53 protein-coding genes (2 of these 53 cut by a window edge) are annotated in these 57671 nt (G+C 52.6%); 43 read left to right on the forward strand and 10 right to left on the reverse strand.

What is annotated here, in order from left to right:
• The 8 genes from KNP84_RS07945 to nhaC form a co-directional block, all read left to right on the forward strand.
• Nucleotides 1-456: the 3' portion of a formate/nitrite transporter family protein gene (locus KNP84_RS07945; RefSeq protein WP_029595608.1), read on the forward strand. The gene continues 387 nt to the left of window position 1, outside the view; only the last 456 of its 843 coding nucleotides appear in the window; the start codon falls outside the window, past its left edge; it ends in the stop codon at nucleotides 454-456.
• 188 nt (nucleotides 457-644) lie between these two features.
• Nucleotides 645-2489, forward strand: a complete 1845-nt coding sequence (locus KNP84_RS07950) for an anaerobic ribonucleoside triphosphate reductase (protein ID WP_215114571.1) — start codon at nucleotides 645-647, stop codon at nucleotides 2487-2489.
• Entirely contained in the window at nucleotides 2467-2922 is a 456-nt protein-coding gene (gene nrdG, locus KNP84_RS07955; RefSeq protein ID WP_021067287.1) for an anaerobic ribonucleoside-triphosphate reductase activating protein, read from the forward strand. The genes KNP84_RS07950 and nrdG overlap by 23 nt, the downstream gene beginning before the upstream one ends.
• Before the next feature lie 54 nt (nucleotides 2923-2976).
• Nucleotides 2977-3795 carry a fumarylacetoacetate hydrolase family protein gene (locus KNP84_RS07960; RefSeq protein ID WP_058763491.1) on the forward strand — a complete coding sequence of 273 codons (819 nt, stop codon included), beginning with the start codon at nucleotides 2977-2979 and terminating at the stop codon, nucleotides 3793-3795.
• A gap of 122 nt (nucleotides 3796-3917) precedes the next feature.
• Nucleotides 3918-5180 carry a S1C family serine protease gene (locus KNP84_RS07965; RefSeq protein WP_215114572.1) on the forward strand — a complete coding sequence of 421 codons (1263 nt, stop codon included), beginning with the start codon at nucleotides 3918-3920 and terminating at the stop codon, nucleotides 5178-5180.
• A 56-nt stretch (nucleotides 5181-5236) separates the two neighbouring features.
• Nucleotides 5237-5581: a DoxX family protein gene (locus KNP84_RS07970; protein WP_198922698.1), complete on the forward strand. Its 345-nt coding sequence runs from the start codon at nucleotides 5237-5239 to the stop codon at nucleotides 5579-5581.
• A gap of 20 nt (nucleotides 5582-5601) precedes the next feature.
• A complete protein-coding gene (locus KNP84_RS07975; protein ID WP_029595602.1) occupies nucleotides 5602-6696 on the forward strand; it encodes an amidohydrolase in 1095 nt (364 codons plus the stop codon).
• Nucleotides 6697-6857: 161 nt separating this feature from the next.
• Nucleotides 6858-8258: a Na+/H+ antiporter NhaC gene (gene nhaC, locus KNP84_RS07980; RefSeq protein WP_058764511.1), complete on the forward strand. Its 1401-nt coding sequence runs from the start codon at nucleotides 6858-6860 to the stop codon at nucleotides 8256-8258.
• A 14-nt stretch (nucleotides 8259-8272) separates the two neighbouring features.
• Here nhaC and KNP84_RS07985 read toward each other — a convergent pair whose 3' ends face one another.
• The gene (locus KNP84_RS07985; RefSeq protein WP_215114573.1) at nucleotides 8273-9466 is read right to left on the reverse strand and encodes an HTH domain-containing protein; all 1194 of its coding nucleotides are present in this window, start codon (nucleotides 9464-9466) and stop codon (nucleotides 8273-8275) included.
• Nucleotides 9467-9544: 78 nt separating this feature from the next.
• On the opposite strand from KNP84_RS07985, the gene KNP84_RS07990 reads away from it, so the two are divergent.
• Both KNP84_RS07990 and KNP84_RS07995 read left to right on the forward strand, forming a co-directional pair.
• A complete protein-coding gene (locus tag KNP84_RS07990; protein WP_021067294.1) occupies nucleotides 9545-10675 on the forward strand; it encodes a mandelate racemase/muconate lactonizing enzyme family protein in 1131 nt (376 codons plus the stop codon).
• The gene (locus tag KNP84_RS07995) at nucleotides 10662-11333 is read left to right on the forward strand and encodes a hypothetical protein (protein WP_215114574.1); all 672 of its coding nucleotides are present in this window, start codon (nucleotides 10662-10664) and stop codon (nucleotides 11331-11333) included. The genes KNP84_RS07990 and KNP84_RS07995 overlap by 14 nt, the downstream gene beginning before the upstream one ends.
• A 35-nt stretch (nucleotides 11334-11368) precedes the next feature.
• On the opposite strand, the gene KNP84_RS08000 is transcribed toward KNP84_RS07995, so the two are convergent.
• Complete coding sequence (locus tag KNP84_RS08000; protein ID WP_021067296.1) at nucleotides 11369-12118, reverse strand: GDSL-type esterase/lipase family protein; 750 nt, start codon at nucleotides 12116-12118, stop codon at nucleotides 11369-11371.
• Nucleotides 12119-12235: 117 nt separating this feature from the next.
• Here KNP84_RS08000 and KNP84_RS08005 point away from each other — a divergent pair, with 117 nt between their 5' ends.
• The 7 genes from KNP84_RS08005 (at nucleotide 12236) to hfq (ending at nucleotide 18986) form a co-directional block, all read left to right on the forward strand.
• Nucleotides 12236-13156 carry an ABC transporter ATP-binding protein gene (locus KNP84_RS08005; RefSeq protein WP_031200222.1) on the forward strand — a complete coding sequence of 307 codons (921 nt, stop codon included), beginning with the start codon at nucleotides 12236-12238 and terminating at the stop codon, nucleotides 13154-13156.
• Nucleotides 13149-14147, forward strand: a complete 999-nt coding sequence (locus KNP84_RS08010; protein ID WP_021067298.1) for an ABC transporter permease — start codon at nucleotides 13149-13151, stop codon at nucleotides 14145-14147. Before KNP84_RS08005 ends, KNP84_RS08010 begins: the two co-directional genes overlap by 8 nt.
• Before the next feature lie 178 nt (nucleotides 14148-14325).
• Nucleotides 14326-15855, forward strand: coding sequence for a M4 family metallopeptidase (locus KNP84_RS08015; protein ID WP_021067299.1), 1530 nt, complete (start codon nucleotides 14326-14328; stop codon nucleotides 15853-15855).
• Nucleotides 15856-15967: 112 nt separating this feature from the next.
• The gene (locus tag KNP84_RS08020) at nucleotides 15968-16828 is read left to right on the forward strand and encodes a PPK2 family polyphosphate kinase (protein WP_215114575.1); all 861 of its coding nucleotides are present in this window, start codon (nucleotides 15968-15970) and stop codon (nucleotides 16826-16828) included.
• 113 nt (nucleotides 16829-16941) lie between these two features.
• Nucleotides 16942-17535 carry an AmiS/UreI family transporter gene (locus KNP84_RS08025; protein WP_031200223.1) on the forward strand — a complete coding sequence of 198 codons (594 nt, stop codon included), beginning with the start codon at nucleotides 16942-16944 and terminating at the stop codon, nucleotides 17533-17535.
• Nucleotides 17536-17774: 239 nt separating this feature from the next.
• Nucleotides 17775-18725, forward strand: coding sequence for a tRNA (adenosine(37)-N6)-dimethylallyltransferase MiaA (gene miaA, locus KNP84_RS08030; RefSeq protein WP_214799697.1), 951 nt, complete (start codon nucleotides 17775-17777; stop codon nucleotides 18723-18725).
• Nucleotides 18726-18737: 12 nt separating this feature from the next.
• On the forward strand, nucleotides 18738-18986 hold the full coding sequence (hfq, locus tag KNP84_RS08035) for an RNA chaperone Hfq (RefSeq protein ID WP_021067304.1): 249 nt from the start codon (nucleotides 18738-18740) through the stop codon (nucleotides 18984-18986).
• 43 nt (nucleotides 18987-19029) lie between these two features.
• Here hfq and KNP84_RS08040 read toward each other — a convergent pair whose 3' ends face one another.
• Nucleotides 19030-19542 (reverse strand): hypothetical protein, encoded by a 513-nt coding sequence (locus KNP84_RS08040; RefSeq protein ID WP_029595590.1) that lies wholly within the window; start codon nucleotides 19540-19542, stop codon nucleotides 19030-19032.
• Nucleotides 19543-19698: 156 nt separating this feature from the next.
• Here KNP84_RS08040 and KNP84_RS08045 point away from each other — a divergent pair, with 156 nt between their 5' ends.
• From KNP84_RS08045 to KNP84_RS08070, 6 genes are all read left to right on the forward strand, one after another.
• The gene (locus KNP84_RS08045) at nucleotides 19699-20877 is read left to right on the forward strand and encodes a hypothetical protein (RefSeq protein ID WP_058763509.1); all 1179 of its coding nucleotides are present in this window, start codon (nucleotides 19699-19701) and stop codon (nucleotides 20875-20877) included.
• 15 nt (nucleotides 20878-20892) lie between these two features.
• On the forward strand, nucleotides 20893-21822 hold the full coding sequence (locus KNP84_RS08050) for a CobW family GTP-binding protein (RefSeq protein ID WP_029595588.1): 930 nt from the start codon (nucleotides 20893-20895) through the stop codon (nucleotides 21820-21822).
• Nucleotides 21819-22604 carry a 5'-3' exonuclease gene (locus KNP84_RS08055; protein WP_035385674.1) on the forward strand — a complete coding sequence of 262 codons (786 nt, stop codon included), beginning with the start codon at nucleotides 21819-21821 and terminating at the stop codon, nucleotides 22602-22604. Before KNP84_RS08050 ends, KNP84_RS08055 begins: the two co-directional genes overlap by 4 nt.
• Nucleotides 22585-22974, forward strand: coding sequence for a reverse transcriptase-like protein (locus KNP84_RS08060; protein WP_058763514.1), 390 nt, complete (start codon nucleotides 22585-22587; stop codon nucleotides 22972-22974). The genes KNP84_RS08055 and KNP84_RS08060 overlap by 20 nt, the downstream gene beginning before the upstream one ends.
• A gap of 106 nt (nucleotides 22975-23080) precedes the next feature.
• Nucleotides 23081-24481 (forward strand): class II fumarate hydratase, encoded by a 1401-nt coding sequence (fumC, locus tag KNP84_RS08065; RefSeq protein WP_058763516.1) that lies wholly within the window; start codon nucleotides 23081-23083, stop codon nucleotides 24479-24481.
• A 169-nt stretch (nucleotides 24482-24650) separates the two neighbouring features.
• Nucleotides 24651-26138, forward strand: a complete 1488-nt coding sequence (locus KNP84_RS08070; protein WP_215114576.1) for a GGDEF domain-containing protein — start codon at nucleotides 24651-24653, stop codon at nucleotides 26136-26138.
• Between the two features lie 14 nt (nucleotides 26139-26152).
• Here the strand turns inward: KNP84_RS08070 and KNP84_RS08075 are convergent, their stop codons facing one another.
• Nucleotides 26153-26632, reverse strand: a complete 480-nt coding sequence (locus tag KNP84_RS08075; protein WP_215114577.1) for a dihydrofolate reductase — start codon at nucleotides 26630-26632, stop codon at nucleotides 26153-26155.
• Nucleotides 26629-27423: a thymidylate synthase gene (locus KNP84_RS08080; RefSeq protein WP_029595584.1), complete on the reverse strand. Its 795-nt coding sequence runs from the start codon at nucleotides 27421-27423 to the stop codon at nucleotides 26629-26631. The genes KNP84_RS08075 and KNP84_RS08080 overlap by 4 nt, the downstream gene beginning before the upstream one ends.
• 239 nt (nucleotides 27424-27662) lie before the next feature.
• On the opposite strand from KNP84_RS08080, the gene KNP84_RS08085 reads away from it, so the two are divergent.
• The 5 genes from KNP84_RS08085 to KNP84_RS08105 all read left to right on the forward strand — a co-directional run bounded on the left by KNP84_RS08085 (nucleotide 27663) and on the right by KNP84_RS08105 (nucleotide 31532).
• Entirely contained in the window at nucleotides 27663-28583 is a 921-nt protein-coding gene (locus KNP84_RS08085; RefSeq protein ID WP_215114578.1) for an NAD(P)-dependent alcohol dehydrogenase, read from the forward strand.
• 99 nt (nucleotides 28584-28682) lie between these two features.
• The gene (locus KNP84_RS08090; RefSeq protein WP_021067315.1) at nucleotides 28683-29207 is read left to right on the forward strand and encodes a type 1 glutamine amidotransferase domain-containing protein; all 525 of its coding nucleotides are present in this window, start codon (nucleotides 28683-28685) and stop codon (nucleotides 29205-29207) included.
• Between the two features lie 26 nt (nucleotides 29208-29233).
• Nucleotides 29234-29968 (forward strand): Bax inhibitor-1/YccA family protein, encoded by a 735-nt coding sequence (locus KNP84_RS08095; RefSeq protein ID WP_029595582.1) that lies wholly within the window; start codon nucleotides 29234-29236, stop codon nucleotides 29966-29968.
• A 76-nt stretch (nucleotides 29969-30044) separates the two neighbouring features.
• Nucleotides 30045-31163 carry an NAD(P)/FAD-dependent oxidoreductase gene (locus KNP84_RS08100; protein ID WP_215114579.1) on the forward strand — a complete coding sequence of 373 codons (1119 nt, stop codon included), beginning with the start codon at nucleotides 30045-30047 and terminating at the stop codon, nucleotides 31161-31163.
• 21 nt (nucleotides 31164-31184) lie between these two features.
• The gene (locus tag KNP84_RS08105; protein ID WP_215114580.1) at nucleotides 31185-31532 is read left to right on the forward strand and encodes a hypothetical protein; all 348 of its coding nucleotides are present in this window, start codon (nucleotides 31185-31187) and stop codon (nucleotides 31530-31532) included.
• An 82-nt stretch (nucleotides 31533-31614) separates the two neighbouring features.
• On the opposite strand, the gene KNP84_RS08110 is transcribed toward KNP84_RS08105, so the two are convergent.
• The gene (locus tag KNP84_RS08110) at nucleotides 31615-32178 is read right to left on the reverse strand and encodes a TetR/AcrR family transcriptional regulator (RefSeq protein WP_215114581.1); all 564 of its coding nucleotides are present in this window, start codon (nucleotides 32176-32178) and stop codon (nucleotides 31615-31617) included.
• 122 nt (nucleotides 32179-32300) lie between these two features.
• Between KNP84_RS08110 and KNP84_RS08115 the strand changes: the two genes are divergently transcribed.
• The 6 genes from KNP84_RS08115 to KNP84_RS08140 all read left to right on the forward strand — a co-directional run bounded on the left by KNP84_RS08115 (nucleotide 32301) and on the right by KNP84_RS08140 (nucleotide 41984).
• Nucleotides 32301-33173, forward strand: a complete 873-nt coding sequence (locus KNP84_RS08115; protein WP_214829937.1) for an ABC transporter ATP-binding protein — start codon at nucleotides 32301-32303, stop codon at nucleotides 33171-33173.
• The gene (locus KNP84_RS08120; protein ID WP_214799710.1) at nucleotides 33174-33971 is read left to right on the forward strand and encodes an ABC transporter permease subunit; all 798 of its coding nucleotides are present in this window, start codon (nucleotides 33174-33176) and stop codon (nucleotides 33969-33971) included. It begins immediately after the preceding gene.
• 66 nt (nucleotides 33972-34037) lie between these two features.
• Nucleotides 34038-34850, forward strand: a complete 813-nt coding sequence (locus tag KNP84_RS08125) for an aldo/keto reductase (protein WP_215114582.1) — start codon at nucleotides 34038-34040, stop codon at nucleotides 34848-34850.
• Between the two features lie 217 nt (nucleotides 34851-35067).
• Nucleotides 35068-35817 carry a TspO/MBR family protein gene (locus KNP84_RS08130; RefSeq protein WP_215114583.1) on the forward strand — a complete coding sequence of 250 codons (750 nt, stop codon included), beginning with the start codon at nucleotides 35068-35070 and terminating at the stop codon, nucleotides 35815-35817.
• Nucleotides 35818-36096: 279 nt separating this feature from the next.
• Complete coding sequence (gene gltB / locus KNP84_RS08135; RefSeq protein ID WP_215114584.1) at nucleotides 36097-40536, forward strand: glutamate synthase large subunit; 4440 nt, start codon at nucleotides 36097-36099, stop codon at nucleotides 40534-40536.
• Complete coding sequence (locus KNP84_RS08140) at nucleotides 40533-41984, forward strand: glutamate synthase subunit beta (RefSeq protein ID WP_215114585.1); 1452 nt, start codon at nucleotides 40533-40535, stop codon at nucleotides 41982-41984. The genes gltB and KNP84_RS08140 overlap by 4 nt, the downstream gene beginning before the upstream one ends.
• Nucleotides 41985-42133: 149 nt before the next feature.
• On the opposite strand, the gene KNP84_RS08145 is transcribed toward KNP84_RS08140, so the two are convergent.
• The 3 genes from KNP84_RS08145 to KNP84_RS08155 all read right to left on the reverse strand — a co-directional run bounded on the left by KNP84_RS08145 (nucleotide 42134) and on the right by KNP84_RS08155 (nucleotide 44844).
• Complete coding sequence (locus KNP84_RS08145; RefSeq protein ID WP_021067326.1) at nucleotides 42134-43453, reverse strand: Na+/H+ antiporter family protein; 1320 nt, start codon at nucleotides 43451-43453, stop codon at nucleotides 42134-42136.
• A 145-nt stretch (nucleotides 43454-43598) separates the two neighbouring features.
• A complete protein-coding gene (locus KNP84_RS08150; protein WP_215114586.1) occupies nucleotides 43599-44312 on the reverse strand; it encodes a YebC/PmpR family DNA-binding transcriptional regulator in 714 nt (237 codons plus the stop codon).
• Between the two features lie 79 nt (nucleotides 44313-44391).
• Nucleotides 44392-44844 carry a MarR family winged helix-turn-helix transcriptional regulator gene (locus KNP84_RS08155; protein ID WP_251131181.1) on the reverse strand — a complete coding sequence of 151 codons (453 nt, stop codon included), beginning with the start codon at nucleotides 44842-44844 and terminating at the stop codon, nucleotides 44392-44394.
• Between the two features lie 380 nt (nucleotides 44845-45224).
• On the opposite strand from KNP84_RS08155, the gene adhE reads away from it, so the two are divergent.
• The 7 genes from adhE to KNP84_RS08190 all read left to right on the forward strand — a co-directional run bounded on the left by adhE (nucleotide 45225) and on the right by KNP84_RS08190 (nucleotide 54541).
• Nucleotides 45225-47816 carry a bifunctional acetaldehyde-CoA/alcohol dehydrogenase gene (gene adhE / locus KNP84_RS08160; protein ID WP_215114587.1) on the forward strand — a complete coding sequence of 864 codons (2592 nt, stop codon included), beginning with the start codon at nucleotides 45225-45227 and terminating at the stop codon, nucleotides 47814-47816.
• A gap of 140 nt (nucleotides 47817-47956) precedes the next feature.
• Complete coding sequence (locus KNP84_RS08165; protein ID WP_215114588.1) at nucleotides 47957-49147, forward strand: zinc-binding metallopeptidase family protein; 1191 nt, start codon at nucleotides 47957-47959, stop codon at nucleotides 49145-49147.
• 103 nt (nucleotides 49148-49250) lie between these two features.
• Nucleotides 49251-50162, forward strand: coding sequence for an alpha/beta hydrolase (locus KNP84_RS08170; protein ID WP_215114589.1), 912 nt, complete (start codon nucleotides 49251-49253; stop codon nucleotides 50160-50162).
• Nucleotides 50163-50301: 139 nt separating this feature from the next.
• Nucleotides 50302-51048 carry a DeoR/GlpR family DNA-binding transcription regulator gene (locus tag KNP84_RS08175; protein WP_021067332.1) on the forward strand — a complete coding sequence of 249 codons (747 nt, stop codon included), beginning with the start codon at nucleotides 50302-50304 and terminating at the stop codon, nucleotides 51046-51048.
• A complete protein-coding gene (pfkB, locus tag KNP84_RS08180) occupies nucleotides 51045-51974 on the forward strand; it encodes a 1-phosphofructokinase (RefSeq protein WP_215114590.1) in 930 nt (309 codons plus the stop codon). The genes KNP84_RS08175 and pfkB overlap by 4 nt, the downstream gene beginning before the upstream one ends.
• Nucleotides 51971-53878, forward strand: a complete 1908-nt coding sequence (locus tag KNP84_RS08185; protein WP_215114591.1) for a PTS fructose transporter subunit IIABC — start codon at nucleotides 51971-51973, stop codon at nucleotides 53876-53878. Before pfkB ends, KNP84_RS08185 begins: the two co-directional genes overlap by 4 nt.
• Before the next feature lie 141 nt (nucleotides 53879-54019).
• On the forward strand, nucleotides 54020-54541 hold the full coding sequence (locus KNP84_RS08190) for a GNAT family N-acetyltransferase (protein WP_021067335.1): 522 nt from the start codon (nucleotides 54020-54022) through the stop codon (nucleotides 54539-54541).
• Nucleotides 54542-54616: 75 nt separating this feature from the next.
• Here KNP84_RS08190 and KNP84_RS08195 read toward each other — a convergent pair whose 3' ends face one another.
• Nucleotides 54617-55252, reverse strand: a complete 636-nt coding sequence (locus KNP84_RS08195) for a peroxiredoxin-like family protein (protein WP_215114592.1) — start codon at nucleotides 55250-55252, stop codon at nucleotides 54617-54619.
• A 249-nt stretch (nucleotides 55253-55501) separates the two neighbouring features.
• Here KNP84_RS08195 and KNP84_RS08200 point away from each other — a divergent pair, with 249 nt between their 5' ends.
• Nucleotides 55502-56362: an SDR family NAD(P)-dependent oxidoreductase gene (locus tag KNP84_RS08200; protein WP_215114593.1), complete on the forward strand. Its 861-nt coding sequence runs from the start codon at nucleotides 55502-55504 to the stop codon at nucleotides 56360-56362.
• Between the two features lie 61 nt (nucleotides 56363-56423).
• Nucleotides 56424-57671: the 5' portion of a class I adenylate-forming enzyme family protein gene (locus KNP84_RS08205; protein WP_251131182.1), read on the forward strand. It continues 231 nt past the right edge of the window; 1248 of the gene's 1479 nt are visible here — the first part of the coding sequence; its start codon is at nucleotides 56424-56426; the stop codon falls past the right edge of the window.

The following is a 57671-nucleotide window of genomic DNA, read 5'->3' on the forward strand; positions in this document are numbered from 1 at the left end:
GGCGTCATCCAAGAACTCGGGATGGACAACTGGCTGTTCGCGGTCGTCGAGAGCAAGATGCATCATACGACGGTCGAGATTTTCTTCCGTGCCATCTTCTGTAACTGGATGGTCTGTCTCGCGATTTTCTTACCAAAACAGATGAAAAATGAGTTCGCTCAAATCTTCTCGATGATTTTCCTCGTCGCCGTCTTCTTCGCGTCAGGATTTGATCACGTCATCGCCAACTTCGTCTTGTTTGCGCTCACGCTCGTCGTTCCACATCCTGAGGCGATTAGCTTTGCCGGCGCCATCCACAACTTGATTCCGGCCACGTTCGGTAACATCATCGGCGGCGCCTTGTTCATGGGTGCGATCTATACGTGGTTGAACGCGAAAGGCTTGCGCGAAGCCCAAGAGTCAGAGGAAAAAGAAGAAGTTGAATTAAAAATCGTGAAACCGGCTAAAGAATTATAAGTTGGGTCACTTGAAGAACGGTCGAGTCCAGATGCGGGCTCGGCTGTTTTTGCGTTTATATCACAACCAACGCTCACAATTTAGACTCCACATCTCCATGCTCAAACATGACATAATCTATATATGGAATTGAATCGAGTTATGAACTCGATTCATATCAATATATAGTGAGGTGATGCGGAGTGAACATGCTACAGCTTTATGAAGATGTCTGTGTTCTCCCAGATCAAGATCTCGTACAAGAGAACGCCAACGTCGACGGGAAATCACCACTTGGCAAACTGGCACGATTATCCTCGGAAGTATCGAAACAGCTGTCGACAATGTACTTGTTGTCAGAGCGGACACGTCAGGCCGTCGCAGACAACTTTTTGTACATCCACGACGCCGACTATTACGTGACAGGATCGACGACGTGTTGTCAAATCCCGCTCGGCGAGTTGTTGACGAACGGATTTCATACCGGTCACGGAACGATTCGACCACCCCAGGACATCCGTTCGGCGATGGCACTCGCTTCGATCATTCTTCAAGCGAATCAGAATATGCAACATGGGGGTCAAGCGTTCCCGATGTTCGATGTCGATTTAGCGCCATACGTCGAAAAGACGTATGAACGTCAACTCGAGCGGCTCAAGAAGCTTCCGGTCGAATGGTCGACTGAGCAACTTCTCGAAGTCGCTGAGAACGAGACAATCACAGCGACGTATCAAGCGTGTGAAGCGTTCATCCATAACGCCAATTCGATGCATTCGCGAGGAGGCGGCCAAGTGCCATTCGTCTCCATCAACTATGGGACCGACACGAGCCGTTGGGGTCGAATTTTCATCCGCGAGTTGTTGCATGCGACCGAGCGGGGGCTCGGCAACGGGGAGACGCCAATTTTCCCGATTCAAATCTTTAAAGTAAAAGAGGGCGTCAACTTTCATGAAACCGATCCGAACGTCGACTTGTTCCAACTCGCCTGTCGCGTGACGGGCAAGCGTCTATTCCCGAACTTCTCGTTCGTCGATGCCCCGTTCAACTTGCAATATTATGATGGGAGCCATGACTCAGAAGTCGCTTATATGGGGTGTCGGACACGAGTGATGGGGAATCGTCATGGCGCCGAGACGTCGATCGGACGAGGCAATTTATCGTTCTCGACCTTGAACTTGGTCAAGATGGCGCTCGTCGCTTCGGACATCCATACATTTTATGAGACGCTCGACGCCTACGTCGACGTCGCCATCGATCAATTGCTCGAACGGTACGACTATCAAGCGAAGCGTCATGCCGACGAATTCCGCTTCCTTTACGCTCAACACGTCTGGAGGGGCAGCGAGAGACTTCAGGCGGAAGAAGAGCTACGGGATGTACTGAAGCAAGGGACGTTGTCCGTCGGTTTCATCGGTCTCGCCGAAGCGCTACGCGTGCTCACAGGCGGCACGCATGCCGATTCACGGGAAGCGGAACGTCTCGGACTCGATATCGTCACTCATTTACGTGATCGGATGAGACAGGCGGCAGAGCAGCACGATTTAAACTTTTCGCTCTTGGCCACGCCGGCCGAAGGATTGTCTGGGAAGTTCGTATTGAAGGACCAGCAGGCGTTCGGGATGATCGAGGGTGTCACCGACCGCGCCTTTTATACGAACTCGTTTCATGTGCCGGTGTACCAGTCAGTGTCGATTCGTGACAAGATTCGGTTGGAGGCACCGTACCATGAGCTCTGTGACGCGGGTCATATCACTTATGTCGAAGTCGACGGGTCGCTCGCCCATAACCCGGAAGCGGTCGAAGCGATCGTCCGGCTCATGCGAACCGAAAACGTCGGCTACGGATCGATTAATCATCCCGTCGACCGGTGCGGTAACTGCGGCCTCGAGGGAACGATCGATGCCGCGTGCCCGACGTGTGGCGAGGAAGAGCAGATTGAACGGATTCGTCGCATCACCGGCTATCTGGTCGGCACGATGGACCGATGGAATTCGGCGAAACGAGAAGAAGAACGAGCGAGGGTGAAGCATCATGCGCGTCCTATCCGTACTTGACGAATCGGTTGTCGACGGTCCAGGCATTCGCACGGTCATCTTTACGGCGGGATGCCCTCATCGCTGTCTTGGATGTCACAATCCGGAATCGTGGAACCCGCGAGGTGGGGAAGACGTACCAGTCGAGGACCTGCTCACTCGAATCGAACAATCCGGTTGGGACGGTGTCACCGTCTCGGGCGGAGAGCCGTTTCTGCAACCGGAAGCACTAGCCCGGCTCGTCGACGGGTGCAAGGCGCTTCAGAAAAACGTGTGGGTGTATACAGGCTATACGTTCGAACAGTTACAAGGTATGGACGATGAGTACGTCACAAGCGTGCTCGATCGTGCCGATGTCCTTGTCGACGGTCGTTTCGAACAGCCGCTCATGGACCGGTCGCTCCGATTTCGGGGGTCGAGCAATCAGCGAATTATTTTCTTGAACAAAGCGTAATCGGGACCGTCGCGTCCCGATTTTTTGTATACTAGCAAAAAAGGGGGAATTTTGATGAAATGGTGTAGTTTTCAAGTTGAAGGAGAACAAAGGGTCGGTGTCGTGGCAGGGGAGTTTGTCTATGACGTCAGTGACCAATTACATACGACTTCGTTGTTAGAGGTCATCGCGCGAGAGTTTGAACCGGATGTCGATTTGGACGTCGCACCTCGGACCGCATTGACCGATGTCACGCTCGTCGCGCCATACCGGCCACTCAAAAACGTCATCTGTATCGGCAAGAACTATGAAGAGCATGTGAAAGAGATGGATACGGCGGGAGCCGGCAAACTCGTCATCTTCACGAAAGCACCGACTTCGGTCGTTGGACCAGGGGCTGTCGTCGAACGTCATCCTGAACTGACCGACCAACTCGATTACGAAGGCGAGCTCGCCGTCATTATCGGGAAATCAGGACGGGACATCGACGACGTCGACGCCCATATTTTCGGATATACAATTCTGAACGATATCACGGCCCGGGACGTTCAAAAACAGCACGTCCAATTTTTCCGCGGTAAATCCTTCGACACGTTCTGTCCGCTCGGACCGTATATCGTCACACCGGATGAGCTCTCGTTTCCACTTGCGATTCAAACGGTCGTGAACGGTGAGACACGCCAAAACGGGTCGACAGCAGACATGATTCGTCCAATTGAAGAGTTGATTCGGACGTTGTCGAAAGGGATGACGCTAGAAGCTGGTGATATCATCGCCACCGGTACGCCGGCGGGGGTCGGCCATGGGATGAAACCGCCCGTCTATCTCCAATCCGGGGACACAATCGAAGTGAGCATCACGGGACTCGGGACGTTAAAAAACGTTATCGTCTGACCCAATTGACGCAAATTGTGAAGAATCTTGTAATCGATGTCTCATTTCCGCACAACGATGACTATGCCTCTTATACTAAGGGTAGAACAAAAGAGGAAACATCATATAGGAGATGATTACACATGGAACGCAACGATCGTCCAACAGATTCAAATGAACCAAATCGCCGCGAGGATTGGCTCGACACCGAGCTTGGCTCGTCCGAACAACGACAAGAGCCGTCGCGCGCAACACAACCGGCCCGACCTTCATTCGTCGGTCGGATGTTCCCTGGGTTTGTCGGTGGGGTAATCGGTGCTGTCTTGACTGGGGCCATCGCCTTCCCGTTCATCGATCAAGTCCCAACGAACGTGTCTGATACGAACGTGACGTCGGAAGGGTCACCGGTCCAGACGACATCGACGACGGCGGACAGCTCGGTCACCGATGCGGTCGCGACCGCACAACCTGCCGTCGTGACGGTAAACAATTTCGCTTCGAACGGATTATCGAATGAATCGGTCGAAGCTGGTGTCGGCTCGGGTGTCATCTATAAGAAAGACGGTGACTCGGCTTACATCGTCACGAACCATCACGTCGTCAACGGTGCTGACCGTTTGACTGTAACATTCAATGACGGATCGACAGCGGACGCCAAGTTGATGGGCAGTGACGCCACGTACGACTTGGCGGTGCTCGAAGTCGATGCGGACAAAGTCTCATCCGTCATCACGATCGGGAAGTCGAGTGAACTGAAGCCTGGACAGACTGTCATAGCGATCGGCAATCCGCTTGGCCAGTTTGAGAACTCGGTGACGCGCGGGGTCGTCTCGTCGACGTCCCGTCTCGTGCCGGTCGATACGGATGAGAACGGACAAGCCGATTTCAATGCCGAGGTCATCCAGACGGATGCTGCCATCAACCCGGGTAACTCCGGTGGTGCCTTGATTAACGAATCGGGCCAATTGATCGGAATCAACTCGATGAAAATTGCGACCGATTCGGTGGAAGGGGTCGGCTTCTCGATTCCAGTCGATATCGCTTTGCCGCTCATCAATCAAATCGAGCAGACGGGCGAAGTGAATCATCCGTCGCTTGGTGTGTCGCTCCGAGACGTGTCTGAGTTCCCACCAGGGTACTTGACCGAGCAAATCAACTTGCCGGAGTCGGTGACAGCCGGTACAATCGTCGTGGAAGTGCAAGCGAACAGCTCGGCCGCACGGGCCGGACTTGAAGCGCGCGACGTCATCGTGAAAATCAATGATCAAGCCGTCTCGTCGTTCATCGACCTTCGGAGTGAATTGATTCGCGATACGGACGGAACGGTCACAATCGAATACGTTCGTGACGGCAAGACCGAGACGGTCGATGTCGAGATTCAAAATGCGAATGGGGATGCATTGTAAAGATGGGCACGTAGCCCATCTTTTTTGTTATGCTTAGAAAAAAGGAGGGGATTCCATTGATTCGCACACTATACGGGGTTTTATTTTTAGGAGCCGGCATCATGCACTTCGTTCAAGAACGGGCGTTCATGTCGATCATTCCGAAATCATGGCCGTTCAAACGGTTCATGGTTCAGGCGAGCGGGGTCATCGAAGTCGTCTATGGCGCACTGTTGCTCACGAACAAAGGGACACGGTTCGTGAAGGGAACGTTACCGGCATTTTTGATTGCCGTCTTCCCGGCCAATATCAATATGGCGCTCAAACCGTCGAAACTCGGCAAGATGCCGCTCCCGAAATGGGTGACGTGGGCCCGATTGCCGTTGCAATGGGTATTGATTAAAGGGGTCAAAAAAATATAAGTACATATGGGGGATCGATCATGACGAACGTATTGAACTGGTTTGAGCATTTTCATGCCCATCCCGAAGTGAGCTGGAAAGAATTCGAGACGACGAAGACGATTGCCGACATCTTGACGTCATGGCAAGTCCGTCACGAAACGTTTGCCGACGTCACCGGCACCATCGCCGAGATTGGTGAGGGACACGATGTCATCGCTGTCCGAGCCGACATCGACGCGTTATGGCAACAAGTTGACGGGACGTTCCAAGCCAACCATTCATGTGGCCACGATGCCAATATCAGCATGGTGCTCGGTGCACTTGATGAGTTGCGACACGAACACTTGCCGAAACGGGTCCGGTTTATTTTCCAACCGGCCGAAGAACAAGGGAACGGGTCGCTCGCGATGATTCGACACGGGGCGTTAAAAGACGTCAGTCAGCTGTACGGCATTCATTTGCGTCCGCTCGAGGAACTGCAACGCGGTCAATATGCGGCTGCGATTCAACACGGGGCCGCATTCTTCTTGAAAGGCAGGATCAACGGGGACGATGCTCATGGCGCGCGGCCGCATCAAGGTCAGAACGCGTTAGACGTCATCTTCACGATTCAACAGATGCTCAAGAGCATCTATTTGTCGCCGTTTGAGCCGCATTCGGTCAAACTGACGGGTGTCCAAGCTGGGAGTGAGAATTTGAACATCATTCCGGGCAATGCGACATTCTCGATTGACGTCCGGGCCCAACAGAACAAGGAACTGCTTGAGCTGCGCGACCGCGTCGAGACGATGTTGCACCAGATTGCAGTCCTACATGGAGTGACGATCGACTGGGAGTGGCAAGATTTCACACCAGGCGCCTTGATTGGCGAGCGTTCGAGCCGACATGCGGCTGAAGCGATTAGTCAGCGGTTCGGGGATGATGCGCTCGTCGATCGCATCATCACGTCAGGTAGCGATGATTTTCATTTTTATACGGTCGAACAGCCGGGACTTGATGCGACGATGATTGGAATCGGGGCCAACTTGACGCCAGGGCTTCACCATCCACAGATGACGTTCGATCGTGACGTATTACCGGAAGCGGCCGCCCTGCTCGCCGATACGTTGCGACGGGCCGTACACGCTACATGATTGACGAAATGAACGAGGCGATTGCGCTTCCGTTCATTTTTTTATTGCCTTCCTCGAATGTAAGCGTTATCATCATCTTATTAGCGACAATATAACGACAATTCAGAATCTTTCGCTATCGGGGAGGAAGACACATGGAACAACAGGGGAACAAGGTAGACATGAAGCTTCGCTGGGCAGTATTGCCGCTACTTGTCATGATCGGGGTCATGCTCGTAGCCATCGTCCAATTAAAACAAGGCCCACACATCCCGCTCATCATCGGGACTGCGGTGGCGGCACTCGTCGCCTGGCGACACGGCTATAAGTGGAAAGAAATTGAAGAGATGATGTACAAAGGGATTCGACTCGCTTTGCCGGCGGTCGTCATCATCATTTTGGTCGGCTTGACGATTGGGGCGTGGATTGGGGGAGGCGTCGTCGCGACGATGATTTATTATGGGTTGACGATTATCTCACCGGCCTATTTCCTCGTGACGATTTGTATCATCTGTGCGGTCGTCGCGCTCTCCATCGGCAGTTCATGGTCGACGATGGGGACGATCGGCGTCGCCGGGATGGGCATCGGGCTAAGTATGGGGATACCAGCACCGATGGTCGCCGGAGCAGTCATTTCTGGCGCTTATTTTGGGGACAAGATGTCGCCGCTGTCGGATACGACGAATTTGGCGGCCGGTTTGACGCATACGGACCTATTCGTCCATATCCGTCACATGCTCTATACGACTATCCCGGGCCTTATCATTGCGCTTGGCGCGTATTGGTGGCTCGGCCGCCGCTTCAGCGAGACGACGACGGATTCGTCGGAAATCGTCCAGACGCTTGATATTTTGCAAGACAGTTTCGTCATCTCACCATGGTTGTTAGTGATCCCGCTGGCCGTCATCGCACTCGTCGCGAAAAAAGTGCCGGCCATTCCAGCACTCGTCGTCGGCATCGCCCTTGGCTTTTTGGCGCAAGTCATCGTCCAGGGTGGCTCGCTCTCAGATAGTGTCGGCGCGCTCCAAAGTGGATATGTGATCGAGACCGGCAATGAGTTGGTCGATAACTTGTTCAGTCGGGGTGGTCTCGATGCGATGATGTATACCGTCTCGATGACGATTGTCGCGATGACGTTTGGGGGCATCTTGGAATACTCGGGCATGCTTCAGTCCATCATGAATCAAATCGTCAAACTGGCGAAGACGGCAGGTTCAATGGTCGCTTCGACGATTTTAGCGGCGTTCGCGACGAACGCATCATGTTCCGAACAATACATCTCAATCGTCGTGCCGTCACGCATGTTCGCCAGTGCCTACGAGAAGATGGGACTTCATTCGAAGAACTTGTCGCGAGCGCTTGAAGATGGCGGCACGCTCACGTCGGTCTTCATCCCGTGGAATACGTGCGGCGTGTTCATTCTCGGGACACTCGGCGTCGGGGCGTTCGAATATGCGCCATACGCCATTCTAAACTTTGTCGTTCCGGTCATTTCAATCATCTATGCGTTCACAGGTTTCACGATTGAACGGATTGCTGTGTTGAGTGCAGAGCCACCAATTGAACAACAAGCTGCCCAATAAAAAATTTCCCGGCCTCATGAGGTCGGGAAATTGAATTTATAGACGGCGCGAGGCCGGCCTTGGCCATAGCTCATCTCTTCGCCGATCACATCGACGATGCCGGCGCCATGAAGTTTTTTGATGAGTCGTTCCGTCGTCCGTCGCGTCACGTCGAGATAGTCGGTCAACTCTTTTGCCGTGAACTCGTGTTTTCGTTTGGCGAACTGCAAAATCTTCCCAATATTGACGGGGCTGACTCCGGCTTGTTTGATGAAGTCGAAGGCAAGTTGTTCCGTCACGCGATACGGGATGTGCGCATCACGGGTCGGGAACGATAATCGTTTGGAATCATCGACGATGCGGATGCGCTCTTTACTTGCGGCAGACAAGGCAATTTGAGCATGCTCGTCCGCCTGTTGATAGTCTGTCCCGTAGCCGATTCCAATGCGGTACGTCCCGTTCGGTGCGAGCGTATCTTCTTCGAACGCGTTCAGCACTTCACCTTTGGTCGTCAATACCGTGATGTGATGGTCCTCCGCGGACTCGAGATGTCCACCCAGATACCGGACTGAGGCGAGATGGTCACGCAACATCATATCGTCCGTGTCGTAGCGGATGATGGCGAACTGGGCGGCATCGGCCAACTGTTGCCGAACTTGTTGAATTAACTGTTCGAGATGGTGCCTGACGGTCACTGTCGGCTCAATCATCAGTTGACTGTTGAACCCGGCACGAACGAGCTCATGATGTACCCGCTCGATGCTCGTGATGGCCAGATTCGTTTGTTTGCCTTGGTGACTGGTATGAAAGGCGATGACGTCCTCGAATGCGAGATCAGGACTGATGCGCATGACGGTGGGGGCGACCCGTTCGTTCGGGAACGAGTCGAGAATCGACGTCAGTCGTCTCGGTTCGACCAAATCGATTGATACTTGATTGAGCGACACGGAGTGGGTGAGCGTCGCATATAAAAGCGTCGTCAAGAGGACAGTCTCGTCTTGGACGACGTGATGTGCCGCCACGTGGGTAAGATGAGGGGTCGCATAGGCGAACGGGAATGAGCCGGAAAAAAAGACGCCGTCGAACGAGCCGAGCGTTTGAGCGATGTTCGCCGCTTCGTGCGGATGCTCATACGGATGATAGGCGAACCGGACGCCCTCTGGTGAACCGAGCGAGCGAATCGTCTCCACGAATTCGTGCGATCCGACGATGGCGATATGGATTGACATCAAAACTCCTCCTTGCAATTTAACGACTATTTAACGACAATATAGCTAATGACACGTAAGAAGTAAAGGAGAATGGATATGAGAATAGAGAAAATCGAACTGTTTGCGATTCGTTTACCGTTAAAAGTACCGTTCATCGTCAGTTACCATCGTTATGACGACATGCCGTCAGTGATTGTAAAATTGACGACCGAATGTGGTCACGTCGGCTATGGAGAGGCCGTCGCCGATGAACACGTCACGGGCGAATCGCTCGATAGTACAATTAGTGTGATTCGACATGTGCTCGGACCGCTTTTAATCGGCGAAAACCCGATGCAGATGGAACGGATTCACGACGTGATGGACCGGGCCATCCGTGACGTGCCGGCGGCGAAGGCGGCGCTCGATATCGCCTGTCATGACGTCGTCGGGAAAAAGCTCGGGCTTCCGGTGTATGATCTGCTCGGTGGCCGTTATCACGACGCCTTTCCGGTCACGCACGTCCTCAGTATCGGCGAGCCGGAGGCGATGGCGGCCGAGGCTCGCGAACAGATCGAACAAGGGTACACGGCCGTCAAGATGAAAGTCGGCGTCGACGTCGCCTCGGACGTACGCCGTGTCGAGGCGGTCCGGCGTGCCGTCGGTCCAAACGTGCCGATTCGGGTCGACGTCAATCAGGGCTGGGTGAATGCCGCTAAGACACTCCAAGCGATGCAGCAGCTTGAGCCATTCCACATCGATTGGGTCGAACAGCCGGTCAAGGCTGACGATTTTGAAGGAATGGTCGAAGTGAAAGGGAAAATCTCGGTGCCACTCATGATTGATGAAGGCGTGCGCGGCATGACGGAGATGCGTCGGTTGACGATGATGCAGGCCGCCCACAAAGTGAACATCAAACTGATGAAGTGTGGCGGCATCTACCCGGCGAAAAAACTCGTGCATATGGCCGAAATGTCGGGCATCGAGTGTCAAATCGGGTCGATGGTCGAGTCGTCGGTCGCCTCGAGTGCAGGCTTTCATGTCGCCTTCTCGAGTAAAATCGTCCAATCGGTCGAGTTGACAGGTCCCCTTCGTTTCGCCGAAGACATCGGCAACTTGATGTACGATTTGCCGTTCATCCGCCTGTCCGATGAGCCAGGTCTCGGTGTCGACGTCGATGAGGCCGTCTTGTCACGGCTGACGACGGCGACGTATGTCATCGGAGGGGTCGACCATGTGGCGCAGTGAGTGTAACGGCCTCGACATCGAGGTCAACTATTTGACGATGACAGAGCTCGCACAAGTCGAGGCGGTGCAACAGGCCGTCATGGCCACATTGACGGAAGGAAGCCAGTACCAGTCCCTCACGACTGAGGAGTTCGTAAAGCTGTTGACCGACCGCACATTGATTGGGGCGTACCACGAGGGCACGTTGATCGCATTCCGCGCGCTCCTGATCCCGCCGCTCGACGAAGAGCATCTAGGATACGACATCGGTTATCCGCTTGATGCGCTCGACCGCATCTTGTATCAAGAAGTGACGAACGTCCATCCGGACTACCGCGGCTACGGTCTGCAACAACATCTCGGTAGGCTCCTCATGAAAGAGCTTGAACATGGCAGTCGGTTCGACCTCGTCTGTGCGACCGTGGCGCCTTTCAATATCCCGAGCCTGAAGGACAAGTTCGCCCTCGGCCTTCGCATCGGTGCCCTCAAACCGAAATATGGCGGAAAGCTGCGCTACATTTTTATGAAGGAACTGCACAGCGACTGGCGCCCGACTGGTGACACGACGTGGCTCGATATGGGCGAGACGGAGCAACAAGTCGCCTTATTGAAGGCAGGCTGGTTCGGGACGATGATGACACGCGACGGGGAGAGCTGGCTCGTCAAATATGAACGATGAAAAATGGCCTGATCGCGACGATCAGGCCATGTTGCTTATTCGAGGATGAACAATACGTCCTCGGCTAACTTCTCATATGTCCGGTCGCTCGGATGGAACTGGTCGGTCGCAAGGTCACGGCCAACGTCCGAGACGTAAGCGAACGGATCGATCACATCGATGCGTTGCGCGTTGCCGAACGTGGCCGCGGAGGCGTTCCAGTCGAGAATCAATTGATTGAACGCCTCACCGTTCTCGTTCTCTTGGAACGGGTTATAGAGCGCGATATAGACGATTTGCGCCGTATCGTTCAATCCGCGAACTTGTTCGAAGATATCATTCAAGTTCGTCTTCGCATCGGTCACGACTTGCTCGATATCGACCGATTCGAAATTGTCGACGTTCTCGCCGCGGTTGAACAAGTCGTTGCCGCCGATCGTGAGCGTGATATAGCGGGCGTTCTCAATTGTGCGTCTTACTTCAGGTTGTTCGAGCTGCGCCAATAAGTCTTCCGTCCGGGCGCCGGAGACGGCCAGATTCTGCGTACGGATATCATTCTCTTCGAGCGCTTCACCGACCGGTTGGACGTAGCCCGCACCTGATGTAGAGCCGACCCCGCGTGTCAATGAATCTCCGAGTGCGACGTAAACATCACCGACCGGTTCGGGTCTCGTATCTTCGCTGACCGAGAGTGTCCGTTCCGGCGGATTGACGATATCTTGGTAACCGATCCATAAACCGTATAGGGCGATGCCCGTCAAGAAGACAGAACCGATTAAAAACGTATACCATTTCCCATTTTTCATGTGATGACCTCACTTTCTATAGAACTATCATATCAAATAAGTGTGAACCTGCCCTATGTGAATGTTCGAATAGGACAGATGCGATCGAGTCCGATAGAATGTAGGAGAGGTGAGATGATGCAACCAACATTGAAGATAGACCATTTGACAAAAGTAATCGGTAAAAAAACAATCATCGATGACATCTCGTTCGATGTGTTCCCCGGTGAAGTGTTCGGCTTCTTAGGACCGAACGGGGCAGGTAAAACGACGACGATTCGGATGATTGTCGGATTGATTAAGCCGACGAACGGGACCGTCTCGATTTGTGGGTTCAGCGTCGAACGTCAATTCGTTCAGGCGATGAATCAAATCGGCGCCATCGTTGAGAATCCGGAACTGTACAAGTTCATGAGCGGGCGTGAGAACTTGAACGCCTTCGCGCGGATGTTGCCCGGTGTCGATGAGGCCCGGATTCAAGAAGTGATCGATCTCGTCGATTTGACGGCACGAATCGATGATAAAGTGAAGACCTACTCGCTCGGGATGCGGCAACGGCTCGGCATCGCTCAGGCCATGTTGAACAATCCCCGTGTCTTGATTCTCGATGAGCCGACGAACGGGCTCGACCCGATGGGGATTCGTGACCTTCGACTCTTCATCCGCCGTCTCGTTGAAGAGACAGGATTGAGCGTCCTCGTCTCGAGCCACATCTTGGCCGAGATTGAACTGCTCGCGGACCGCGTCGCCATCATGTCGCGCGGGAAAATCGTGAAAGTCGGAACGGTCGAGGAGCTGATTCATGAGTTGGCGTCGACGGTCGATGTCCACGTGGCCGACAGTTTTGAAGTCTTGCCGATCATCCGCGGATTCGAGTCGATTGATCACGCCGACGTTGTCGATGAACGGACGATTCGGGTCTCGATGAATCTGGAAGATACGGCCCGATTGAATCGCTACTTGCTCGATCGAGGCGTCGACGTGTTCGGTCTCGAACGACGCGTCCAGACGCTAGAAGAATTGTTTATCTCATTGACCGGGGGTGACCATATTGTCTAATCCGTCAATCCTTGGCCTCATTCGGAACGAAGTCTTAAAGATTCATAAGAAACGTCGGCTTCTCGTCGTGTCGACCATTCTCATCGTGCTCGTCTCGATGTTCACGTATGCCAACTACCGGCAGATCGAGAAACAACGGGAAGAACAAGGAACGATCGACTGGCGTGTCGATTTACAGCAAGAGATCGTTGATACGCAAAACCGGCTCGCCTCGGCGAACGTTCAGGATGAGTTCCGTCAAATTTTGGAATTCCAGGTCCAACAGAATCAATATTACTTAGATAATGATATTAACCCGAACTATCCTGGGGCGCCGACGTTCATGCGTGTCTTCTTCTCGCAAGGGACGACGCTCGTGCTCCCACTCTTCATCATCGTCCTGATGGCCGATATCGTCAGCGGTGAGCATAATGATGGCACAATCAAGACGCTGTTGTCCCGCCCGGTCCGGCGCTTTAAGATTTTGCTTGCTAAATGGATGACGACGCTGCTGTATACGTCGATTCTTATCTTCATCACGGCACTCGTCAGTTATGTCATCTCTGGCATCGTGCTCGGTTGGGACGGATGGACCGCGCCGATTTTGACTGGGTTCCAAGCCTCGGCGACCGGGACGTTCTCGACCGACTTCGTCCATACGCTGCCGATGTGGCAATATTTGCTCATGTCAGTCGGCCTATCCTGGTTCGTCGTCGCGGCCGTCGGGACAATCGCACTCATGATCTCAGTCATCGTCAAAAATACGGCGACTGGGATTGGGATCATGATGGCCGTCCTGATTTCAGGACCGCTCCTCACGTCGCTCGGGTCGAATTGGGACAGCTCGAAATATTTGGTGAACGTCAACTTCGGTCTTCATACCTATCTCGAGGGGCAAGCCCCACCGATCGAGGGGATGACATTACCGTTCTCGCTCATCGTCATATTCGTCTGGTCGCTAGCGGCTCTCGCGTATGCGTTCTACCATTTCACACAAAAAGATGTCTATTGATGACTGGCGTCACCTTCCCCGGTGACGCTTTTTTTGTTACGGCTGATACGACTAGAGAAATGATGGGTTAGTCCAAATGTCTTAATAATTTGAATTGTCAAAATAATTAAAAAGTTGGATACATTAAATGTGGGAAACTATGTAAAGTAGGAGACACCACATAAGGAGGGAAACACACATGAAAAAAGTTTTATCTACATCACTCATCGCAGGCGTCTTGCTCGTGCCGCAACTTGTCGGCGCGGCGGAGCTCAAGTCGGGCACGTTGACGAAACCATCGAACGAGGCTCCGACGACAATCGTCAAAGAGTATGCGAAAGCGAAAGGCGAATTCAAAACGCTCGAATCGAAGCGTGACAAAGTCGGACAAGTGGTCAAATTACAACAGACGGTTGACGGAGTGCCGGTCTTCGGTGGAATCGTCGTCGGTGTCGTCGATAACGATGGCCAATTGAAAACGGTCGTCGATGACACGAAACAACTCAAAGGATTACATAAATCGATCAAACTGAACGAACAAAAAGCGGTCGCTCGTTATAAAGAGCTTGTCGGCCACAAAGGCGCATACGAGCTTGAGCCGGCAGCGGAACTCGTCGTCTATCCGAACGGGGAAGAGGCGGTCTATGCGTATGAAGTGACCGGGACGATTCTTGATGCGGATGAGCCGTCACGCTGGACGTACTTCATCGATGCGGCAAGCGGGAAAGTATTGAACAAGTACAACCAATTGGCACACGCCAAACCGACGAACGGTGTCACGGGTACGACGTATACGGGCACGGGAATCGACGTCCTTGGCCAGAGCCAAACGTTCAAGACGACGAAGAGCGGTTCATATTACTATCTCCAGGACTCGACACGCGGTAAAGGCATCTATACGTATGATGCGAAAAACCGGACGACGCTTCCAGGATCACTTTGGGCCGATGTCGATAACGTCTTGAACACGACGTATGACCGGGCAGCGGTCAGCGCCCATGTCAATGCGACGAAGACATATGACTTCTTCAAGAATACTTATGGACGCAACAGTTACGATAACAACGGCGCGGCCCTTAACTCAACGGTCCACTATAGCCGCAGTTACAACAACGCGTTCTGGGATGGCAGCAAGATGGTGTACGGTGACGGTGACGGGCAAACGTTCACGTACCTCTCTGGCGCACTTGACGTCGTCGCTCACGAATTATCACACGCGGTCACAGAATATACGGCCGGTTTAATTTATCAGAACGAATCGGGCGCCATCAACGAGGCGGTATCCGATATCTTCGGTACGGTCGCGGAGTATAGCGTCGGCTCGAACTTCGACTGGTTGGTCGGGGAAGACATCTATACGCCTGGCATCGCCGGTGACGGTCTTCGGTCAATGTCCAATCCAGCGGCCAACGGTGACCCAGATCACTACTCGGTCCGTTACACAGGGACACAAGATAACGGCGGCGTCCACATCAACTCGGGAATCGTCAACAAAGCAGCTTACCTCTTGGCGAGCGGCGGTTCACACTACGGCGTATCGGTCCAAGGTATCGGCGTCATGGAGATGGGGGACATCTACTACCGTGCCCTCACCGTCTACTTGACACCGACTTCGAACTTCTCAAGCCTACGTCAAGCGGTCGTTCAATCGGCCAAAGACTTGCACGGTGCGACGAGCACGCAAGCAGTCGCAGCGGCGAAATCGTTCGATGCGGTCGGCATCAACTAAACGTGATTCAATCCTTTTCGCTTCGGCGGAAAGGATTTTTTTGTCGCTATTTTTTGAAAGAATAGGGTAAATACGGATTGTACGTAAAATTTGTCGCAATCAAGGAGGATATATGGACATTCAATCATTTCGCATTGACCATAAAAACGGGATTCGTCTGGACGATTACCCAACCACGATCAAGGACCGCCCATCGGACGAGACGTTGCAAAACGAGCTGATTCCGGAGAGCGTCGAAAGATTGAAAGAGTTGCATTGGAAACTATATGCCGAAGCCAAAAAAGGTGTCGTCGTCGTCTTACAGGCGCTCGATGCGGGCGGTAAAGATGAGGCAATCAGTTATATCTTTTCCAATCTGAACGCGCAAGGGTTGAAGACGAACGCGTTCCAAAAACCATCGGATACGGAAAAGAAACATGACTATCTATGGCGGATGCATGACCTCATGCCGGAGCGAGGCCAAGTCGGTATTTTGAACCGCTCCCATTATGAGGAAGTGATTGCCCCGCGCGTCCATGATTTGCTCGGAGAAGAGGTCATTCCGGATGAGGAGGATAAAGAATCGGTATGGAAAGTCCGCTATCGCCAAATCAATGACTTTGAACAATATTTAGATGAGAACGGGTTTAAGGTCATCAAATTTTTCTTTAACGTCTCAAAAGAAGTCCAGCGCGATCGTTTGCTCGAACGACTGAAAGACCCAAGCAAGAATTGGGAGTTCTCGTTCAATGATGTCGAAGAACGAAAGCATTGGGACGATTACCAAGATATCTTTGAGGATATGTTATCGAACACGGCGTCAAAACATGCACCTTGGTTTGTGCTCCCGGCAGATGATGACTGGTACGCCCGTTATATCGTCTCGACGATTATGATTGACGTTCTAGAGGACATCGATCCCCAGTTTCCGACATTCACGGAAGACGAACAGGAACGAATCGATGAAGCGATTCAAACGCTCGAAAACGAGTGACGTTTGTCGAGTCCGTGAACGTCCATTTCTCCACTTGCACTGAAAGCGAATTCAAGTTACAGTGGACGTAGATAAAATTAGACGTCAGACATCTGTATGAAGGAGCAATGAGTGTGGGGAATATCAGTTTATTATTTGGAGGCGTGGCACTGTTCATCAACAGCCTCGTTTTGTTTGGAAAAGTGGACGTCAAGAGTGCGGGTGTGTTTAGTCTGTTCACAGGCCTGTTGCAGACGTTCATCGCGACGTGGCTCGTCATCGGGGCGAGTTCGGCGGAGATGTTTGGATATGCGAGCATCTACTTGTTCGCGTTCACCTATTTGTACGTCGGTGTGACGTTCCTGTTCGATTTGGACGGTCGGGGCGTCGGATGGTTCTCGCTCTTTGTATCGATTTCGGCCGTCTTCTATGCGGTGATCGCATTCACGACGGGCGATGTGATGGGAGCAGTCACGTGGTTGTTCTGGTCGCTCTTGTGGGGACTCTTCTTCATGGGGATGGGCCTAGGGCGGCAGATTGACGGCTTGACGGCCCGGGTCGCATTCGTGCTCGCCTGGTTGACCTTGATTATTCCGGCACTGTTCGGTCTCGCGAATTTGATGACGCCGCTCTATGGCGTGATGTGGTGGGCCGCGAGCGGCACCGCGATCCTTTATTTTGGGTTGACGATGTGGCGCCAGCGTCGTTTAGTAGAAGTGACACAATGAACGATGCTCCTTTGGGAGCGTCGTTTTTTTTGCGCATTCATTTGTGTCTAAAATGTGAAAAGTGGGAATGAAATACGTAAAGGAGGCGACCTCGGATGAGTGACGGCTTAATTTTACTGATGGGACTATTATTATGTGGATGGATGCTGTTTGCGGTCGTGTTTGATGATACAATTAAAAGAAGAATTTAACGGGCCGTTTCCTTTAAGGGACGGTCTTTCGTTTGAGGAGTGACAAGGATGGAAAAGACACCAGTCATCGTCCTCGTCGGACCGACGGCTGTCGGAAAGACGAAGACAGGGATTGAGCTCGCCAAAGTGTTCAACGGTGAAATCGTATCGGGCGACTCGGTCCAAGTGTACCGCGGGATGGATATCGGTTCGGCAAAAGTGACGGTCGAGGAGGCGGAAGGGGTTCCGCATCATTTGATTGATATATGCGACCCGGACGAGGCGATGAGCGTCGCCACTTTCCAAAAGTTGGCCCGGGCGGCGATCGATGATATTTATGCGCGCGGAAAATTGCCGATTCTGGTCGGCGGGACAGGTCTCTACATCCGTGCGATTCTCTATGACTATGAGTTCACAGAACGACCGGTCAATCACGAATTGCGAGAAGCGCTCGAGTTAGAAGCTGAGACGGATGGACCTGAGGCGCTGCATGCGCGTCTGCAATCGCTCGATCCAAAACGGGCCGAGAGCATTCATCCGAATAACGTCCGCCGCGTCATCCGGGCCCTTGAAGTCGCGCTCCAAGGCGACGCCCAGGCGATGGACAGCCTCCCGTCGGAACATTACGCCTATAAACTGTTCATCTTGCATGCGGACCGGGACGTGCTCTACTCGCGCATCAACCATCGTGTCGACTTGATGCTCGAAGCGGGCCTCATCGAGGAAGTCGAGCGCTTGCTCGCGGCTGGTTACCGGGACACGCAAGCGATGCGCGCCATCGGTTACAAGGAAGTCGTTCCGTATCTTGATGGATTGATGACCCGAGAGCAGATGAGCGAGACGCTCAAACAGCACACGCGCAAGTTCGCAAAACGTCAATTGACATGGTTCCGTCATCAATTTAATGGGATTTGGGTCGATATGGGACGAAAATCATTTGAACTATCGTATCAAAATATTTATGATGAAGTTGAGGAGTTTTTTCGAAAATTCCGATTATTTCAAAGAGACATAGACTAGGGGGAATGCAACATGAAGGCTAGCTATAACATTCAAGACCATTTTTTGAATCAATTACGTAAAGAAATGGTGCCGACGACCGTGTTTTTAGTCAGCGGGTTTCAAATTCGGGGAGTCATTAAATCGTTTGACAACTTCACGGTCATCGTCGAATCGGAAGGGCGCCAACAGTTGATTTATAAACATGCGATTTCAACGTTCTCACCAGCACGGAACGTCACATTGTTCGAACCGGAAGCGGTTGAAGTGACAGAAGGCTAATGAACGGCATAAAAAAAGAAGCGGCCCGGGGACCGCTCTTTTTTTATGCCGTTTTTACGTTCGAATCGAAATCGATGGCTTCGAGCACACGATGGACGGCACAACCGCCGAGGAGTGAGTCGAGTTGGTCACAGAGCTGGCTCGGTGCCGAGCGGTATAAGTGTGTATACGTTCGTTTCCATGACCGTTCGGCCGACTGGATGCGAACGAGTAGGTCGGCATGACCAAGTTCTTTCAGCTTCTCGATATTCATCCGGTTCGTCCGGGCGAATGCCGATAAGACGACGGCCTTGGCGAGCGGTGTTTGAATCGGATAGCCGGCAACGACGAGGACGGCCATCGCGCCTTTCATCTCATGCTCGATGACCGAGTCGACGAGCTGGTCCGGCGTATATGGGTTGCCGGCATGTCCTGAGACCGCCGCGACGAGTTCGTGATGTGAGACCGGGCAAGTCGATGCCTGTAAAATGCTGGCGATTGTTGAATGCGTAGTGGCGTAACGTGTCGCTTCCCCTGTTGCGATCAATCGTTCGTACGTATCTACCAATGAAATCATGTGAGTTCCCCCTTTATCTAGCTATCTTTATCGTATCAATTCTAGTAAGCGCTTTCAATATAATTTAGGAAACTTCATGACCTATAACGAAAGTATGTTCGCCTCGAAGTGGAAAACACGATACAATGGGCAAAGAGAAGAAGGAGGGGATTGTATATGAATTATTACCAACAGATTGATCCGATCACGGGGAGCGGCTTCGACCGGACGCGGTTTCAACTCCCGACCGTCGAAAAAGCGTCGACGCGATTGACTGACCTTACGGACGGGACACCGGTCCAGACGAAAGCGCTCGTCAGTACAGTCGAAGTGAGAGAAGGCAAATCGGGTGCCAAATGGCTGCAACTGAATTTGACGACATCGAGCGGACTCATCCGTGCCAAGCAATGGTTGCGCGGCAACGAAGAGCAGTTGTTACCGATTTACGAGTCTGGTGTGATCGAGCTTGAAGGGAAAATCGACGTCTATCCGAAACCGGACGGCGCCAAGTCAATCACAATCGACCGGGCCAAACCGATTGCCCGGGACGAGGCCGTCTCATTGTTGCCAGGTCTTCCTGGAGACGAGACGATGGAACAATACGCCGACGAGCTGTTCGCGATTCTGTCGACGCTCTCGCCTGACTATCAAGCGATTGCGATGTCACTGCTCGACCGCTATTGGGACGATTTCGTTCTCGCTCCGGCTGCACTGTATCATCATCATAACTATGTCGGCGGCCTCTTGAAGCACACGGTTTGTATGCTTCGACTCGGTTATCGCATCCAAGAACAGGACGACCATTTGGCGATGGCGTTCCGGGTCATCAAAGAAGCCGAGCAGTTGCACAAAGTAGACGTATGGAATACGATGAACGGTGTAAAAGTTGAACAGGCGTTCCGGGGCACGTTCGAGTCGCTCTATGCGGCCTGCGAGGCCATCGCGGAATTGAAGGAGCCGCTCCGTTGGGACGAACTCGCGCTCGGGATTTTATTCCATGATATCGGCAAGTTGTTCGAGTACAGTCACTTGCTGTCGTCCCCGAAACGGTTCGAGCAACTGTTCTCGGTTAACGGTACGAGTGAGACGACCGGCATCTCGATCAATCCGATGGGAAGCTTGATCGGACATATGCCGTACGGCGGACTGTTGTTCGAGAAGAGTCAACAGGCCGCAAGCGTCACGTTGTCGCTCGACGCCCATCATCGGATTTGGCATATGATTTTATCCCACCACGGCAAGCGCGAGTGGGGCTCGAGCGTGTTACCGGTCACGACAGAAGCGTGGATGCTTCATTTGATTGACTTGCTGGATGCGCGCTATGAGAAATGGGCGCGAGTTCACGAAAATTTATAAGGTGAGGTGCAGTACATGATTCCCGTGCAATTGGTGACCGGTTTTTTAGGCGCCGGAAAAACGACCTATATGAATCGCTTGCTAGAAGCGACGGACGAGCGGCTGCTCGTCATCGTCAACGAGCTCGGGTCGGTGAATATCGACGAACAGTTGATTGTCAAGATGGACCAAGAGCAGATCGAGTTGTCGAACGGTTGCATCTGTTGCTCGATTCAAAGCGATTTAAGCAAGACGTTCTATCAGCTCGCATCAAAGGATACGTTCGACCGCATCGTCATCGAGACGACCGGTGTGGCCGACCCGGCACCGATCATTCAGACGATTTATTATGACGACTACTTGCGCACGCGCTTCAAGTTGACGGCGATTTTGACGGTCGTCGATGCCAGTCAACTGGACCGTGAGCTATTTATTGAAGGAATTCATCAAATCGCCTATGCGGACGTAATTTTGTTGAATAAAGTCGACCTCGTCGATGCGGATGCGCTCGAACAGGCGCATGAGCGGATTAATGCGCTGAATCCGACCGTTCGAGTCATCGAGACGGTTCAGACGGTCGGCGACTATGACTTGACGGAGAATACGTTCCAGCTCTCACGAATCGACGAACAGCTCCTCGGGCAACTGACGGCCGGGCACTCCTCGGTCTCATCACTTCGGGCCATCACGCTCACGACGGACGTGCCGCTCAAACGGGAACGCGTCACTCAATACGTCCGAGAAGTGCTCATGCACTATGAAGATGATGTCTATCGCTTGAAGGCGATTGTCCGTTTAGACGGAGAAACATCAAAATTCGTCGTCCAAGCGACGAATCAACTGATGGGGGCGACGTTCGCGAACGAACCGAGCGACGACTCGCGTTCCGTCTTCGTCTGGATTGGAAAGAATCTCGACCGGGACGCGCTCACGCGCGGATTACAAGCTTGTGAGGTGAATGCATGATGAAATTGATGTTGGTCGACGGGTTTAACCTCCTGTCACGTTATTATTTTGCCACAGAGCGTCGTCGGGCTCTCGACCCCGATGTGACGTTGAAGGGGTTACTTCGAAAAGTTGACGGGTGGACGAACGACTTCACGCATATCGCCTTCTTTTGGGACGGACCACGCGAAACGACGCATCGTTACGCCCTCTTTCCGGACTATAAAGCGACTCGCACCGGCTTACCGGAACCGTTGTTCCACGATTACGTCAAGTTGCGGGCAGCGTTGACCGAGCGCGGGATTTTTCAGTCTGAGCTCGCCGGGTACGAAGCCGATGACTTGATTGGGGCCGTCGCGACCGCGTTCCCGGGCGAATCGTATATGTATTCGTCAGACCGCGATTTGCATCAGTTGCTTTCCCCGAACGTGTTTCAAATCGTTCCGAAAAAAGGGGAAGAGATGATCATGAATCGGGAAGTGTTCGTTGCGACGTACGGCGTCCGACCAGAGCAGTTCGTCGATGTGAAGGCGCTCCAAGGCGACGCCTCAGATAATATTCCCGGTGTCCGCGGCATTGGACCGAAGACAGCGACCATTCTTGTCCAGTCGTATGACACGGTCGAAACACTATACGACATCGTGAGACAAGAAGCGCTCCAAGAGGCGCATCAGAAGTTTGCGAAGAAACTCGACGGGCAAGAAGAAGTGGCGCTCTTGTCGAAACGTCTCTCGCTCATCGATATTCATGCACCGATTGAGACCGATTGGGAGGCGTATCGCTTTGGTTCACATTTATTTTGATGCGGCGACGAACCAGGAGGCGGGTGAGAACGGTCTTGGCGTCTGGATCAAGACGACCGACGGCACGGTGTCCACGTATATCGCCAAACGCGTCGGGTTGACCAGCGTTCAGGCGGAGCTCGCCGCGCTCGCGTTCGCCCTCGAACAAGCACACGAACTGACGGGCGAATCGACGTTTATGTTCTATTCAGACGCCGAGACGGTCGTACGGGCGCTTGAACAGCGCTTCCTCAAAGACCAATCGATGCGTCCGTTGTTCGTCAAGGCGCTAACGCTGTATGACGAATTGCCGAATAAGTTCATCAAATGGATTCCGCGAGCAGAGAACCGGGCTCACGACGTGGCGAAACGGGCATTGATGACAGGCTAAAAGTCGGGCGTGGGCCCGACTTTTTGTCAATTGCAGGGGAATGATTTCTTTTTTGCAAAAGTTTCGCTAAAATGAAAGCGTAGTCAAAAAAAGAGGGGGAATTTTCATGGAATATCGGATCGAACGGGACACGATGGGGGAAATCAACGTTCCGGCTTCAGCCAAATGGGGAGCCCAAACACAGCGCAGTCTAGAGAACTTTAAAATCGGGACGGAAAAAATGCCGCTTGAGGTCGTGCATGCCTTCGCGATTTTGAAAAAAGGTGCCGCACTTGCCAACGCTGAGCTCGGTGTGTTGGAGCAAGCGAAAGCCGACGTCATCGCCGAAGTCGCCGATGAGATCGTCGCTGGGCAACATGACGCCGAGTTTCCACTCGTCGTCTGGCAGACGGGTTCAGGGACACAGTCGAACATGAACGTCAACGAAGTCATCGCCCACTTGGCGAACGATAAGTTGAAGGAGCGTGGTCAGACGCTTACGATCCATCCGAATGACGACGTCAACAAGTCGCAAAGCTCGAACGACACGTATCCGACGGCGATGCACATTGCGGCCATCTTAGCAGTCGAGGACCATGTGTTGCCGTCAATCGAGGCGCTCCACGCGACGCTCGCGAAGAAAGCCGAGTCATTCATGGACATCGTGAAGATCGGTCGGACGCACTTGCAAGACGCGACGCCGGTTACGCTCGGTCAAGAGATTAGCGGTTGGGTCCGTATGCTCGAGCTGTCGAAACAGATGATTGAGCGTACGCTCGAACCGTTGACAGAGCTCGCTCTCGGCGGAACGGCAGTCGGGACGGGCATCAACGCCCATCCGCAGTTCGGCGAAGTTGTGGCCGAGAAAATCTCGCAAGAGACCGGCAAACAGTTCATCACGGCCGTCAACAAGTTCCATGCGCTCACGAGCCACGATCAGCTCGTATTCACACATGGTGCCTTGAAAGCACTCGCCATGGACGCGATGAAGATCGCCAACGACGTCCGTTGGCTCGCTTCTGGTCCGCGTGCCGGTATCGGCGAGATTTTGATTCCGGAAAACGAACCGGGCAGCTCGATTATGCCAGGAAAAGTCAACCCGACGCAGAGCGAGGCGTTGACGATGGTCGCGGCTCAAGTGCTCGGCAATGATGCGACAATCGGATTCGGGGCGAGCCAAGGAAACTTCGAGTTGAACGTGTTCAAGCCTGTCATCATGTACAACTTCCTCCAGACGTGCCGTCTGTTGACGGACAGTCTACATTCGTTCGACGTGCATTGCGCCGTCGGCATCGAACCGGATTTGGACGTCATCGCACACAACGTAGAACGGTCGCTCATGCTCGTGACGGCACTCAACCCGCATATCGGTTACGAGAACGCAGCCAAAATCGCGAAGCTCGCCCATAAAAATGGGACGTCGTTGAAGGAAGCGGCGCTCGAGACTGGACTATTGACGGAAGAGCAGTTCAATCAATGGATTCGTCCGGAAGAGATGACATCTCCTAACCTAAAAGTTGGTAAATAAGGGAAGGGCGGTCCATGACCGCTCTTTAATTATTATCTATTAGGTCGTAAGCACTAACTTTCTGTAAAACAATAGGAAAAAAATAAGTAAATAGTTGTATTTTCGTGGATGAAGTCGCATAATCATAGTCAGAAGCGAATATCGGGAGAACGAAACTGGGGGGTCGGGAATGAAGCAGCAACTCACAGATCGTATACATAAGATTTTGGCGCAAATCACGAGCGCGAGACAGATTCAAACAACAGACATCGAGTTTTTATTGGATTGGATGAAACAAGAAGTGAAACAGCGACGGTTCATGCACTTGCTTGAAATCTTCAGTCGTGTCGAATCTGACGTGCGTGAGTTGCCGGCCGTCCTGACGCAAGCAGAAGCGATGGCGTTGATTGCCCCGGTGAAACGATATATCCATACGATCCTCGGCATCGAGCAAGAAGACGAGGACCTCGTCTTGATTTTGTCGAACAACTTTGCGACGTTCAGCCGTTATAAGCCGCGGGTGGAAAAGCTCGGGGCGCGTCCTGTCTTTTTACAGACGTTAGAAGAAGCCGTCGAATACGATTATGAAGATGTGCCGAAGGCGATCATCATGGACGTCGAACTGTGGGCACGCTTCCCGGAGCGGGCAATCCAATCGTTCGTCAGCAAGATGAAGAAGCTGTACGTCCCGCTCATTGTGATCGGAACGAATGAACATTATCGACTCGCCGCCTACTCGTATGGGTTCGATGACTATTGGGAAGAATGGATCCCGATGGAAGAGCGGCTCGTGCGGCTCGGACATCATATCGAGAAGGCACGGCTCGTCTCGAATGCGCTGCTCGTCGACGAATTGACAGGCGCCTTCAACCGTAAATATTTGAAAGCGACGTTCAGTCGCTTCATGTCCCGTCTAGAGCGGTCCGGTGAAAGCTTCACCCTCGCGCTGCTCGACATCGACCATTTCAAGCAGTTGAACGATACGTTTGGTCATGCGTATGGGGACGAGGTGCTGCATCGCGTCGCCGAGGAGGTTCGTTTGGCGATTCGCTCGAGTGACGAGTTGATTCGTTACGGCGGGGAAGAGTTCCTCATCATCTTGAACGTATCCGAGCGCCACGTCGTCGATGCGGTGCTCGAACGGGTCCGCAGCCGAATCGAAGAGATGACGTTTACATACGAGCATCACGTGACGGTGTCCATCGGCTATACGCGCGTCTGTCAGACCGGGATGACACTCGGGGAGTGGTGCGCTTACGCCGACGAGGCGCTCTACAAGGCGAAGCGTGACGGTCGCAATCGAATCATCCGTTATTCGACGGCGGTCCGGGAAGAAAAACGGCTCGCTTACGTGACGATGAGCCCGGAGAAGTACATCATGCTCGCCGAACAGTTGCCGAAACAGCATCGACGATACGAGGTCATCTATCGTCCTTACGACCGTTACGCCTGTAACGATCATATGGAGATGTTCATTTTAGACGAATCGAGTGCGACGGAGACGAGAGGGACGCTCTCGGCCGTCAAAGAGCAGCGTGGCAAGTACAGTCATGTGTTAGCGTTGTCGAAACGGACGGCACTCGAGCTCGGTACGCTATACGACGACTTGGCCGAACAGGACCATCATGATGTCATCACTGAAAAAATCGAGCAATGGCTCGAAAAATTGCCCGACTAAAAAGGGACGTCGACTCAGTCGATGTCCCTTTTGTCATATTGACGGAAAGTGAAGCTATAGGCATGCCGCTCGTCGACCGGATGGAACTGTTCGTCCGTCACGGTGAGCCCGTCCGGCAGCGGTGGATAATACGTGTCCGCCTCGAACGTGCCGTCGACCTCAGTAACATAGAACCGGTCCGTCATCGAGAGTGTTTGCTCATAAAGCGTCGCGCCGCCGATGATGTAAAGGTCTGTCGTCTCGGTGTTGAGCGACTCGAGGTCGTGCCAGACATCGACACCTTCAGCTGAAAACGATTGGTCTGACGTGACGACGATATTGCGGCGGTTCGGTAACGGACGACCGATCGATTCGAACGTTTTACGACCCATGACGACCGTTTGGCCCGTCGTGATAGCTTTGAACTGCTTCAAGTCATCGGGCAGGCGCCACAACAAGGCGTTATCTTTCCCGATTTCTCGATTGCTTCCGATGGCGACGACGTGGACGATCATACGCTGACCGCTCCTTTGATATGAGGATGCGGGTCATAGCCGACGATTTCGAAGTCCTCGAAACGGAAGTCCTCGATCGACGTCACATCTCGCAAGATATTCAATGTCGGGAGCGGGCGTGGCTCACGTGTCAATTGAAGGTTCACTTGTTCGAGGTGGTTATGGTAAATGTGGGCGTCGCCGAGCGTATGGACAAAGTCGCCAACCTCAAGGCCGGTCACATGGGCGACCATGTGCGTGAGCAAGGCGTATGACGCGATGTTGAATGGTACGCCGAGGAACGTGTCAGCGCTACGTTGATAGAGCTGGCATGATAGTTTGCCGTCCGCGACGTAAAATTGGAACAACAGGTGGCACGGCGGGAGCGCCATGTCCTCGAGTTGCCCTGGATTCCATGCCGAGACGATGAGGCGACGCGAATCAGGGTTCGTCTTAATCTGCTCGATCACTTGCGCGAGTTGGTCGACACTCGTGCCGTCTGGTTTCGGGAACGAGCGCCACTGCGCCCCGTAGACAGGGCCGAGATTGCCGTCTTCGTCTGCCCACTCGTTCCAAATGCGGACACCGTTATCTTGAAGATACTTGACGTTCGTATCGCCGGTGATGAACCAGAGCAGTTCATGGATGATTGAGCGGGTATGTAGTTTTTTCGTCGTGACCAGGGGGAATCCGTCCTGAAGATTGAACCGCATCTGGTAACCAAACACGCTCGTCGTCCCGGTCCCTGTGCGGTCCTCTTTGACGACACCGTGCTCGAGGATATGGGTGCATAAATCATGGTATTGTTTCATAGTAGAAATACCTCCTTCGTTCATTCTTCTTTACCCTATCAAAAAATAGTAAGATTTCATATAAAATATCAGTAAATGACACAATATATAGTAGAGCTACGTCACAGATAAGTGTATTTCAATTTTTTTATACGCTGACGTTTCACAAGTTGAAGATGTGACAATAGTAGAATAAAACGTGCAAAAATCCTTTGTCGTGACAGCTCATTGTTTTGTTCAGTCTTGTGAGGAGGAACATGATGAAAGCAGTGATTTGTACCGCATATGGACCACCGGACGTGTTACAGCTTCAAGAAGTCGACAAGCCTGTACCAAAATCGGACGAGTTATTGATTCAAGTCCATACGACAGCCGTCCATTCAGGTGACCGGCGGTTGCGGTCACTCGATGTACCGGCTCTAGGCAAGCTGCCGATGCGAATCGTCGTCGGTTTCAAGGCACCGCGCCAACCGATTCTCGGTGTCGTCTTGGCAGGCGAGGTCGTCGAGACGGGCAGCCGTGTCGAGCAGTTCAAGGTCGGCGACCGCGTCTATGCACTGACCGGGATGCGGTTCGGCGGCTATGCTGAATATGCGTGTGTCAAAGCGAGTAAATGTGTCGAGCGCATGCCGAACAACGCTAGTTTTGTCGAAGCAGCCAGCTTGCCGTTCGGCGGGACGACGACTCTTCACTTTTTGCGTAAAGCGAACATCGAACAAGCGAAGACCGTATTAATTTACGGGGCGTCCGGGGCAGTCGGTTCGATGGTCGTTCAAATCGCGAAATATTACGGGGCTCACGTAACGGCAGTCTGTCGGGAGCGAAACTTCGAACTTGTCAGAAATCTCGGCGCGGACGTGATGATTGACTACACCATAGACGGCTACGACGAGAAACTGACCACATACGACGCTGTGTTCGATGCGGCTGGTAACATCGATAAGCGGATGGCCCGGAAACATGTCGCCGCACACGGGAAATTCAGTTCTGTCGCTGGGCAAGGACCTGCCAGTGAACGGAAAGAGGATTTGGCTTTCTTGAACGAGCTGTTTGAAGCCGGCCGGTTAAAGGCTGTCATCGATTCGGTTTATCCGCTCGAGGACATCGTCGCAGCGCACCGATACGTTGATGCCGGAGGAAAGGCTGGAAATGTGATCGTGACCGTGACACAAACAAATTGATTCAATCGAGAGCGAGATGCGCACTTGGTGGACAGTCCCTGTTTTCGCCACGTGGCTTATGGGGTATACTTGTGAAAGACAAATAAAGGGAGGGATTCGATGCAATTACAAGGTAAGAATGTCCTGCAAATCGTCAGCGACGACTTTGAAGATTTAGAATTATGGTATCCGGTCCATCGGTTGCGCGAGGAAGGCGCAAACGTCATCCTGGCCGGCGAGAAGGCGGATCACGCCTATATCGGCAAGTACGGCGTCCCGGCCAAATCGGACATCGCGTTCGATGACGTCGACATCTCATCGTACGACGCCATCCTCGTCCCGGGTGGCTGGTCCCCAGACTTGTTGCGCCGATTTGATTCGGTGAAAGGGTTCGTCCGTTATATGCATGACGAGAAGCGGCCGATCGGTCAAATCTGTCACGCGGGCTGGGTGTTGATTTCAGCCAAAATTCTCGATGGTGTCAACGTCACGAGCACACCGGGCATTAAAGATGATATGGAAAACGCCGGTGCGATTTGGCATGATGAGCCGGTCGTCGTCGATGGCCATATCGTCTCGAGCCGCCGTCCACCTGACCTGCCTGACTATATGCGGGAATTCATCAAAGTCATGGCCAAACACTGAAAATAGAATAAAGGGGTTAACGACAGTTGAGACTTAAATCGAATCCAGTTCTCCGTAAATCGATGGAGACAACAGCTTATAGCACCACGCCGATGACGAAAGCCGGCACGTGGTCGAAAGTGTTCACACTACTCTTGCTCGTCACGGCAGCCGCCGGGACGACGTGGATGCTCGTACCGACAATCGGAGAAGCATTGCTGTTCCCGCTCATGATTGGTTCGCTCATTCTCGGCTTAATTTTGGCGCTCGTCATCACGTTCAAACCGAGAACGGCACCCGTCGTCGCACCGTTGTACGGCATCGTCGAAGGTGTGTTCGTCGGATTGATTTCCTATTTCTTCGAAGCGATGCTTCCAGGCATCGTCGGGCGCGCCGTCTTGACGACGTTCATCGTCGCGTTCGCGATGTGGTTCGTCTACTCGACGGGTCTCGTCAAAGTGACGCAAAAGTTCCGTGCTGGAGTCACGGCCGCAATCTTTACGGTCATGTTGCTTTATCTCGTCCAAATCGGAATGAGTTTCTTCGGTTCAGGGCTCCCGTTCATGACGGGATCGTCTCCGCTCGCCATCGGCGTGCAATTTGTGATCGTCATCATCGCCTCGCTCGCGCTCGTGCTTGATTTCGACTATATTGCTCGTCAAGTCGAGAGCCGGGCTCCGAAAGAGCTCGAATGGGTCGCGGCGTTCGGATTGATTGTGACGCTCATCTGGCTCTACATTGAACTACTTGATTTGCTGTATCGCCTCGCCATGCGCGACTGATCATCGGCCTTCGGGCCGGTGATTTTTTTAAGAAAGGATGTGAAGCCGTCATCAAACCGATGAGGGCGCTTAAGTTATGAAAAAAGTGATTGTAATTGGTTCAGGAATCGTCGGCATCTCGACCGCGTATCATTTGGCCGGGAAAGCCGACGTCACCGTCATCGACCGGAAAGAAAAGGGCCGTGCGACCGACGCCGCGGCGGGCATCGTTTGCCCGTGGATTGCCCAGCGTCGGAACAAGGCATGGTACGCGCTCGCCAAAGGCGGCGCTCACTACTATGCGACCGTCGTCGATGACTTGAAACGAGAAGGCGAGACCGAGACCGGCTATAAACGAGTCGGGACGCTCGCCTTGCATGAAGACAAGAAATTGAACGAGATGCAAGAACGGACGGCGCTACGCCGAGAAGAAGCACCGGAAATCGGCGACTTGACCCGGATGACAGCGGAAGAAGCGAGAGCACTATTCCCGCCGCTCTCGGACGAATATGACGCTCTCCTCGTCGAAGGCGGGGCTCGTGTCGATGGAGAGAAATTGCGGGTGGCCCTCGAACGGGTCGCCGTGAAGCGCGGTGTGACCTTGATTGACGGTTCGGCCGTCCTCGTCGAAGCGGACGGCTATCATGTCGAATGCGATGGGGTCCGCTTTGAGGCGGATGAAATCGTGCTCGCCTGCGGAGCGTGGTTGCCCGAGTTGATGGAACCAATCGGTTACACGGCCCGTGTCGCTGGCGAGAAAGCGCAAATCGTGCACGTACAGCTTCCGGATACGGATGCGTCCGACTGGCCGGTCGTCATGCCGCCGCGGCGCCGCTATTTGCTCGGATTTGAAGAAGGACGAATCGTCATCGGCTCGACGCACGAGCGGGACAAGGCGTTCGACGCACGGCCGACGGCAATCGGGATTCATGAAGTGCTCTCGAAAGGGCTGGAATCGGCCCCGGGACTCGCTGAGGCCGAACTGATTGAGACGAGGGTCGGCTTTCGCCCGGTCACCCCGAACTCGATTCCGATTCTCGGACGCGTTCCGGGAGCTGAGCAGTTGCTCGTCGCGAACGGTCTCGGCTCGTCCGGTTTGACGGTCGGTCCGTTCATCGGGAAAGTGCTCGCCGACCTCGTTCTGACCGGGGACTGCGAGCTTGACCTGTCACTCTATCCAATCGAGGAATCGGTGTTTAGAACGAAAGACAGCTAATCATAAGAAGGGGGAGTACGAATGCGGTACGAATTTGATTTGATTGACGATGAAAATGATGAGTTTGAGCAGCTGGCGGATAATGTAGGCACGGTCATGGTGTTTGATGAGTCATGGGAAAATGTCAGCCCACAAAGCAAGGTGATGATTTCCTTAAGCCGAAATGCCATGATTGGGCTTGGCACGGAGTTGATTCGTATGGCACACCGCTTTGAAGTCGGTCGACACGTTCATGTTGAACCGATGATGGAAGAACTGGTTTGTCAACGCATGGGCGTTTTCATGACGCCTGAAAGCTCGGAACTGATTATCGCCTGTGGAGACGAATTGGACGTGGATTCGTACATCCCCCTTGAACTTCAAGAATAGCATCTCTTCTACTACGTTAACGGTATATAAAAAGTCGCCTATCCCTTCTTACACGCACATGAAGGGGGAGGCGACTTTTTTGTTATTTCCGGATGATGCCGTGAAGGAAAAATCGGAAATAATCTTGCATCGAATCGGTCATCGGTGACGTCGACAGGCTCGGGTCGGACAAAATCGCCTGCTGCACGAGTTGGACGTACCGTAAATACGAATCGGTCGACAGCTCCGGGTCGATGGCCCCGCTCGTCTTTCCATATTCAATCAATTGCCGGAATGCGGCGTAGCCCTGACCGGCCAACTGTTGCCACGATGCGTCCGCTTGAATCATCGTCGTAATCGTCTCGTCGAACAGCCCAGCCGTCTCGATTTTACGAGACAAAATCTCAATCAGCAATTGATCGAACGGGACATGGTCAGCGATTTGTGACTCAATCCATCCCATCTGTTCTTCCGTCATCTCGGTCAAGACGGCGATGATCACTTGTTCTTTCGATCCGAAATAATTATAAATCGATACCGGTGAGACCGAGGCGGCGCGGGCAAGCTCGCTCACCGTGAAACGGGACTGTTTCACGGCCATCAGTCGAACGGCAGCGTCTAAAATCGCGCGTCGCTTCGTCTCGGTCCGTTTTGTGAATCCATCCATGGGCATCCTCGCTTCTTTTGTAGTTTTGTAACCAATATACCATTTCCATTTCAAAAAATAACGTGATATACTAGTTTTGTAATCATATAAACTATATATTTCAAAACTAAGGAGTGAGGACAGTGATTCAATTGAAAGGATTGACGAAACGGTTTGATTCATCCCACGGCATCTTCGACGTGTCGTTCACCGTCGAACCTGGTACCGTCTTCGGTTTCATCGGGCCGAACGGGGCAGGGAAATCAACGACGATTCGTCACTTGATGGGATTGCTCCACGCCGATTCCGGTAGTGCCACCGTTATGGGTCACGACTGTTGGAACGAGAGCGAGACGGTGAAGGCGCTCGTCGGTTATTTACCGGGCGAAATCAATTACCCTCAGGATATGACCGGTGAGGACGTCATCCGTCTTACCCGAAAGCTTCATGCGACAAGTGCTGAGCGCGAACGGACGTTGCGTGACGTGTTCGCTTTTGACACATCGCTCAAAGTGCGTAAGATGTCGAAAGGGATGAAACAAAAGCTCGCCATCGTCACGTGTTTCATGAAAGATGTGCCCGTGTATATTCTCGATGAACCGACGAGCGGACTCGATCCGCTCATGCAGGAACGACTCGTCGATTGGGTGATCTCGGAGAAGGCGGCGGGCAAGGCAGTGTTGATGAGTTCGCACCACTTTCCCGAGATGGAGAAGACATGCGACCGGGCCGCGCTCATCCGCGACGGTCGGATGATTATCGAAGCGGAGATGACAGAGTTGAAACGGCATAGTCAGAAGACGTATCGAATCGAATTGAAGGACGAGGTGGCAGCTCAGCGCTTGAGCGAAGAAATTGGTGTGCGGGACGGAGTGGTCGTCACTGTCAACTTGTCGACGGTCGAGGAGTTGAATGACTTGATTCATCGGCTCACTCGTCATGAGGTCCAATCGTTGTCGAGCGGCACCGACGAGCTTGAGCATCTGTTCATGCAATATTACGGGGAGGCGAACTAAATGGTTCTCATTTCGGCACTGTTCAAACAAAACCGGAGCTGGATTTTTGGCTACTCGCTCGGGACGAGTCTCTACTTGTTCTTTTTGGCGGCGGTGTTCCCGTCTATCCAAGAGACGGGGCTGATTGAAGGCAAATTGGATTCGTTGCCACCTGAGCTGCTCGATGTGTTCAAAATCGATCCAAATATGGCGATGGACAACGTCATGAATTTATTGGCCGGCAATTACTATGGGCTCATCTTTTACGTGTTGGCGATTCTGTTCGCGCTCACATTCGCCTCACGGCTCATGGCCAAACCAGTCGACTCAGGCGAGGTCATGCTCTATTTGGCCGCACCGATTTCGCGCAGCGGTTACGTGACGGCCAGTCTGATCGTGCTCTTGATGGCGTCAACCTTGCTCGTCGGACTGAATGGGCTTAGTCTCATGCTCGCCAACGTGTTGTTTGATTTACAGATTGACCTCGGCTTATTGTGGACACTTCAGTTGAACGCGGGTCTGATGCTGCTCGTGCTCGGAACGCTCGCTTATGTGCTCGCGAGCCTATTCGACGACAGCTCGCGGTCCTACATGGTCACGGGGGGGATATTCGCCCTCTTCTTAATGGCGAACGTGTTCTCGGGATTTAGTGACCAGCTCGACTGGTTGAATGCGCTGTCGATTTTCTCGTTGTTTGACGCCAACGCACAAATCCAAGGGGATTCCACGCTTCGTTCTTTCTTCTTGTTGGCGGGGATTCTCGTCGTCGCAATGCTCCTATCTTATGGACGCTTCACGCGAAAAGATTTGACGATTTAGTTTTTCGAAATAGAATGACGGGTATGATACAATCAGCTCGAACAGATTGGAAAGGGGAATGATTGTATGCAACTCGCAACGTTACGCAATAGTGTCAAAATTCCAATGATCGGCTTTGGGGTATGGCAAGTCGACAACGAGACGGAGGCGCCACAGGCCGTCGCCGAGGCACTCAAAGTCGGATATCGCCATATCGATACGGCAGCCGTCTATAAGAATGAAGAGGGTGTCGCCAAAGGGATTCAAACATCAGGCGTCGCTCGTGAAGATATCTTTTTGACGTCGAAGATTTGGAACGAAGACATTCGCCAGCGCCGGACGAAAGAGGCGTTTGACGAATCACTCGCTCGACTCGAGACTGACTATTTAGATCTTTGTCTGCTCCACTGGCCAGTCGACGGGTTCGTCGAGGCATGGAAAGATTTGATTGACCTCTATGAGGCTGGTAAAATCAAGGCGATCGGCGTGTCGAACTTCAAAGAGCATCATCTCGAGACGTTGAAACAGGAAGGTCTCATGACGCCGCTCATCAACCAAATCGAGCTCCATCCGCAACTCCCGCAACCGGATCTCGTCGAATATTGCCAAGACGAGGGCATCCAAGTCGAGGCATGGAGCCCGCTCATGCAAGGGAAGTTTCTCGATATCCCGGCCTTTGCCGAGATCGCTGAGAAACATGGGAAGACACCGGCCCAAGTCGTGCTTCGCTGGCATTTAGACACGGGGAACGTCGCGCTTCCGAAATCGGTCACACCGCACCGAATCCAAGAGAACTTCGATGTGTTCGACTTCGCGCTCGATGCAGACGATTTGGCAAAAATCGATGCCGTGGCAACACATGACCGTCTCGGTCCAGACCCGGACGAGATTGATTTCTAAACAATTGATGCTTTTGTCCATGAACTCAGGTGGGCAATCTCGAATGTGGTGACACTGCCGCTTCTTCGAAACGACTCCGGTTAAGGCCGGGGTCGTTTTGTTATGTGTCTAACGATTTATTTAGGAGCAAGTCGAGAAGTGTATGAGCGTTGGCACATGGGTATAGAAAACTATGCTAAAAAAGGAGGTGTCAGGTCTTCTTCGGAGGATCGTACTTATGGACTTATCAAAATGGCCTTTAATCAACTGGCTGGCATTTTTGGCGACGGTCGTCATCAACTACTTCGCGAGCGGTGAAAACGCAGCTGTGTCGGACCGCATCGACATTTATTTCAAACCGGCCGGCTATGCGTTCTCGATTTGGGGTGTGATTTATATCGCGCTCGCTGTCTGGCTCGTCTTGCAATTGAAGAAAGGGTCGGTCGCGAACCGGCAGGCGAATCGGATGAAAGCGGGCTTTCTCGTCTCGTGCATCTTGAACGGCCTTTGGTTGCTCACGTTCACGAACGAGTGGTTCATCGCCTCGCTCGTCGTCATGGTCGCTTTCTTGGCGACGCTCGCCTGGCTCTATTACATCGCCTTCCGGACGTCGACAAGTTGGCTCGATCGGTTCCCGTTCTCGATTTATATCGGTTGGGTTTCCGTCGCGACAATCGTCAACGTGTTCGTCGTCATGAATCGGGAGCGGGTCACGACCGTGCTCGGGCTCGACGAACTTGCTTGGACATCGCTCATGCTCATGGTCGGGGTCGTCCTGGCGCTCGTCTTCATGTGGTGGCATCGTGACTTCATCTATCCGCTCGTCTTCGTCTGGGCGTACATCGCCATCTTTGCACGAATCGAGGAAGCGACGCTTTACGTCGTCCTCGTCAGTGCCTTGATTTTGCTCACGCTCGGTTATGTCGGCTTAATCATTTGGAAGAAGCCGCGCTCATTTTTACACCATTCCCGCAAGACGGTCGAATAAGTGAATGTAAAGAGAAGTGATAGTCTATCAGGCTATCACTTTTTTGTGCGAATATTTAAGTTCTTTTGAACCTATATACTAATATATTTGATGGATAATTATTCTTTATAGATTATAAGTGGTTTTCATAAATAGCTTGATAAAGCTAATGAATCCGCTTTCAATTATGACTTTGACGATTTGTGTTATGCAGAATAGTATACAACCCACTTGATTTATCAGAATATTTAGAACAAAATAAAATTTACGAAACAAGTTCGAGAGAGAGGGGTTGATTCGATGAAGCGAACAGGCTTGTACGATTCACGATTCGAAAAAGACGCATGTGGCATTGGGCTATATGTCAACCTAAATGGAGAGAAAAAACATGACATCGTCAGTAAATCGCTGTCGATGCTCTGTAAGCTAGAACACCGAGGCGGACAAGGCGTCATCGATGCCGGTGACGGCGCGGGAATCATGACCGAGCTGCCGCACGAACTGTTCCTTGAGACGATGAATTTGCCGACACCAGGTCGCTATGCCGTCGGAATGGTCTTTTTCCAACCGGATGAGTCGAGACTGCAGGATAAGCAACGTCAGATGGAAGCGATTGCCGACGAATTTGATTTCGCGACCATCGCCTGGCGCGAAGTCCCGGTCAATCCAAATGCGATCGGTGAGCATGCCCGCGTGACACAGCCGACCATCTACCAATGGTTCGTCTCGTGCCCGTTCGCAGACTATGACTCAAACGAGCGGACACTCTATCAGCTCCGGCGGACGATTGAAAAGACCGAAGCGTTGAACCTGTACATGCCGAGCTTGTCGACGAAGACGATTGTCTATAAAGGGATGCTCACGCCGGAACAAATCGAGCGCTTTTATCTCGATTTACAGGCGTCGTCCTTCAAGAGCACGTTCGGCATCGTCCATTCCCGCTTCTCGACGAACACGTTCCCGTCATGGGAGCGGGCGCATCCGAACCGCATGATCGTCCATAACGGGGAAATCAATACGCTCCGCGGAAACATCGATGCGATGCGGGCTCGTGAAGGCGTGACCTCGACCGATTTGTTCGAGGACGTCAATCAGCTGTTCCCGGTCCTTCAAGAGACGGGAAGCGACTCGTCGATGCTCGACAACGCCTTCGAGTTCTTCACACGCACCGGACGTTCCATCGCCCATACGGCGATGATGCTCATCCCTGAGCCGTTCGCGGAAGTAAAAATAGACCCGTTCAAAAAAGACTTCTATCAATATCATTCGTCGATCATGGAGCCTTGGGATGGGCCGACCGGTGTCGTCTTCACGGACGGCCGTCAAATCGGGGCCATCTTGGATCGAAACGGACTACGACCGATGCGCTATATCGAGACACTGGATGGTGAGCTCATTTTGTCGTCAGAGAGCGGCGTCATCCCGGTACAAGCCGAGAACGTGAAGTCGAAGCAACGACTCCGTCCTGGGCAGCTGTTATTAATCGACTTGGAGTCGAAACGACTCATCCCGGACGCGGAAATTAAACAGACGATCGCACGGGCCGAGCCGTACGGTAAATGGTTGAAGCAGATGACCGAACTCAGCGATGGACCGGTCGACGAGCCGTTCGTCGCCGACCTGCATCGAAAGCAGCGTGCGTTCGGATACACGAAAGAGGACATTGAACAATATCTCGTCCCGCTCATCCTCGAAAAAAAGGATCCAATCGGGTCGATGGGACATGACCAACCGGTCGCGGTGTTGTCTGAGCGGCCACGCTCTTTGTTCCATTACTTCAAACAGCACTTCGCCCAAGTCACGAACCCGCCGATCGATGCATTGCGTGAGAAAATCGTCACGGCGACATTCACATGGCTCGGGCCACAAGCGAACCCGGTCCATACCGGCCGTGGTCACGCCCGTCGCGTCTGGCTCAAGCACCCGTTCCTCGATGCGGTCGCACTCGAAAAAGTGAACGACACGTTGCGCGTCGAACGGGTCGATACGTCATATACACACGATTTGGAGGCTTCGTTAGAGGCGTTGTTCAGGCGAGTCGAGGCGCTCATCCGCGACGGTGCCGACGTCATCGTCTTGTCGGACCGAAACATGAATGAAGATATGCTCGCGATGCCAGCGCTCCTCGTATTGAGCGCCGTCCACCAGCACTTGATTCGCGTCGATCTACGGGCATCCTGCAGTCTCGTCTCTGAGAGCGGTGAAGTTCGCGAGGTCCATCAAGCGGCCGCCTTAATCGGTTACGGCGCCGACGCCGTCTATCCGTATCTCGCCTATGCGACAATCGCCGAGGCGGTCGAAGCCGGTCAACTTTCGTACTCGTTCGATGAGGCGGTCCGCCGCTATCAGACGGCCTCAGTCGATGGCATCGTGAAAATCATGTCGAAGATGGGCATCTCGACCGTACAAAGTTACCGCGGTGCCCAAATCTTCGAGGCGGTCGGCATCGACCGCGCCTTGATTGAACGCCATTTCCGTGGGACGACGTCACAGTTGTCCGGTGTCGGTTTCACCGAACTTGAAGACGAGTCGCGCCGGCAGCACGAATCCGCCTATAAGCGCGAGCGACCACTCGAGGCCGGGACCGACTTCCAGTGGCGCGCCGATGGGGAAGAGCACGCCTTCAATCCGAAGACGATTCACCTCTTACAACGAGCCTGCCGCGAGAACGAGCGCCGGTATTATGACGCCTACGTCAAGCTCCATGAGTCATCAGGTCAATTCTTGCGCCAATTGTTCGCATTTAAACAACAGGATGCAATTCCGCTCGACGAGGTCGAGTCGGTCGCATCGATCGTCAGTCGCTTCAAGACGGGAGCGATGTCGTTCGGATCTTTGTCAAAAGAGGCCCATGAGACACTCGCCATCGCCATGAACCGAATCGGCGGCAAGAGTAACTCAGGGGAAGGCGGGGAAGACCGGAAGCGGTTCACCCCTGACGAGGACGGCAGTGAACGCGTTAGTCGCATCAAGCAAGTCGCGAGTGGACGTTTCGGCGTGACGGCCGAATACTTGTATCACGCCGATGAGATTCAAATCAAGATGGCGCAAGGGGCGAAACCGGGTGAGGGCGGACAATTGCCTGGGAACAAAGTATATCCATGGGTCGCCGAAGTGCGCGGCTCCGTCCCAGGTGTCGGTCTCATCTCGCCACCACCACACCACGACATCTATTCGATTGAAGATTTAGCGCAACTCATCTTTGACTTGAAGCATGTCAATCCGAACGCGAAAATCAGCGTCAAACTCGTCTCGAAGTCAGGCGTCGGGACGATTGCAGCCGGTGTCGCCAAGGCGAACGCCGATACGATTGTCATCAGCGGTTATGACGGTGGGACAGGGGCGTCGCCGCGGACGTCAATCAAGCATACGGGACTCCCGTGGGAGCTCGGTCTGCTCGAGACGCACCAAACGCTCGCGTTGAACGGGCTTCGGGGCCGCGTCACGCTCGAGACTGACGGCAAACTCATGACCGGACGCGATATCGTCCTCGCCGCCATTTTCGGTGCCGAGGAATACGCATTCGCGACGGCACCGCTCGTCGTGCTCGGTTGCATCATGATGCGAGCGTGTCACCTCGATACGTGTCCTGTCGGTGTCGCGACCCAAGATCCGGCGTTGCGTGCGAAGTTCATGGGGAAACCCGAACATGTCGTCAACTTGATGACGTTTCTCGCCGAGGAAGTAAGGGAGATTTTAGCCTCGCTCGGAGCGACCTCGCTTCGTGACGTCATCGGTCGGACCGACTTGTTGGAGGAGAGTGCCTGGAAACAAGCTCATCCGAAAGCGAAGACGCTCGATTTGACGCCGATGTTGTCGATTCCGACGGCTTTGCCGGAGAAAGAGGAGTTGGCCCATCCGGCCTATCAGTCGTATGATCACCGCAAATTGATTCCAGCCGTCTCGCGTTCCATCAAATCGCTCCAACCGACGTTCTTCGTCGGACGTGTCCGCAATACGGACCGCGCCGTCGGAACGATGCTCGGTCATGAAGTGACGAAAGTGCATGGCAACGTCGGACTCGCCGAGGACACGATTTCACTCCGACTCAGCGGCTCGGCCGGACAAAGCCTTGGTGCCTTCTTGCCGAACGGGATCACTATCTCGGTTATCGGCGACGCCAACGACTATGTCGGGAAAGGCTTGAGCGGCGGAAAGCTCGCCGTCATCGCCGAGAAACATGCCCCGTTCGAAGAGAGTGAACAAGTCATCGCTGGGAACGTCTGTCTCTACGGGGCGACGTCCGGGATGGCGTTCTTCAACGGTCACGTCGGAGAACGGTTTGCCGTCCGTAACTCGGGTGCCGTCGCCGTGACCGAAGGGGTCGGTGACCATGGCTGTGAATATATGACCGGCGGCACGGTCGTCGTCCTCGGGGATGTCGGGCGTAACTTTGGGGCCGGGATGTCGGGCGGGGTCGCCTATCTGTACGGGGACCAAGCGTACGAACAGCTCGTCAACCAAGAACTCGTCTCGGTCGACCGTGAATTGACCGACGAGGATGCCGAACAGATTTATGCACTGCTCGAGATGCACCAGTTCCATACGGACAGTGTCAAAGCGAGAGCCGTGCTCGAGGCGTTCGAGCAAGAACGTAAACGTTTCGTCAAAATCGTGCCGCGTGACTATGCGAACGTGCTTGACGTCATGCGTCACATCGAGGCGACGCGTCCGGAATTGAGTGACGCCGACCGCGCCCTCGAACTATTCCGTGTCGTGACTGAAGGAGGGGGAGTATGAGACATAAATTTATCGATATCCCACGACAGACATTGCCGGAGCGTTCTGTCGTCGAACGGGTTCATGATTATAAAGAATACGCTTCCCGCATGGAAGACGGACCAATCGTCAAACAAGCCGAGCGCTGCATGGATTGCGGCACCCCGTTCTGTCACGTCGGGGACATGATCGGACAAGAGACGATCGGTTGTCCGATTCACAACTTGATTCCGGAGTGGAACAAGCTTGTCTCGGATCAAGATTGGTATCGGGCCTACGAGCGATTGATGGAGACGAACAACTTCCCAGAGTTCACGGGTCGTGTCTGTCCGGCGCCGTGTGAAGGCTCGTGTACGCTCGGCATCAGTGAGGACCCGGTCGCCATCAAATCGATCGAACGGACGATTATCGACCGGGCGTTCGAGGAAGGCTGGGTCAAACCTCGTCACGTCCAGAAACGGACCGGACGCCGTGTCGCCATCATCGGCAGCGGGCCGGCCGGGCTCGCGGCGGCCGATCAGTTGAATCAGCTCGGTCATGCGGTCACGATTTATGAGAAAGCGGATGAGGCGGGCGGCCTGTTGTTCTATGGCATCCCGAACATGAAGCTCGAGAAAGATGTCGTCCGGCGTCGTGTACGTCTACTCGAGGCGGAGGGGATCCGCTTCAAGACGGGCGTCAACGTCGGGACCGATGTGACGATCGAGTCACTCCGTCACACGTACGATGCCGTCATTCTCGCGACGGGCGCTCAAAAACAGCGGACGCTCGGCATCGATGGGGATGATGCCACAGGCGTTGAGCCGGCGATGGATTATTTGACCGAGTCGACGCGTACGCTCGGCGGGAAATCGCTCGACGCCCGATACGACGCGAACGGGAAAGACGTCATCGTCATCGGTGGCGGGGATACGGGCGCGGACTGTGTGGCGACGGCGATCCGTCAAGGGGCCAAGTCGGTGACACAGTTTGGGAAGCACCCGGAGAAAGGCATGTTCCGGGCACCGGAACGGCCATGGCCGCTCCAGCCGGACACGTTGTCGACCGATTACGCCTATGCGGAAGCAATCGAACACTTCGACCGTGACCCGCGTACGTATTTAATTCGTTCGAACCGGGTCATCAAACAAGGGGATCAGGTCGTCGGGATTGAGACGGAACGGATGGAGAAAATCGTCAAACCGGACGGACAGGCGACATTCTTCGTCGTCGACGGTTCGGTCGAGACGTATCCAGCCGATCTCGTGCTTGTCGCCATCGGATTCGAACGACCGGAACGTGAACTCCGGAAGGTCGGCATCGAGGCGAACCATGACTATACGTCGAACGTCGAAGGTGTGTTTGTCGCAGGGGATGCGAGACGGGGACAAAGTTTGATTGTTTGGGCGATCCGGGAAGGCCGCGAAGTCGCGGATACCGTCGACGGATACTTGAACACTTGTCAACAACAGCTAAAAACTTCATCATAAAAAGGAGCGACGCGATGTCGCTCCTTTTTTACATGGATATTTAGGAGGAGTTAGCAATGATTATCGAAATCCTCATGTATACCGGGATTTGGTTTTTACTCGTGCTCGTCTTACTCGGCACGATTTACGCGCGGCGTAACCGGAAGTGATTACAGTACCATGGCGGCAATCAAACCGAAGATGATGAGCGGGATATTGTAGTGAAGGAACGTCGGCCACACCGTCTCACGCAAGTGGTCGTGTTGACCGTCGGCGTTCAAGCCACTCGTCGGGCCAAGTGTCGAGTCACTCGCTGGGCTACCGGCGTCACCGAGCGCACCGGCCGTCCCGATGATGGCGATTGTCGCCTCGACCGAGAAACCGTACTGGATGCAAAGCGGGACGAAGATGGCCGCGATGATTGGAACCGTCGAGAAACTCGAACCGATGCCGAGCGTGATGACGAGTCCGACGAGGAGCATGACGAGTGCGGCGACAAATTGTGAGTCACCCATAATGCCGCTCGCACCACTGACGAGTGGTTCGATGGCACCGGTCGCGCGGATGACGGCGGCGAAACCGCTTGCTGCAATCATGACGAAGCCGATAAAGGCCATCATGCGCATGCCGCTCGTGAAGATGTCATCGGCCTCTGACCAAGGGATGAGGCGAAGTAACGTCAACAAGATGAGTCCTGTGACGGCCGAGGCGATCATCGACTCGGTTTGAAGCTGTACGACGAGCACGACGAGGATGACAGCGGCCGTGAGCCAAATCTTGAGCGGGCTCAACGTCCGGACCTCATAGTCGCTTGGTCCGAGTTGAATCGTCTCATACGAACGCGGCTTCCGATAGTGGAAGAAAGCAGTGATGAGACCGACGAGCATACCGAGGGCCGGGATGGCCATGATGCTGACGATGTTGACATCACCGACGGTCATGCCGTTCGTTTCCACGTTCGGCAGCAAAATCTCATTCAAGTAAATGCCACCGAATCCGACCGGGAGTAACATGTACGGGGTGACGAGACCGAATGTGAGAATCGTCGCCACGAGACGGCGGTCGAGCTTCAACTCGTTAAATAGCACGAGGAGCGGCGGGATGACGATTGGGATGAACGCGATGTGAATCGGTAGCGCGTTCTGCGAGCTGATTGCTAGTAATAAGAGGAACGATAGCAACAATGCCTTGACCCGGGTCACACTTTTGCCTGTGACGTCGCGGCCTGACATGCTGATTAACTTTTCAGCCAGGACGTCTGGGAGCCCTGTTTTTGATAGACCGACGGCAAATGCGCCGAGCAACGCGTAACTGAGGGCGATCGTCGCACCTCCGCCGAGCCCGTCACTGAAGGCGGTCAACGTCTCATTGAACCCGAGACCTCCGACCAGACCACCGACGACGGCGGCAAGGATGAGCGATAAGACGATGTGAACTCGACTGATCGCAAGAGCGAATAATACGATAACAGCTAATAAGACAGCATTCATCATTTCCAACACCTTTCATTCAAAACTCTTTCTCTTGTTATCACTTTAATATGATAAAGACTTTTGAAATTTAACATACGTGTTTCGGGTTGTCAAATCGATTGTTCAAAAAAAGCGATAACTCCGAAAAGTTATCGCTCGTTCGTCATCCTTCAACGTTATGGTATACCTGGCGCACGTCTTCGAGGTCTTCGAGGACGTCGAGTAGTTTTTCGAACTGTTCTTTCGACTCGTTGTCGAGGGCAATCTCGTTTTGTGGCAGCATCGTCAACTCGGCGACTTCAAACGTCTCGATGCCTGCTGCTTTGAAGGCAGTCTGGACGGCATGGAACGCTTCTGGTTCCGCATAGACGATCACCGTCTCATCTTCTTCGATGACGTCACGGACGTCGAGGTCGTGCTCCATCATGAGTTCGAGTACGTCGTCAGCAGACATGCCGTTGACACCGATGACAGCCGTCGCGTCGAACATGTAAGCGACTGACCCGCTGACACCCATGTTGCCGCCGTTTTTACCGAAAGCGGCGCGGACTTCAGACGCCGTCCGGTTGACGTTGTTCGTGAGCGTGTCGACGATGAGCATCGAGCCGTTCGGTCCGAATCCTTCATAGCGGAGCTCATCGAAGTTCTCTTCGTCGCCGCCCTTCGCTTTGTCGATGGCGCGGTCGATGATTGCGCGCGGGACGTTGTACGTCTTCGCTCGTTCGACGACGAACTTGAGTGCTTGGTTTGATTCTGGATCTGGTTCCCCTTGACGGGCGACTACGTAGATTTCACGGCCGAACTTCGCATAAATGCGACTCGTATTGGCGTCTTTTGACGCCTTTTTCTCTTTAATGTTGTTCCATTTACGACCCATTACATGTCATCTCTCTTTCCATTGTTCGATTGATTCATCCTCGATTATATAAGAAGACGTGGATGTTGACGAGCAAAAATCATCCCTCGCTTTTATCCATCTTCTCGACGATCTCCGTCAACGTCTTCAAACTGTCGATTAGGCGGTCCGTCTCTTCCTCGTTCAGAAACGCGAGACGGTCCTCGAACAGGCGACGGAACGAATCCCGACGCTCGCGGAGGACGAGTTCGCCCTTTTCGGTCAGTTGATTCCAGATGACACGACGATCGCGTTCGTCCGGGACGCGGGTGATGTAGCCCTCATCGACGAGCTTCGTGATGAGCGGCGTCACGTTCGGCGGGGCAATCGATAACGTCTCACTGATGTGTCCGTTCGTGACCGCGCCTTCATCTTCAATCAACATGAGGAGATGAAAGTGGGAAAAGTTTAAGTTTGGGATTTGCGGAAGGTCGGAACGACGTAATAACTTCCGGCGAATTAATGGGATCAGTTTCACGAACTGATCGGCTGCGTCTTGTCTCGGCATAATCATGTCACTTCCTAATTAGGTTCTTTCTTCATTATACACGACCGAGCGCAGGGTGGACGACCAATCCTCATCCCGTGACATTTTGCACAGCGCATTCGCCTCATCATGGACACAATGGATGTAAGCGTTTACATATCGCATATGCTTTATTTTCATGAAAACGCATTCGATTTTACTGAGCGTCATATGAAAAAGCAAGCCCTATCCTCATTCTCCTAAAAAATATTGTGAAAGAGTTCACATTGTTGTCACGCACAAAATGCAAGAAACGTTGTATTCTATGAATGTGAAGGAAAGCACAAACTCTTCTCAAACCAACTGATTGCCCCGTGCTCTCCATCAAGTCAACAGTATAAGCTCTCATTCATGAGGAGGAAACCAACATGGCAGTTAAAGAGAAAGCAGTAGTAGAAACATCAGCAGAACAGATGGTCGACACGCTCGTCACTAGAGCCCACACGGCGCTCGAGACATTGATGACGTTCGACCAAGAGAAAATCGATGCGATCGTTCAAGCGATGGCGTTAGCCGGTCTCGAACAACACGTCGCCCTCGCGAAACATGCATATGAAGAAACAGGTCGCGGTGTGTTTGAAGATAAAATGATCAAAAACATCTTTGCGACAGAATATATTTATAACTCACTCCGTGGCGAGAAGACGGTCGGCGTCATCGAAGACGATGAGCAAAACGGCATCACGTACATCGCGGAACCAGTCGGTGTCGTCGCCGGGGTCACACCGGTTACGAACCCGACATCAACGACGATGTTCAAAGCAATCATCGCCATCAAAACACGTAACCCGATCATCTTCGGTTTCCACCCGTCGGCACAACAGTGTTCAAGTGAAGCGGCACGCATCCTTCGTGACGCAGCCATCGAAGCGGGAGCTCCGGAACACTTGATCCAATGGGTTGAAAAACCGTCACTCGACGCGACGAAAGCGCTCATGAACCACCCAGGAGTCGCCATGGTCCTCGCAACTGGTGGAGCGGCGATGGTCAAATCAGCCTACTCGACTGGTAAACCAGCCCTTGGCGTCGGTCCTGGTAACGTTCCGGCCTACATCGACAAAACAGCAAAAGTAAAACGTGCCATCTCGGACGTCATCTTGTCGAAAACGTTCGATAACGGGATGATCTGTGCATCTGAACAAGCGATTATCGTCGACCAAGAAGTGTACGAAGAAGTGAAAGCCGAAATGACGGCGCTCGGTTGCTACTTCTGCTCACCAGAAGAGAAAGCAAAACTCGAGACACTCGTCATTAAAACAGACTCTTGTGCGGTCAACCCGGAAATCGTCGGGAAGCCTGCAGCCTGGATCGCCGAACGAGCTGGACTCACAGTCCCGGTCGATACGAAAATCTTGATCGCCGAACTCGAGACGGTCGGTGCGACAGAACTGCTCTCACATGAGAAACTCAGCCCAGTACTCGGAGCCTACAAAGTTCAATCGCGTGAAGAAGGTTTCGCCATCGCAGAGAAGATGCTCGAAATCGGTGGTCTCGGTCATACGGCAGCCATCCACTCGACTGACGACGACGCCATCCTCGCATTCGGACTCCGAATGAAAGCTTGCCGCATCATCGTCAACTCGCCAACGGCACACGGCGGGATCGGTGACCTCTATAACGAAATGACACCATCACTCACACTCGGTTGTGGGTCGTACGGTAAAAACTCCGTCTCTGAGAACGTGACGGCGAAACATCTACTCAACGTGAAAAAGGTGGCGAGACGTCGCGTGAACATGCAATGGTTTAAAGTCCCTGAAAAGATTTACTTTGAGAAAAACTCGGTCCAATACCTTCAATCGCTCACATCGAAAAAACGGGCGATGATCGTCACGGATGAAATGATGGTCAAACTCGGATTTGCTGATAAAGTCGTCAAAAACTTGCCGGCTGGCGTCGAGTACCGCATCTTCGACCAAGTTGAACCAGACCCGTCAGTTGAGACGGTCATGCGCGGTGCCGAAGCGATGCGTCACTTCCAACCAGATATGATTATCGCCCTCGGCGGTGGATCACCAATGGATGCCGCGAAAGGCATGTGGCTCTTCTACGAACGCCCAGAAGAGAAGTTCTCGAACCTTCGCCAAAAATTCATGGATATCCGCAAGCGGACATACAAATTCCCGACGCTCGGTAACAAGTCGATGTTCGTCGCCATCCCGACAACATCAGGTACGGGTTCTGAAGTGACACCGTTCACGGTCATCACGGATAAGAAACGCAACGTCAAATACCCGATCGCTGACTATGCGATCACACCGGACGTCGCCATCGTCGACCCTGAGTTCGTCATGACGGTCCCAGCTTCAATCACGGCTGATACAGGAATGGACGTGTTGACACACGCCATCGAAGCGTACGTTTCGGTCATGGCAAACGACTATACGGATGGACTCGCGCTTCGTTCGATGAAGATGATCTTCGATTACCTCCCGAAAGCGTATGAGAACGGCAGTGACGCCGAAGCACGTCAGAAAGTCCACAACGCATCGACAATGGCTGGTATGGCGTTCGCGAACGCGTTCCTCGGTATCAACCACTCGATCGCACACAAAATCGGTGGCGAGTTCCATGTCCCACACGGACGGACGAACGCGATCCTCATGCCGCACGTCATCCGCTATAACGCGACACGCCCATCGAAACTCGCGGCGTTCCCGAAATATGAGTCATTCATCGCCGACGAGCGTTACGCTGAAATCGCGCGCTACCTCGGACTTCCAGCCAGCACGACGGAAGAAGGCGTCGAGTCGCTCATCCAAGCGATCATCGAGCTCGGTCAGCGCTTGAACATCAAACTCTCGTTCAAAGCCCAAGGCATCAAGAAAGCGGACCTCGACGCGAAAGTCGACAAGATGGCAGTCGACGCGTTCGAAGACCAATGTACGACGGCTAACCCGAAAATGCCGCTCGTTGAAGAATTGAAAGAGATTATGTACGCTGCTTACGAAGGCGTATAAGTCTTGCACCAATCAAACGGTTTCCCTCATTCAGAGGGAAGCCGTTTTTTTGTGAAAAGAAATATACAATTGTCAGATCACTTAATATAATAGGATAATACAACCATTTATTGGTGAGTAATTTTGATGGAGATACGCAGATGACAATTATGTACAGCTTACTGTCGGCACTATTTACCGTTTTTCTTTATTTCAATCCGCTTTCATCAACAAGTCCTTATGAAACGGCTGAATATTTTGCGTCACAAGATCGGGATGCAGATAGTTATGATAGTTTTGAGTTTTTTGACACATTTGGTACAGAGCTAGAAGTGAGTGCGAAGCGTGTCGTCCATTACGTGGAGCGCTCTACTTATTGGACGGACATTTATCTAGGCGACGATTATTTTGAAGGATACTCGAGCATGGCGCTCGAACAGGAGATCAAAGGTGAACTTTTACATATGAACTGGGATGACCCCATCGAACAAGTGGAAGGCAAAGTGATTGTGTTGCCGATGACAGACACTTCTCTCGAAAAGTCGCATACGGCCTATACGTCAGATTATTACGGGGTCATCGATAATGATGAAGCGGCCAACCGTTACTTAGGTAAACTCGCTGAAGCAGGGGCAGCCGGTTACGTCATTACACCGCATCCAAATGAACCGGATGAGAGCGGCTTCGTGATTGTTTCCTATACATTACCGATTGGGGGTACCGGAGTCGATGGAGAGGCGGCCGAAGCTTTTCGTGATGGCGAAATGATTGTCATCGAACCGTACCGCGAAGAAATACCGTATATAGAGTATGTTCAACAAGGGGAAGGGGATGAAGAAATTGTCATCATGTCTCGCCTTGACGCTTCGTGGAAAGGGGATCATGTCCTCTCAAGCGTTAGTGGGTCTTCCGTCCTTTATCATTTATTAGAAAAGATGGACGGTGTGAAAACCGATGCCACAATCCGCTACGTTTTTTTTAATGGTAGTGGGTTTGGAGAAGAGGCAAGTGATGACTATCTCGCTCAATTGAAAGAGCGTCAACCATCGGTAAAGACGATTCTGCAGTTAGATGCCATGGGAACGGGCGACGACCCACTTTACATTCGAACGATTGGGATGAAACGCCACTCCTTTTTAGAGACAGAACCGTTCGACGCACTTGATGTGACGATATTAGGCAGTTCAAGTCTGGACAGCTACGGAGAAGCTGACTTACCTCTAGCCGTCCTGAGCGATTCGCGGTTGGCGGTTTATGACTTGCATACTGAATACGATAATCTAGATCGTCTATCCAATGAAGTGATGGAAGAGCAAGTTGAATGGCTGAAGCAGTGGCTGATCACTCAATGAAACGATTTTCCCCGAGACGTTCCTAATAAGAACGTCTTTTCTTTACGGATAAACACTCGTCCTCTCTTAAATACTTCGGTATGATGAAAGGGGAGGCGATACGATGGAACGACAACTGAACGTGACAACGAATTATGGACAACTGGCCGGTACGTGGATGACCCACGGCGAGCCCCGAAAGACGGTCGTCCTGCTCAGCGGGAGCGGGCCGAGCGACAGGGACGGCAATTTGGGACCATCCCAATTCGGCACATATAAAAAACTGGCCGAGGCGCTCTTTAAAATGGGTGTCAACGTCTATCGGTATGACAAACAAGGCATCGGTGAATCGGACGGTGATTTCAATAAAGTCGGGCTGCACGACCTGGTGACAGATGCGATCACCGTCGTCAACGCCATCGAACAGGAGCCGGACGCAGGGGACATGTATGTGCTCGGCCACAGCGAAGGGGCCGTCATCGCCCCGGCGGTCCAGCTCGAGACGAACGCGGCCGGACTGATTCTTCTCGCCGGATTCAACGATTCCTCGAAGAAGATGTTTTTGCTGCAAGCCGACGCACTTGCAACTGAAGTCGGTTCGGTGAAAGGACTCAAGGGCGTGTTCTATCGATTGACCGGCGTCCCGAAGAAGATTCGTCAGCGCCAAGACGATTTGCTCGAACGGTCACTGCGGACGAATGTCGCCGCTTTCAAGTACCGCGGCCAAGTCGTCAACGCCAAGTGGATTCGCGAACATGCATCCTATGACGTCCGGGAGCGGCTCGAACATGTGCGTGTTCCCGTGCTCGCCCTGACCGGCGACCGCGACGTCCAAGTCCCACCGGAGCACGTCCATTCGATTCGGACGAAAGGGGACGTCGACAGCCACATCATCCACGACATGAACCACTTGCTCGTCGAACGGACGAGTCCGCACGCGCTCCTCACGTTGCATAAGGAATATCGGGACGCCATTGAGGGGCCGCTTCATCCCGAACTCATCCGTCGCTTGAACGATTGGTTGTTGAAACGATAATGAACTGTCAAAAACGGTCACTAAGTGACCGTTTTTTATGTTATAATTGTGACAACGTTAAAAAAGATGAATGTTTTTGAATGTTTATGATTGTTTTTTAAATGAAAACGCTTTATATTAGAGCTACGGAGGGAATATGATGTTAACGAAGCAACGACATCAACTGATTTTGCAACGTCTGTCGGAGCAAAAGATTGTCAAATTGAAAGAATTGGTCGAGTTGACGGCATCGTCGGAGTCGACGATTCGCCGAGATTTGACCGACCTCGAAGCAGAAGGATATCTCGAACGGGTACATGGCGGCGCAACGCTCGTGGCCCGCTACGAAGAAGAGCCGACGTTCGAGGAGAAACGAGATCAACACGTCGATGAAAAAGTCGCGATCGCACGGAAGGCCGCGACGTTCATCGAAGACGGGATGTCCGTCTATCTCGATGCCGGTACGACGACGCAAGCGATGGTTCCTTTCTTAGATGGAAAAGATGTGATCGTCGTGACGAACAGCTTACCGATCGCCAACGACTTGTTCGACCTCGATATCAAAACGTTCGTGATCGGCGGTGAGTTGAAACGGTCGACACAGGCACTCGTCGGCTATAACGCTCGAGAGAGCATGATGAACTATCGGGTCGACCTCGCCTTTCTCGGCATCAATGGCGTCGACTTAGAAGCCGGGTACACGACCCCTGACCCGGAAGAGGCACTCGTCAAAAAAACAGCAATCGAATTGGCGCGCGAGGCATACATTTTGGCGGACGATTCAAAATTCGGGAAACGTTCGTTCAGCCGAGTGGCACCGCTCGAAGCGGCCACGCTCGTCACATGGAGCGACTCGTCAAGCGTCAGTTCGATTCAATCAATCACAAAGGTGGTGAACGCCCAATGATTTACACGTTAACCCTGAACCCCTCAATCGATTATTACGTGACACTCCCTGAAGTCGTCCTCGGTGAAGTCAATCGAATTCAAGAAACGACGCAGCGGGCCGGAGGCAAAGGCATCAACGTATCGTTCGTCTTACGTGAATACGACGTCGACACGGTCGCCCTCGGATTCGTCGGCGGCACGACAGGAGACTTCATCAAGAAGGCACTGACAGACAAAGGCGTCCAAACCGATTTCGTCGAAGTCGATGGAGAAACGCGCATCAACGTTAAGATTCGGGCGAAAGAAGAGACGGAATTGAACGCGAGCGGACCGGTCATCTCGGACACGGAACTTAATCGGTTGACGCGTCAATTCGATCATGTCCAATCAGGCGACATTGTCGTCCTCGCCGGCAGTATCCCGGGCAATCTACCGGATACGCTCTACCGAACGCTTGCCGAGACGGTCCGGGCGAACGGTGCCGAGTTCGTCGTCGATACGACGAAGGAAGCGATGCTCGAAGTGCTCGCGCTCCAACCGCTCATGATCAAACCGAACCATCATGAACTCGGTGAACTGTTCGACACAGACATCGAGACGTTCGAGCAGGCGCTCCCTTATGCGGAGCAGTTGGTCGAACGAGGTGCCCAAAACGTCATCGTCTCGTTTGCCGGTGACGGAGCTATGCTCGTCAATGCAACAGGCGCCTATACGGCGAACACACCGAGCGGCAAACTTGTCAACTCGGTCGGTGCAGGCGATTCACTCGTCGCCGGGTTCGTTGCCAACATTCTAGACCACGACGCAACTGAGGCGTTCCGCTACGCGGTCACGACCGGAAGCGCGTCTGCTTATACGTTCGGGCTGTGCACAAAAGAAGACGTGGACCGCTTGGTCGGCGAAGTCAGCGTCACCCCACTATCTCGATTGGAGGAAACAACATGAACATCACGGACCTTCTTAAAAAGGACACGATTCAACTGAATCTCCGCAGCCGTTCGAAAGCCGAAGTCATCGAAGAACTCGTCGACGTGCTCGACCGCGCTGGCAAACTATCGGACCGTAACGGCTACCGCGACGCGATTCTCGCACGTGAAGCACAAAGTACGACCGGACTCGGTGAAGGGATCGCCATCCCGCACGCGAAGACGAAAGCCGTCAAACAACCGGCCATCGCCTTCGGACGCTCGGAAGGCATCGATTACGAAGCACTCGACGGCCAAGACAGCCGCTTGTTCTTCATGATCGCTGCCGGGGAGCACGCCAATAACGAACACTTGGAAACACTCTCGAAATTATCTGTCTTCCTTATGGATCCAGCGTTCCAAGAACGTCTCTATGCAGCCACGTCAGAAGATGACGTCATTCGGGCCATCGAAGAAAAAGAAGCGGCTGAGGCGGCTCCTGTTACTTCGAAACCGGTTCAAGCCGATGCACCTTACATCCTTGCCGTCACGGCATGTCCGACGGGAATCGCGCACACGTACATGGCCGCCGATAGCTTGAAGCAAAAAGCGGAAGCGATGGGCGTCGATATCAAAGTCGAGACGAACGGTTCGACCGGCGTCAAAAACGAATTGACAGCGGCCGACATCGCGAAAGCGACTGCCATTATCGTCGCAGCCGATAAAGCCGTCGAGATGGACCGGTTCGCCGGTAAACACGTCATTGAAGTCCCGGTCGCCCAAGGGATCCGGAAGCCAGAAGAGTTGATTAATCGTGCTGTGAAACAAGATGGACCGGTCTATCAAGCGACTGGGAAGTCAGGTCAGCAAAAAGAACAGCGCACCGGTATCTACAAGCACTTGATGAGCGGGGTATCTGCGATGCTTCCTCTCGTCGTCGCTGGTGGTCTCTTGATCGCCCTCAGCTTCTTCTGGGGTATCAACTCGGCTAACCCGGATGACCCATCGTACAACGAATTCGCCGCTCAACTCATGACGATTGGTGGCGCAGCGTTCGGCTTCCTCGTTCCGATTCTTGCTGGTTTCATCGCGATGTCGATTGCCGACCGTCCAGGTCTCGCACCAGGTCTCGTCGCCGGGGCACTCGCCAGCCAAGGGAACGCCGGATTCCTCGGTGGACTCATCGCCGGTTTCCTTGCCGGTTATGTCGTCCTCTTCTTGAAGAAAGCGCTCGCGAAATTGCCGGCCACACTTGAAGGAATCAAGCCGGTCCTGTTGTATCCGCTTCTCGGTTCATTCATCTCTGGGATGATTATGTTGCTCGTCGTCAATGAACCGATTGCAGCACTCATGTCTTGGTTGATGGAGACACTTAACGGCATGAGCGGCGCAAACGCCATCTTGCTCGGTGTCATCGTCGGTGGTATGATGGCCGTCGATATGGGCGGTCCGATCAACAAGACAGCCTACGTCTTCGGTACAGCGGCACTTACTGCCGGTAACCAAGAAGTCATGGCGGCCGTCATGGCTGGTGGGATGGTACCACCGCTTCTCGTCGCACTCGCATCGACTGTGTTCGCCCGTCAAAAGTTCTCGAAACAAGAACGTGAAGCAGGCAAGACAGCGTATATCATGGGTGCCTCGTTCATCACGGAAGCCGCGATTCCGTTCGCAGCGGCCGACCCGATTCGGGTATTGCCGTCAGCGATTCTCGGATCAGCCATCGCTGGTGGATTGTCAGCCTTCTTCGCCATCCAATTGCCAGCGCCGCACGGTGGAATCTTCGTCTTCCCACTCCTTGAAGGAGCTGGAAACGTCGCTATGAGCATGGGTCTTTACGCCCTCGCGATTCTTGCCGGAGCCTTGATTGGAGCACTGCTCTTGTCATTCTTGAAAAAACCTTTAACATCGTCAACACAGGTTCAATCAAAAGACGTTGCATAAGTAATGTGAGACGTTGCCTCAGTGAAGGTAGCGTCTCTTTTTTTGTGGTGGAAGAACGACCAAAATTCAAATGATCTTGGATTGTGAGTTGGGGATTTGTGGTAAACTATTTGTAAAGCTTCGGGTTAGGAGGGGGTCACATTGGACATTCGGGTCGCCAAACCAGATGATGTGTATGGGATTGCGAGAGTGCGTGTGAACGGATGGCGTACGACCTATCGGGGGATCGTACCAACTGAGTATTTATTAAAAGTTTCTTCCGGTTCCATCGAATGGGCAGAACGGTTGCGGACAGCGCTTCATCGGCAAGAAATAGCCGGTTTTGTGGCGATTGTGAATGATGAGATTGTGGGTTTCGTCCTTTACGGCGAAGAGCGCACAGGGGAGTATCCGAACCATACGAACGAAGTATATGCCATCTATATTTTGGAGAATCATCAAGGGAACGGAATCGGGTCCGCTCTTCTTGAACATGCCGTCCAATCCATGTGTGAGGCGGGACTTTTGATTTGGGCGCTTGAGATGAATCCGTTCCGTACATTTTATGAGCGGAAACAAGGACAGGTCATCGACCAAAAAGATCGGGAGTTTGGCGAATTGTTACTCCGCGAAGTGGCATATGGTTGGGAAACGACCCGTCATGATTCAATTATGGGAGCCTAAGCTTAGTGACCGTAGAACCCTCTACGGTCTTTTTTAAAACAGTTGAGGAGATGACACGTGTCATCTCCTCACTTTTTACAATTTTCCGATGACTGTTATCGGGTCGACACGTTCCGTATAATCAGTGGGTACATCACTGAATGAAATCGTGCCATCTGGTTGAATGATGAATGTCGCTGGCTTCGGGAGCTGCCAGTCCTCATTCCCGTTATGTGAATCAACGTGAAGTCCGGATGCTTCGTAAATCTCAATTAAGTAATCTGGCATATCAAAGACGAGATCGAATTGTCGTGCGACATGGTTGTCCACGTCACTCAATACGTAAAAGTCGAGCTCGTTCTTTTCTTTCGTCGATAGCGAATAATCTGGCGTTTCCGGGCTGATGGCCACGAGTGTCGCACCTTTTTCCTCGATTTGTGCCAATTCTCGCTGATACGCTCGGAGTTCGAGGTTACAGTAGGGGCACCATCCACCGCGATAAAACGTGACGATAACAGGTCCTTTTTGAAGAAGTACCTTCAAATCGATTTGAGTTCCGTCCGCATGAGGCAATTCAAACATCGGTGCTTGATCGCCTATTACTAGACCGGACGCCATCCCCGAATCTTTCAATTCTTGCGTCGCCTGTGCCATCAATCGTTGCTTTTCAGCTGGTGCCTTTTGTTTGAATTGTTCTTTATACGCTTTGATTTCTTCCAATAATGTATTCAAATCTTTACCCCCTTTTCCGATATGGTAACTTAACAAATTTGGGATTACAATTATGAGGATTTCCTTATAACATTACGTACAACACTTGAACGTGGAAATTAAAATCCCGTATTGACGCCTTTATGTGGAATGTATTCACGATATCCTTACCTATTTCATGAATCGGATTAAAATGGTAAAATTTATGAAGTGAATTAGTGAGAAGCTAACTAATCAAATCACGATATTTTATAAAAAGGTGCTGGCGACATGCATAACTACACTCTATTGGAGAGAGCCCTGTTTTTATCGCCTTCCTTCAATTTTGAGAAGATGAAAAAAGAAATGGATGGGAAGACTGTCCTGATTACTGGAGCGAGTTCAGGGATTGGCAAAGAGTTCGCCTATCTATTAGCGGATACGACTGCGCACCTGATTCTAGTGGCGCGCAGCGAAGCAAACATGAACATCATGAAAGTCGACATTGAACAGGCTACAGCCCGTGTAACAGTATTCCCGGCAGATTTGCGAAATGAAGAGGAACGAAAAGGCTTGCTGGCATTTCTGCATCAATTGACGAACGGATTAGATGTTGTCGTCAGCAATGCCGGCATCTCCATAAACCGTCCAATTGCCCAGTCGCTGGATCGTTACCATGACTTCACACGTACAATGGCACTTAATTATTTTGCCCCGGTCCAGTTATTGCTATCACTCATTCCGATGCTTGCCAAGAATAATGGGCAAATCATCAATGTTTCCTCTATCAACGTCTTGTTATTCCCCATACCTTATTGGGCTGCCTACCAGGCGTCTAAAACCGCGTTTGATACGTGGTTGCGCTCGGCGGAGCCGGAACTGAAAGTCAAAAACATATACACCACTTCTATTTACCTACCGCTCGTGAGAACACCCATGATTAAACCGACCATTGCTTATCAGAGTTCTCCTGCCATGTCACCGGTTCACGTGGCGGAAATGATTGGACACGCCTTGTATACGAAACGAAAAGTTTATAAACCGTGGTGGCTGATTCTAGGTCAATGGGCTTCAGTTGTTTTCAGATCACCGTTATCCTTTATCGTTCTCAAGTTAGTAAAGAAAAAGGAGCGTGACAGAGACCATGTTTAATTTATTGAACATATTGTCGCAGCTCAATTTTCTTTCCCCATCGAACTTAGGACGTCTTTGCTTGGCAATCCGTCAAAACGGTGTAAACCTGATGCTTCTTTTTTCATTGACGGAAAAGACAGGAGGCCAAAAGACTGCTTTGGTGGATAGTCGGGGAACACTCAATTATGAGGAGTTGCAGAAGCGCTCTGAACATCTCGCTTCTCTTTTAGCAGAGAGGTATGGAATTGTTAAAGGACATAGAGTAGCGTTCTTCTGTAAAAACCACGCGGCGTTCGTGCAAGGCATTTTTGCTGCCTCACGGCTCGGCGCAGATATATACTTGCTCAATTGTTCGATGAGTCAACTACAGTTCGATCGCCTCGTGCAAGAACATCGTTTCGACTTCCTGATTTACGCCGAAGAATTTAGTGGATTGATTGAAAAATCTTCATATCAACAGTCGAAACTCGTCAGTTATCATGAAACACATGAATCCATCAACAGGTTGTCAACGTCGGTTCCACATCGAAAAGACAAACTGACGGCCTCTTCCAGCGGAAAGGTTGTCTTGTTGACCGGTGGTACAACTGGAAAGCCCAAACAAGTGGTTCACCGCCCATCCTTGTTTAATTTTCTAAATCCGTTTGCGGCTTTACTGAACCGATTGCAGCTGCCAACATACAACACGGCCTATATTGCAACGCCGATTTATCACGGCTACGGGATTGCTGTCCTGCTATCATTTCTGGCTTTAGGAAAGAAAGTTATCATTCAAGAGAGCTTTGATGCGAAAAACGCATGCGCCCTCATTCGGCAGCATCAAGTGGAAGTGGTCACGGTCGTTCCTTTGATGGTCCATAAAATGTTGAAGCACGATCAAGAAGCGCTCGGATCCCTGGTTTGCATTGCGTCTGGAGGTGCAAAACTAAATCCGGTTTTAGTGAGTGAAGTAACCCATCATCTGGGGAACGTCTTATACAACCTATATGGAACGTCGGAAGCCGGCTTGAATATCATTGCGACACCCAAAGATTTATATGATCATCCAGACACGCTTGGAAAAGCAATTCCGGGAAGCCACTTGCAAGTAGTCGTGGATGGAAAAGAAGTTGAACCCGGCAGGATTGGGCAATTTTGTATTCGGAATAAGTGGTCCATGAAAAACAGCCCAAACCTTTGGATTCAAACTGGCGATATGGGTTACCGGGACGAGAACGGTTATTATTTTCTATGTGGACGAACAGACGACTTAATCATTTCAGCCGGCAACAATATCTATCCGTCGGAAATCGAAGCTGCTTTGTGCAATCATCCGAGTGTCGAAGAC

It is taken from the genome of Exiguobacterium sp. s70, from assembly GCF_018618315.1.
Lineage (GTDB): Bacteria > Bacillota > Bacilli > Exiguobacteriales > Exiguobacteriaceae > Exiguobacterium > Exiguobacterium chiriqhucha.

Bases quoted from the DNA above. Each gene is read 5' to 3' on its own strand.
- KNP84_RS07950 (WP_215114571.1), top strand. From the start codon at position 645: ATGCTACAGCTTTATGAAGATGTCTGTGTTCTCCCAGATCAAGATCTC.
- nrdG (WP_021067287.1), top strand. From the start codon at position 2,467: ATGCGCGTCCTATCCGTACTTGACGAATCGGTTGTCGACGGTCCAGGC.
- KNP84_RS07960 (WP_058763491.1), top strand. From the start codon at position 2,977: ATGAAATGGTGTAGTTTTCAAGTTGAAGGAGAACAAAGGGTCGGTGTC.
- KNP84_RS07965 (WP_215114572.1), top strand. From the start codon at position 3,918: ATGGAACGCAACGATCGTCCAACAGATTCAAATGAACCAAATCGCCGC.
- KNP84_RS07975 (WP_029595602.1), top strand. From the start codon at position 5,602: ATGACGAACGTATTGAACTGGTTTGAGCATTTTCATGCCCATCCCGAA.
- nhaC (WP_058764511.1), top strand. From the start codon at position 6,858: ATGAAGCTTCGCTGGGCAGTATTGCCGCTACTTGTCATGATCGGGGTC.
- KNP84_RS07985 (WP_215114573.1), bottom strand. From the start codon at position 9,466: ATGTCAATCCATATCGCCATCGTCGGATCGCACGAATTCGTGGAGACG.
- KNP84_RS07990 (WP_021067294.1), top strand. From the start codon at position 9,545: ATGAGAATAGAGAAAATCGAACTGTTTGCGATTCGTTTACCGTTAAAA.
- KNP84_RS07995 (WP_215114574.1), top strand. From the start codon at position 10,662: ATGTGGCGCAGTGAGTGTAACGGCCTCGACATCGAGGTCAACTATTTG.
- KNP84_RS08000 (WP_021067296.1), bottom strand. From the start codon at position 12,118: ATGAAAAATGGGAAATGGTATACGTTTTTAATCGGTTCTGTCTTCTTG.
- KNP84_RS08005 (WP_031200222.1), top strand. From the start codon at position 12,236: ATGCAACCAACATTGAAGATAGACCATTTGACAAAAGTAATCGGTAAA.
- KNP84_RS08015 (WP_021067299.1), top strand. From the start codon at position 14,326: ATGAAAAAAGTTTTATCTACATCACTCATCGCAGGCGTCTTGCTCGTG.
- KNP84_RS08020 (WP_215114575.1), top strand. From the start codon at position 15,968: ATGGACATTCAATCATTTCGCATTGACCATAAAAACGGGATTCGTCTG.
- miaA (WP_214799697.1), top strand. From the start codon at position 17,775: ATGGAAAAGACACCAGTCATCGTCCTCGTCGGACCGACGGCTGTCGGA.
- hfq (WP_021067304.1), top strand. From the start codon at position 18,738: ATGAAGGCTAGCTATAACATTCAAGACCATTTTTTGAATCAATTACGT.
- KNP84_RS08040 (WP_029595590.1), bottom strand. From the start codon at position 19,542: ATGATTTCATTGGTAGATACGTACGAACGATTGATCGCAACAGGGGAA.
- KNP84_RS08045 (WP_058763509.1), top strand. From the start codon at position 19,699: ATGAATTATTACCAACAGATTGATCCGATCACGGGGAGCGGCTTCGAC.
- KNP84_RS08050 (WP_029595588.1), top strand. From the start codon at position 20,893: ATGATTCCCGTGCAATTGGTGACCGGTTTTTTAGGCGCCGGAAAAACG.
- KNP84_RS08055 (WP_035385674.1), top strand. From the start codon at position 21,819: ATGATGAAATTGATGTTGGTCGACGGGTTTAACCTCCTGTCACGTTAT.
- fumC (WP_058763516.1), top strand. From the start codon at position 23,081: ATGGAATATCGGATCGAACGGGACACGATGGGGGAAATCAACGTTCCG.
- KNP84_RS08070 (WP_215114576.1), top strand. From the start codon at position 24,651: ATGAAGCAGCAACTCACAGATCGTATACATAAGATTTTGGCGCAAATC.
- KNP84_RS08075 (WP_215114577.1), bottom strand. From the start codon at position 26,632: ATGATCGTCCACGTCGTCGCCATCGGAAGCAATCGAGAAATCGGGAAA.
- KNP84_RS08080 (WP_029595584.1), bottom strand. From the start codon at position 27,423: ATGAAACAATACCATGATTTATGCACCCATATCCTCGAGCACGGTGTC.
- KNP84_RS08085 (WP_215114578.1), top strand. From the start codon at position 27,663: ATGAAAGCAGTGATTTGTACCGCATATGGACCACCGGACGTGTTACAG.
- KNP84_RS08090 (WP_021067315.1), top strand. From the start codon at position 28,683: ATGCAATTACAAGGTAAGAATGTCCTGCAAATCGTCAGCGACGACTTT.
- KNP84_RS08100 (WP_215114579.1), top strand. From the start codon at position 30,045: ATGAAAAAAGTGATTGTAATTGGTTCAGGAATCGTCGGCATCTCGACC.
- KNP84_RS08105 (WP_215114580.1), top strand. From the start codon at position 31,185: ATGCGGTACGAATTTGATTTGATTGACGATGAAAATGATGAGTTTGAG.
- KNP84_RS08110 (WP_215114581.1), bottom strand. From the start codon at position 32,178: ATGGATGGATTCACAAAACGGACCGAGACGAAGCGACGCGCGATTTTA.
- KNP84_RS08120 (WP_214799710.1), top strand. From the start codon at position 33,174: ATGGTTCTCATTTCGGCACTGTTCAAACAAAACCGGAGCTGGATTTTT.
- KNP84_RS08125 (WP_215114582.1), top strand. From the start codon at position 34,038: ATGCAACTCGCAACGTTACGCAATAGTGTCAAAATTCCAATGATCGGC.
- KNP84_RS08130 (WP_215114583.1), top strand. From the start codon at position 35,068: ATGGACTTATCAAAATGGCCTTTAATCAACTGGCTGGCATTTTTGGCG.
- gltB (WP_215114584.1), top strand. From the start codon at position 36,097: ATGAAGCGAACAGGCTTGTACGATTCACGATTCGAAAAAGACGCATGT.
- KNP84_RS08140 (WP_215114585.1), top strand. From the start codon at position 40,533: ATGAGACATAAATTTATCGATATCCCACGACAGACATTGCCGGAGCGT.
- KNP84_RS08145 (WP_021067326.1), bottom strand. From the start codon at position 43,453: ATGAATGCTGTCTTATTAGCTGTTATCGTATTATTCGCTCTTGCGATC.
- KNP84_RS08150 (WP_215114586.1), bottom strand. From the start codon at position 44,312: ATGGGTCGTAAATGGAACAACATTAAAGAGAAAAAGGCGTCAAAAGAC.
- KNP84_RS08155 (WP_251131181.1), bottom strand. From the start codon at position 44,844: ATGATTATGCCGAGACAAGACGCAGCCGATCAGTTCGTGAAACTGATC.
- adhE (WP_215114587.1), top strand. From the start codon at position 45,225: ATGGCAGTTAAAGAGAAAGCAGTAGTAGAAACATCAGCAGAACAGATG.
- KNP84_RS08165 (WP_215114588.1), top strand. From the start codon at position 47,957: ATGACAATTATGTACAGCTTACTGTCGGCACTATTTACCGTTTTTCTT.
- KNP84_RS08170 (WP_215114589.1), top strand. From the start codon at position 49,251: ATGGAACGACAACTGAACGTGACAACGAATTATGGACAACTGGCCGGT.
- KNP84_RS08175 (WP_021067332.1), top strand. From the start codon at position 50,302: ATGTTAACGAAGCAACGACATCAACTGATTTTGCAACGTCTGTCGGAG.
- pfkB (WP_215114590.1), top strand. From the start codon at position 51,045: ATGATTTACACGTTAACCCTGAACCCCTCAATCGATTATTACGTGACA.
- KNP84_RS08185 (WP_215114591.1), top strand. From the start codon at position 51,971: ATGAACATCACGGACCTTCTTAAAAAGGACACGATTCAACTGAATCTC.
- KNP84_RS08200 (WP_215114593.1), top strand. From the start codon at position 55,502: ATGCATAACTACACTCTATTGGAGAGAGCCCTGTTTTTATCGCCTTCC.